The sequence below is a fragment of the Streptomyces sp. NPDC050636 genome, from assembly GCF_040654775.1.
GTDB lineage: Bacteria > Actinomycetota > Actinomycetes > Streptomycetales > Streptomycetaceae > Streptomyces.
Genome location: NZ_JBFAIP010000037.1, coordinates 3,543 through 60,216 on the forward strand (window position 1 = coordinate 3,543; position 56,674 = coordinate 60,216).

Annotated in this window: 51 protein-coding genes and 1 pseudogene (1 of these 52 running past the window's edge); 23 read left to right on the forward strand and 29 right to left on the reverse strand. The window is 68.6% G+C overall.

The window, feature by feature from the left end; genetic code table 11:
• Positions 1-229: 229 nt before the first annotated feature.
• A pseudogene (locus AB0I10_RS24235) lies at positions 230-637 on the reverse strand (MBL fold metallo-hydrolase); the annotation flags it as partial.
• A 161-nt stretch (positions 638-798) separates the two neighbouring features.
• Here AB0I10_RS24235 and AB0I10_RS24240 point away from each other — a divergent pair.
• Entirely contained in the window at positions 799-1,341 is a 543-nt protein-coding gene (locus AB0I10_RS24240) for a hypothetical protein (protein ID WP_363154693.1), read from the forward strand.
• A gap of 110 nt (positions 1,342-1,451) precedes the next feature.
• Here the strand turns inward: AB0I10_RS24240 and AB0I10_RS24245 are convergent, their stop codons facing one another.
• Positions 1,452-2,354: a methyltransferase domain-containing protein gene (locus AB0I10_RS24245; RefSeq protein ID WP_363154694.1), complete on the reverse strand. Its 903-nt coding sequence runs from the start codon at positions 2,352-2,354 to the stop codon at positions 1,452-1,454.
• Positions 2,355-2,869: 515 nt separating this feature from the next.
• On the opposite strand from AB0I10_RS24245, the gene AB0I10_RS24250 reads away from it, so the two are divergent.
• Together AB0I10_RS24250 and AB0I10_RS24255 are read left to right on the forward strand one after the other, a co-directional pair.
• On the forward strand, positions 2,870-4,159 hold the full coding sequence (locus tag AB0I10_RS24250) for a bifunctional GNAT family N-acetyltransferase/ATP-binding protein (RefSeq protein ID WP_363154695.1): 1,290 nt from the start codon (positions 2,870-2,872) through the stop codon (positions 4,157-4,159).
• 435 nt (positions 4,160-4,594) lie between these two features.
• On the forward strand, positions 4,595-5,008 hold the full coding sequence (locus AB0I10_RS24255; RefSeq protein WP_363154696.1) for a YidB family protein: 414 nt from the start codon (positions 4,595-4,597) through the stop codon (positions 5,006-5,008).
• A gap of 87 nt (positions 5,009-5,095) precedes the next feature.
• On the opposite strand, the gene AB0I10_RS24260 is transcribed toward AB0I10_RS24255, so the two are convergent.
• Complete coding sequence (locus AB0I10_RS24260) at positions 5,096-5,605, reverse strand: DinB family protein (protein WP_363154697.1); 510 nt, start codon at positions 5,603-5,605, stop codon at positions 5,096-5,098.
• A 431-nt stretch (positions 5,606-6,036) separates the two neighbouring features.
• Positions 6,037-7,014: a tetratricopeptide repeat protein gene (locus AB0I10_RS24265; protein WP_363154698.1), complete on the reverse strand. Its 978-nt coding sequence runs from the start codon at positions 7,012-7,014 to the stop codon at positions 6,037-6,039.
• A 1,328-nt stretch (positions 7,015-8,342) separates the two neighbouring features.
• On the opposite strand from AB0I10_RS24265, the gene AB0I10_RS24270 reads away from it, so the two are divergent.
• Positions 8,343-8,711 carry a peptidoglycan-binding domain-containing protein gene (locus AB0I10_RS24270; protein ID WP_363154699.1) on the forward strand — a complete coding sequence of 123 codons (369 nt, stop codon included), beginning with the start codon at positions 8,343-8,345 and terminating at the stop codon, positions 8,709-8,711.
• Positions 8,712-9,202: 491 nt separating this feature from the next.
• Here AB0I10_RS24270 and AB0I10_RS24275 read toward each other — a convergent pair whose 3' ends face one another.
• Positions 9,203-10,549, reverse strand: a complete 1,347-nt coding sequence (locus tag AB0I10_RS24275) for a hypothetical protein (protein WP_363154700.1) — start codon at positions 10,547-10,549, stop codon at positions 9,203-9,205.
• Positions 10,550-11,080: 531 nt separating this feature from the next.
• Here AB0I10_RS24275 and AB0I10_RS24280 point away from each other — a divergent pair.
• The 9 genes from AB0I10_RS24280 to AB0I10_RS24320 all read left to right on the forward strand — a co-directional run bounded on the left by AB0I10_RS24280 (position 11,081) and on the right by AB0I10_RS24320 (position 20,788).
• Entirely contained in the window at positions 11,081-12,412 is a 1,332-nt protein-coding gene (locus AB0I10_RS24280; RefSeq protein WP_363154701.1) for a hypothetical protein, read from the forward strand.
• A gap of 153 nt (positions 12,413-12,565) precedes the next feature.
• Positions 12,566-13,618, forward strand: coding sequence for an acyltransferase domain-containing protein (locus tag AB0I10_RS24285; protein WP_363154702.1), 1,053 nt, complete (start codon positions 12,566-12,568; stop codon positions 13,616-13,618).
• The gene (locus AB0I10_RS24290; protein ID WP_363154703.1) at positions 13,615-15,489 is read left to right on the forward strand and encodes an acyl-CoA dehydrogenase; all 1,875 of its coding nucleotides are present in this window, start codon (positions 13,615-13,617) and stop codon (positions 15,487-15,489) included. The genes AB0I10_RS24285 and AB0I10_RS24290 overlap by 4 nt, the downstream gene beginning before the upstream one ends.
• The gene (locus tag AB0I10_RS24295) at positions 15,486-16,562 is read left to right on the forward strand and encodes a ketoacyl-ACP synthase III (protein WP_363154704.1); all 1,077 of its coding nucleotides are present in this window, start codon (positions 15,486-15,488) and stop codon (positions 16,560-16,562) included. The genes AB0I10_RS24290 and AB0I10_RS24295 overlap by 4 nt, the downstream gene beginning before the upstream one ends.
• Before the next feature lie 26 nt (positions 16,563-16,588).
• A complete protein-coding gene (locus AB0I10_RS24300) occupies positions 16,589-17,428 on the forward strand; it encodes an SDR family NAD(P)-dependent oxidoreductase (RefSeq protein WP_363154748.1) in 840 nt (279 codons plus the stop codon).
• Positions 17,429-17,480: 52 nt separating this feature from the next.
• Complete coding sequence (locus AB0I10_RS24305; protein WP_363154705.1) at positions 17,481-18,584, forward strand: beta-ketoacyl-ACP synthase III; 1,104 nt, start codon at positions 17,481-17,483, stop codon at positions 18,582-18,584.
• Positions 18,557-18,826, forward strand: coding sequence for an acyl carrier protein (locus AB0I10_RS24310; protein WP_363154706.1), 270 nt, complete (start codon positions 18,557-18,559; stop codon positions 18,824-18,826). The genes AB0I10_RS24305 and AB0I10_RS24310 overlap by 28 nt, the downstream gene beginning before the upstream one ends.
• The gene (locus tag AB0I10_RS24315; protein ID WP_363154707.1) at positions 18,823-20,121 is read left to right on the forward strand and encodes a beta-ketoacyl-[acyl-carrier-protein] synthase family protein; all 1,299 of its coding nucleotides are present in this window, start codon (positions 18,823-18,825) and stop codon (positions 20,119-20,121) included. The genes AB0I10_RS24310 and AB0I10_RS24315 overlap by 4 nt, the downstream gene beginning before the upstream one ends.
• A 199-nt stretch (positions 20,122-20,320) precedes the next feature.
• Positions 20,321-20,788 carry a hypothetical protein gene (locus AB0I10_RS24320; RefSeq protein WP_363154708.1) on the forward strand — a complete coding sequence of 156 codons (468 nt, stop codon included), beginning with the start codon at positions 20,321-20,323 and terminating at the stop codon, positions 20,786-20,788.
• A gap of 79 nt (positions 20,789-20,867) precedes the next feature.
• On the opposite strand, the gene AB0I10_RS24325 is transcribed toward AB0I10_RS24320, so the two are convergent.
• From AB0I10_RS24325 to putP, 4 genes are all read right to left on the reverse strand, one after another.
• On the reverse strand, positions 20,868-21,737 hold the full coding sequence (locus tag AB0I10_RS24325; protein WP_363154709.1) for a polysaccharide deacetylase family protein: 870 nt from the start codon (positions 21,735-21,737) through the stop codon (positions 20,868-20,870).
• Positions 21,738-22,244: 507 nt separating this feature from the next.
• Positions 22,245-23,534, reverse strand: coding sequence for a cytochrome P450 (locus AB0I10_RS24330; protein ID WP_363154710.1), 1,290 nt, complete (start codon positions 23,532-23,534; stop codon positions 22,245-22,247).
• Positions 23,535-23,561: 27 nt separating this feature from the next.
• Positions 23,562-24,281, reverse strand: a complete 720-nt coding sequence (locus AB0I10_RS24335) for a helix-turn-helix domain-containing protein (RefSeq protein ID WP_363154711.1) — start codon at positions 24,279-24,281, stop codon at positions 23,562-23,564.
• Positions 24,282-24,699: 418 nt separating this feature from the next.
• Positions 24,700-26,202: a sodium/proline symporter PutP gene (gene putP, locus AB0I10_RS24340; RefSeq protein ID WP_363154712.1), complete on the reverse strand. Its 1,503-nt coding sequence runs from the start codon at positions 26,200-26,202 to the stop codon at positions 24,700-24,702.
• A gap of 312 nt (positions 26,203-26,514) precedes the next feature.
• Between putP and AB0I10_RS24345 the strand changes: the two genes are divergently transcribed.
• Positions 26,515-27,144 (forward strand): SUKH-4 family immunity protein, encoded by a 630-nt coding sequence (locus tag AB0I10_RS24345; RefSeq protein ID WP_363154713.1) that lies wholly within the window; start codon positions 26,515-26,517, stop codon positions 27,142-27,144.
• Positions 27,145-27,341: 197 nt separating this feature from the next.
• On the opposite strand, the gene AB0I10_RS24350 is transcribed toward AB0I10_RS24345, so the two are convergent.
• The 3 genes from AB0I10_RS24350 to AB0I10_RS24360 form a co-directional block, all read right to left on the reverse strand.
• Positions 27,342-27,722: a hypothetical protein gene (locus AB0I10_RS24350; RefSeq protein WP_363154714.1), complete on the reverse strand. Its 381-nt coding sequence runs from the start codon at positions 27,720-27,722 to the stop codon at positions 27,342-27,344.
• Between the two features lie 164 nt (positions 27,723-27,886).
• Positions 27,887-28,507, reverse strand: a complete 621-nt coding sequence (locus AB0I10_RS24355; protein ID WP_363154715.1) for an HAD family phosphatase — start codon at positions 28,505-28,507, stop codon at positions 27,887-27,889.
• 4 nt (positions 28,508-28,511) lie between these two features.
• Positions 28,512-29,270 (reverse strand): DeoR/GlpR family DNA-binding transcription regulator, encoded by a 759-nt coding sequence (locus AB0I10_RS24360; RefSeq protein ID WP_363154716.1) that lies wholly within the window; start codon positions 29,268-29,270, stop codon positions 28,512-28,514.
• A gap of 73 nt (positions 29,271-29,343) precedes the next feature.
• Between AB0I10_RS24360 and AB0I10_RS24365 the strand changes: the two genes are divergently transcribed.
• Entirely contained in the window at positions 29,344-30,654 is a 1,311-nt protein-coding gene (locus AB0I10_RS24365) for an MFS transporter (protein WP_363154717.1), read from the forward strand.
• 33 nt (positions 30,655-30,687) lie between these two features.
• Here AB0I10_RS24365 and AB0I10_RS24370 read toward each other — a convergent pair whose 3' ends face one another.
• Together AB0I10_RS24370 and gntA are read right to left on the reverse strand one after the other, a co-directional pair.
• Complete coding sequence (locus tag AB0I10_RS24370; protein ID WP_363154718.1) at positions 30,688-31,131, reverse strand: hypothetical protein; 444 nt, start codon at positions 31,129-31,131, stop codon at positions 30,688-30,690.
• 209 nt (positions 31,132-31,340) lie between these two features.
• Complete coding sequence (gntA, locus tag AB0I10_RS24375; RefSeq protein ID WP_363154719.1) at positions 31,341-32,042, reverse strand: guanitoxin biosynthesis heme-dependent pre-guanitoxin N-hydroxylase GntA; 702 nt, start codon at positions 32,040-32,042, stop codon at positions 31,341-31,343.
• A gap of 603 nt (positions 32,043-32,645) precedes the next feature.
• Here gntA and AB0I10_RS24380 point away from each other — a divergent pair.
• Together AB0I10_RS24380 and AB0I10_RS24385 are read left to right on the forward strand one after the other, a co-directional pair.
• Positions 32,646-34,007 (forward strand): Cmx/CmrA family chloramphenicol efflux MFS transporter, encoded by a 1,362-nt coding sequence (locus AB0I10_RS24380; RefSeq protein WP_363154720.1) that lies wholly within the window; start codon positions 32,646-32,648, stop codon positions 34,005-34,007.
• Positions 34,008-34,744: 737 nt separating this feature from the next.
• Positions 34,745-37,378 (forward strand): SpoIIE family protein phosphatase, encoded by a 2,634-nt coding sequence (locus AB0I10_RS24385; RefSeq protein WP_363154721.1) that lies wholly within the window; start codon positions 34,745-34,747, stop codon positions 37,376-37,378.
• A 423-nt stretch (positions 37,379-37,801) separates the two neighbouring features.
• Here the strand turns inward: AB0I10_RS24385 and AB0I10_RS24390 are convergent, their stop codons facing one another.
• Positions 37,802-38,968: an MFS transporter gene (locus tag AB0I10_RS24390; RefSeq protein ID WP_363154722.1), complete on the reverse strand. Its 1,167-nt coding sequence runs from the start codon at positions 38,966-38,968 to the stop codon at positions 37,802-37,804.
• Between the two features lie 208 nt (positions 38,969-39,176).
• Here AB0I10_RS24390 and AB0I10_RS24395 point away from each other — a divergent pair, with 208 nt between their 5' ends.
• Positions 39,177-40,082 (forward strand): LysR family transcriptional regulator, encoded by a 906-nt coding sequence (locus tag AB0I10_RS24395; RefSeq protein ID WP_363154723.1) that lies wholly within the window; start codon positions 39,177-39,179, stop codon positions 40,080-40,082.
• Positions 40,083-40,248: 166 nt separating this feature from the next.
• On the opposite strand, the gene AB0I10_RS24400 is transcribed toward AB0I10_RS24395, so the two are convergent.
• From AB0I10_RS24400 to AB0I10_RS24425, 6 genes are all read right to left on the reverse strand, one after another.
• A complete protein-coding gene (locus tag AB0I10_RS24400) occupies positions 40,249-41,082 on the reverse strand; it encodes an NAD(P)H-binding protein (RefSeq protein ID WP_363154724.1) in 834 nt (277 codons plus the stop codon).
• Positions 41,083-41,580: 498 nt separating this feature from the next.
• Entirely contained in the window at positions 41,581-41,976 is a 396-nt protein-coding gene (locus AB0I10_RS24405; protein ID WP_363154725.1) for a CPCC family cysteine-rich protein, read from the reverse strand.
• Between the two features lie 41 nt (positions 41,977-42,017).
• Positions 42,018-42,449, reverse strand: coding sequence for a protein-tyrosine phosphatase family protein (locus tag AB0I10_RS24410; protein WP_363154726.1), 432 nt, complete (start codon positions 42,447-42,449; stop codon positions 42,018-42,020).
• A gap of 198 nt (positions 42,450-42,647) precedes the next feature.
• Positions 42,648-44,042: a tetratricopeptide repeat protein gene (locus AB0I10_RS24415; protein WP_363154727.1), complete on the reverse strand. Its 1,395-nt coding sequence runs from the start codon at positions 44,040-44,042 to the stop codon at positions 42,648-42,650.
• Between the two features lie 203 nt (positions 44,043-44,245).
• Positions 44,246-44,584: a DUF4387 domain-containing protein gene (locus AB0I10_RS24420; protein WP_363154728.1), complete on the reverse strand. Its 339-nt coding sequence runs from the start codon at positions 44,582-44,584 to the stop codon at positions 44,246-44,248.
• Between the two features lie 11 nt (positions 44,585-44,595).
• Positions 44,596-45,951 carry an acyclic terpene utilization AtuA family protein gene (locus AB0I10_RS24425; RefSeq protein ID WP_363154729.1) on the reverse strand — a complete coding sequence of 452 codons (1,356 nt, stop codon included), beginning with the start codon at positions 45,949-45,951 and terminating at the stop codon, positions 44,596-44,598.
• Positions 45,952-46,245: 294 nt separating this feature from the next.
• On the opposite strand from AB0I10_RS24425, the gene AB0I10_RS24430 reads away from it, so the two are divergent.
• The 3 genes from AB0I10_RS24430 (at position 46,246) to AB0I10_RS24440 (ending at position 48,446) form a co-directional block, all read left to right on the forward strand.
• Entirely contained in the window at positions 46,246-46,758 is a 513-nt protein-coding gene (locus AB0I10_RS24430) for a DinB family protein (RefSeq protein ID WP_363154730.1), read from the forward strand.
• A 105-nt stretch (positions 46,759-46,863) separates the two neighbouring features.
• On the forward strand, positions 46,864-47,601 hold the full coding sequence (locus tag AB0I10_RS24435; RefSeq protein WP_363154731.1) for a class I SAM-dependent methyltransferase: 738 nt from the start codon (positions 46,864-46,866) through the stop codon (positions 47,599-47,601).
• Between the two features lie 170 nt (positions 47,602-47,771).
• A complete protein-coding gene (locus AB0I10_RS24440) occupies positions 47,772-48,446 on the forward strand; it encodes a hypothetical protein (protein WP_363154732.1) in 675 nt (224 codons plus the stop codon).
• Between the two features lie 154 nt (positions 48,447-48,600).
• Here AB0I10_RS24440 and AB0I10_RS24445 read toward each other — a convergent pair whose 3' ends face one another.
• From AB0I10_RS24445 to AB0I10_RS24455, 3 genes are all read right to left on the reverse strand, one after another.
• The gene (locus AB0I10_RS24445) at positions 48,601-49,839 is read right to left on the reverse strand and encodes a M20 family metallopeptidase (protein ID WP_363154733.1); all 1,239 of its coding nucleotides are present in this window, start codon (positions 49,837-49,839) and stop codon (positions 48,601-48,603) included.
• Positions 49,836-50,117, reverse strand: a complete 282-nt coding sequence (locus AB0I10_RS24450; RefSeq protein WP_363154734.1) for a hypothetical protein — start codon at positions 50,115-50,117, stop codon at positions 49,836-49,838. The genes AB0I10_RS24445 and AB0I10_RS24450 overlap by 4 nt, the downstream gene beginning before the upstream one ends.
• Positions 50,118-50,264: 147 nt before the next feature.
• Positions 50,265-50,915, reverse strand: coding sequence for a GNAT family N-acetyltransferase (locus tag AB0I10_RS24455; protein WP_363154749.1), 651 nt, complete (start codon positions 50,913-50,915; stop codon positions 50,265-50,267).
• A gap of 456 nt (positions 50,916-51,371) precedes the next feature.
• Between AB0I10_RS24455 and AB0I10_RS24460 the strand changes: the two genes are divergently transcribed.
• Positions 51,372-51,875, forward strand: coding sequence for a hypothetical protein (locus AB0I10_RS24460; protein WP_363154735.1), 504 nt, complete (start codon positions 51,372-51,374; stop codon positions 51,873-51,875).
• A 96-nt stretch (positions 51,876-51,971) separates the two neighbouring features.
• Here the strand turns inward: AB0I10_RS24460 and AB0I10_RS24465 are convergent, their stop codons facing one another.
• The 5 genes from AB0I10_RS24465 to AB0I10_RS24485 all read right to left on the reverse strand — a co-directional run bounded on the left by AB0I10_RS24465 (position 51,972) and on the right by AB0I10_RS24485 (position 56,088).
• Positions 51,972-54,113 (reverse strand): HAD-IIB family hydrolase, encoded by a 2,142-nt coding sequence (locus tag AB0I10_RS24465; protein ID WP_363154736.1) that lies wholly within the window; start codon positions 54,111-54,113, stop codon positions 51,972-51,974.
• 494 nt (positions 54,114-54,607) lie between these two features.
• Positions 54,608-54,892: an antibiotic biosynthesis monooxygenase gene (locus AB0I10_RS24470; RefSeq protein ID WP_363154737.1), complete on the reverse strand. Its 285-nt coding sequence runs from the start codon at positions 54,890-54,892 to the stop codon at positions 54,608-54,610.
• A 97-nt stretch (positions 54,893-54,989) separates the two neighbouring features.
• Positions 54,990-55,580 (reverse strand): DUF2867 domain-containing protein, encoded by a 591-nt coding sequence (locus AB0I10_RS24475; protein WP_363154738.1) that lies wholly within the window; start codon positions 55,578-55,580, stop codon positions 54,990-54,992.
• The gene (locus tag AB0I10_RS24480; RefSeq protein WP_363154739.1) at positions 55,580-55,900 is read right to left on the reverse strand and encodes a hypothetical protein; all 321 of its coding nucleotides are present in this window, start codon (positions 55,898-55,900) and stop codon (positions 55,580-55,582) included. The genes AB0I10_RS24475 and AB0I10_RS24480 overlap by 1 nt, the downstream gene beginning before the upstream one ends.
• A gap of 5 nt (positions 55,901-55,905) precedes the next feature.
• Complete coding sequence (locus AB0I10_RS24485; protein WP_363154740.1) at positions 55,906-56,088, reverse strand: hypothetical protein; 183 nt, start codon at positions 56,086-56,088, stop codon at positions 55,906-55,908.
• 57 nt (positions 56,089-56,145) lie between these two features.
• Here AB0I10_RS24485 and AB0I10_RS24490 point away from each other — a divergent pair, with 57 nt between their 5' ends.
• Positions 56,146-56,674 carry the 5' portion of a TetR/AcrR family transcriptional regulator gene (locus AB0I10_RS24490; RefSeq protein ID WP_363154741.1) on the forward strand. The gene runs 62 nt beyond the window's last position, so 529 of the gene's 591 nt are visible here — the first part of the coding sequence; the start codon lies at positions 56,146-56,148; its stop codon lies beyond the right edge, outside the window.

The following is a 56,674-nucleotide window of genomic DNA, read 5'->3' on the forward strand; positions in this document are numbered from 1 at the left end:
ACAGGCGGTCTTCACAGGACAGGCGGTCTTCACAGGACAGGCGGTCTTCACAGGACAGGCGGTCTTCACAGGACAGGCGGTCTTCACAGGACAGGCGGTCTTCACAGGACAGGTGGTCTTCACAGGACAGGTGGTCTTCACAGGACAGGTGGTTACGACAAGTGGTTGTGGCCAACCGGCGATTTCCGTTGGCCCGGGTGACGGTCAGTCCGGCCTGGGCGGCGTCGAAGTCGTCGGCCAGACGGTGCACGGAGGCGTACTCGGCACGCGCCGGCTGCTCGGTCAGCCGCGGCTCGACCGGGTCCGGCCGCCCGACGGTGCCGATCAGCAGCGACCCGCCGGTGAACGCCGCTACCCCACGGCCGTCCTCCTCCAGAACGTAGGAGGTGTGGTGCGGTGTGTGACCGGGCGTGACCAGCGCCTGCAGTACCAGCCACTCGTCCAACTCCACGGTGTCCCCGTCGGCGACCGGGGTCCGGGCGAAGGACACCGAAACTCCGGCCGGAACGAGGTAGCGGGCTCCGCTGATCCGGCCGCGCTCCAGCCCGCCGGTGATGTAGTCGTTGTGCAGGTGGGTTTTCGCCACGTACGCGATCCGCGCCCCACGGCGGGCCCCGGCCGCGATGACCTGATCGATGTGAGACGCGGCTGGATGGCGTTTCCGATCACATCACCTCGAAGTCTGAGGGTGGCTCCGCCGCGCGGCTGGTCACGCCGGCCCGCCGTCATCCCGGCGGGCCGGCAGCGTCGGGCTCAGAGGCTGATGGAACGGGGTGAGCGGCGCGCAAGGATGGCCACATGAGCACCCAGGTGACTGACACCCCTACCGTAAACTCCATTGCACCACCACCCCGTTGGGCGATTTGGGCCGCGCACCTGACCGCTCTCGTCGTATTGCCGAGCGGACTTTGGCGGATCGCCCTGGTACTCGGATATACGGCCGGCTACCGAGACGCGAACTTCGCGGAATTCGAGACGCTCGGCGCGAAGATCTGGATGCTGACACTGAGCGTGGTCTGCGAACTCCTGGCATTCCTGACGATCGGTCTGGTGCGGCCGTGGGGCGAGGTCGCGCCGCGCTGGATACCGCTGATCGGTGGGCGCTCCGTCCGGCCGATGGCCGCCGTCGTCCCGGCCGCCTTGGGAGCCGCGGCACTGACCTGGCTGTGGTCCGATATTCCCTGGTGGTGGACGTATCCGCACGACGACATGACGGCGACCGGGAGCCTCGTGGTCGGCATTCTCTATCAACCGCTTTTTCTCTGGGGCCCGTTGCTGGCCGCCGTCACCGTCTCGTACTACCGCCGCCGCCGTCCCGTGCCCAGCCGCGGGATCGACTGACGGGCTGGGTTCGTCCGCCCGTCAATCTGCCGTCTGCCGTCTGCCGTTTCTGCGCATTTCTGCCCGTTTCTGTCGTCAATGCTGGCTCGCGTGGCCAAATGGGGATGCGTCTAGTACGCGCCCGGTACCTGGTCCCCAATGGCGCGCCGTCCACTGAAGATGCCCCAACGCAACTGTCGCTTGTGGGCGGCAGATACCCACAGCGGCAGATTGCCGAGCAGACGGTCGAGGTAGGCGGGGCTGATAACGCCCCGAAGCTCCGCTTGCCTCTTTGCCGTCTCGTCCGTCAAACGGACGTAGTGATTGGCCAGTTGGTCGCTGTGGTCGTCGAAATCGACGTGGTCCAGGCCGAGCTCGGTGAGCTGCCGTACGTAGAAGGACGGTGTCGCCAGCGCGTCCACGCCAAGGCGGGACACGGCCGGGCGAAGCGCGGCGGGAGGCGTGTCCTCGGCGGCCATGAGGTCGGTGAAGGCCAGCGCCCCTTCGGGCTTGAGGACCCGGACCGCCTCGCTCAGCACCCTCGCCCGGTCGTCGCTGTGACAGAAGGATTCCAGGGAGCACACGGCGTCGAAATGAGCGTCGGAATACGGCACGTCGTGGAAGGAGGCGGTGACGACCTCGATGAGGCCGTCCAGACCGCGCTCGACGTTGGTGTGGCGGTGGCGCTCGTTCTGGGCCGCGCTGAGGTTGAGCGCGACGACGCGGCAGCCGAAGCGGCCGGCCAGGTAGCGGGCGGTGCCGCCGTAGCCAGAACCGAGGTCGAGTACGAGCCGGCCGGGGCCGAGACCATCCTTGAGCCGGTCGCCGAGCCGGTCCGCCAGCCGTTCGACGGTCCGCCGGGAGGCGTCCGCAATCGGCTCCTGCGCATGGGCGTAGATCCCGGTATGGATGTCGTCGCCGCCCCACACGGCGTCGTAGAAGGCATCGACGTCGCTGGAGTCGTAGTACCGGCGTGTCGCGTCCTCTCCGGTGCCCGATGTGACGTCGTGGCCCGCTGGAACGTCGTGGTCCATGTTCAGGCTGATAGGCCCGTCATTCACGGTCATACGCCCGTCATCCGCCTTCATGGGCCCGTCAACGGCCTTCACAGGCCCGTCGTTCGCCTTCATACGCGCGTCGTGATCCATACGCACTTCCCTCGCTCGTGACCGTCGGTCGCCACATTGGGCCCTCGGCCAAGCCTCACCGCCCCGGAGCGGCCAGCATAGGGACAAATCGGCCAATAACCGATGGAATGCCTACGGCCAGCGGACGATGCCGCGCGGCGGGGACAGGGACAGGGACAGGGACAGCAGCAGATGGCCAGATGGCCCCGTCCCAGCCCGGGTACCTGGATCGGTCGAACGCCGCCCCCAGCGACCTCCGACCCCCGACCTCCGACCTCCGACCCTCGCCCCTCGCCACATCGCCCGCTCCCGCCACATACGGAACGTAGCGGTGCCCGGACCGGATTGTTCAGAGTGGAGCAGGACCCCGTCCCCCGCCGCCCCTAGCCTCACTGCAACATCACCAACGAGGGGCGGTACCGGTGAACTGGCACATCCACGACTACCGCGAGAACGATCTGGCTGAAGTGGTCCACCTGATCGACTCCACGGCCGAGCTCGGGCAGGAGTCGGTGTTCTCGCTCGCCGAATGCATCAGTGCGCTGAGCTCCCGGCAGCCCGCCGTGGTGGCCGTCCACCAGGGTGTTCCCATCGGGACGGCGCTCGCGTGCGTGGCGGGTGAACGGGGCTGGGTGATGCGTATCGCCATCTCTGCGGCCTGGCGCGGCCGGGGGCTGGCGAGTGCGTTGCTGGTGGAGCTGGAGCGGCGCCTGATCGCCGCCCGGGTGAGCCGTATCGCCTATGTGCTCCCTGAAGAGGATCTCCTCGGCGAAGGACTGCTCAATGCGGGCTATACGAGGCAGCCGGCCGTGGCCTACTTCGAGAAGGTCGAGCCGCACCACGGGCCGTCGGCGAGCCTCCTGGAGGACCTCGGCGGACGGTTCCTGCCCACCGACCTGTGGGCCAAGGTGGCCGGTATGGAGGCGGAGAAGGACCTGATCGAACGGCGTGTCGTGCTGCCCCTGGCGGAGCCGGAGCGAGCCGCCCGGCACGGGGTGCGGCCGCCGCGAGCGATCGCCCTGTTCGGTCCGCCCGGGACCGGGAAGACGACGTTCGCGCGGGGCATCGCCGCCAAGCTCGGCTGGCCGTTCGTCGAGCTGCTGCCGTCCCGGCTGGCCGACGAGGGCAACCTCGCGGCGGCGCTGCGCAGCGCGTTCGCCCGGATCGCGGAGCTGGAGCGGGTGCTCGTCTTCATCGACGAGGTCGAGGAGATCGCACCGGTCCGCACCGAGCCGGCGCAGCCCGGCGGGCTGCATGGGGTGACCAATGAACTGCTCAAGCTGATACCCGGGTTCCGGGAGCGGGACGAACGGCTGCTGGTCTGCGCGACCAACTCCATCCGTTCGCTCGACCCGGCGTTCCTGCGCCCCGGCCGGTTCGACTACCTGATCCCGATCGGTACGCCTGATACGGCTGCCCGGTCGGCGATCTGGTCCCGGTACACGGATGGCCGGGCCGATGTGGACGTTACGGCGCTGGTGGCGGCCAGCGAGCTGTTCACCCCGGCGGACATCGAGCACGCGGCCCGGATGGCCGCCCAAGTGTCGTTCGAGCGGGACCTGGAGTCGATCGGGGTCGGCGCGGGCGTCCAGGGACGGCTCGGGGCGAGCACCGAGGACTACCTCGCCGCCATCGCCCAGTGCCGGCCGACCGTCACGCCCGCGATGATCGACGAGTTCGGCGCGGACATCACCGCCCACGCGCGCTGCTGAGGGAGCGGATGCCCTGGCGAAGTGACAGCTCCTGCCCCTGCCCCTGCCGATCGTACGTGTGTAGGGCAGGAGGCTCGTGAGTCGTCGGCGGTGGCTCGGCCGGTGAGGGCCGGCATCGGGTGGCGGGCGGCGCGGGATGCTCGTGCCACGGCCGTCCGTCCGTCCGTCCGCAGGCAGGCAGGTAGGCAGGCAGGCAGGCCACGACACGGCACGACACGACACGCAGAATTTCTCGCTGGAGCGCCACGCATCCCAGTAAGCCAATCTGTCTATGCTGCGTCACAACTCCACCGGCCCTTTTCGTCGACGTCCGTAGCAATGACACCAAAGGCTGCACGTGGACGATCCAATGCATGCACATAGCGTCATTCCGGCAATGGCCGCACAGGCTGTTTCCGGCATGTGCCCAGGAAAGGCAACGGCAAGGCAATGGCTATGACGGACAATGACCTGGGAAGCCTGCTTGGTGATCTGCTCGGCGGTGAACAGGGCAGACCGAGCGGACAAAGTCGAGAGGCCGGCAATCTTCTGGCCTCGCTCCTCCACACGATCGGCAGCGACGGCGGCGGAAATCCCCTCAGCGGTCTGCTTCAACAGCTCCATGACGGCGGTCTCGGCGAGAAATCGCAATCCTGGGTGGGCGCCGGTCAGAATCAGTCCATCAGCGGCGTAGAACTCGCGCAGGCCCTGCCGTACCAGGCCCTCGACCACGTTGCGCAGCAGGCGGGAATCTCTCCCGAGCACGCCGCCGACCAGCTCGCCCAAGTACTTCCGGAGACCGTGGACAAACTCACCCCTCACGGTGAGGTGCCCCAGGTCTCCCTGGAAGACCTGCTCAGGCGGCAGTAACAAGATGCCCGGACCACAGGCTTCAAGCCTCGGCTGTCGTCGGTGTTGGGGGCGGAGTCGCCCAGCGAGAGCGGCAGCCCGTTGCGGCTACCGAAGATAAGCCAGGGTCGCGGGCGCGTAGCCGAACTGTGCGGGCACGTTCACGCCCAGCGTGCGGGCCATGGGCACCATGACCGCAACGTGATGGACGGCGTGATGGGAGACGAACAGCAACTCCCGCCCCGCGGTGGAGCGGGTGCAGGCGACAGAACCGTCCGGGTCGACGACGCTGATCACCTCCACCGGACGGTCGAGGGGTCGCGATGCGAGGCCGCGCACCTTCGACCGGACCTCCCCGAGCCGGGCGAGCGCGACGCTCCGGTCCGTTTCCAGTGCGGTGCCCCGTACCCGCCGGTCGTATTCGACCGTTCCGCTGTCGACCCCCACCAGAATCGCGGTGTAGTGGTCCACGCAGTGGCGTACGTGGCCACCGATACTGCTGGCTCCTTCGCACGACCGGTGCGCGTACTGCGCGTCGGTGAGCATGCCGACCAATTCCTGCACCTGATGCAGCGGCTCAGCGGCGCAGTCCGTCACCGTGACAATCTGCTCTGTCAATTGGCAGGCTCGCTTTCCGAGTTACGGGTCACATTCACCTTTGCACCCGGCGCCAGCCCGTACCGCCGAGTGCTCGGCGTTCAGCCGTCGACGTTCCCCAACTGGTGATGCCGCATCAGCTCCAGCATCACCCGATATCCGGTCCGTCCCTGAGCCGGGACCGACCACACCACCGTATCGGGCGCTTCCGCGCACTCGCCTCGCCCGGGTGACGGAACGTCACCCGAAGGGGCGCATCCGGAGCACGGACCGGCAGAAGTGTCAGAGAGTGCGGTACACGCCCACCGATTCGGGAGCCGTAAAAGCCGTGATCGGCTTGCAGCGCCACCGTCCCGAGCAATGGTCATCGCCAGAGTCCAGTCCCAGTCCCCATCACTCCCCTTTCCCCTTCCTCCACCCGCCTCAAGGCCCGCCTCAAGGGGTACGGCGCTTCAACCGTCCCTCGTAGGGCGGCTGGTGCTGACGGCCAGCAGTTGCCGCGAGGCGAGTGTGTGGGGATGGCGAGAGCCAAGGGTGTACTCGCGGGCGGGGATCAGCGTGCGCAGCATCGCGGCGGCTTCGTTCGGGCGGCCCGCGGCACTTGTCCATCGGGCCAGTTGATGCCAGGTTTCCAGCGTCCGGTGGTGGCGTAGTCCTTGAACCTGGCGTCGGAGCTCAAGGAGTTCCCGCAGGCTCGCCACCGCCTCGTCGATGCCGCCCGTCTCACCGGTCCAACGGGCGAGTTCATGCCGGGTGGACAGGGTGTGCGGATGCTCGACGCCGAGCACGTCTTGGCGGGTGGGGAGCAGGTCCTGGAGCAGGTCGCGGGCTTCGCGGGGATGTCCGGCCTCACCGGTCCAACGGGCAGCTTCGTGTCGCGTCCTCATGGTTCCCGGATCGTGCGGCCCCGCGATCCCGTGACGTACCGTAAGCAGTTCCCGCAGCATGGAGACGGCCCGGTCAGGATCGCCCGCCGCCCCGATCAGGACCGCCGCCCCATTGCGGGTGACGAGTGTGTCCGGATGCTCCGGGCCGAGTACGCGTTCCTGACCGTCCAGTGCCGCGAGGCGCAGCCGGGCGCCCTCGGCCGGATCTCCGCTCTCACCGACAAAGTAGCCGAGGCTGTCCAGGGTGTAGAGGGTGTCGGGATGCTCGTTGCCCTGGATCCGCTCGCGCGTCCCCAGCAGGTCGCCAAGGATGGCGACCGCCTCCGCCAGGCGTCCGGCGTCGCCGATCCACAGGCCCAGCGCGTCGCGCACGGCCAGGGTCTCCTCGTGCTCCGCCCCCAGTGCCAGCTCGTAGAGGGGTAAGAGGCCTTCGAACAGGGCGGCAGCGGCGCGGTGATCACCGCTCTTGCCCACAAGTTGCGCGTTCTTTCGCCGTCGACGAAGGTCGTCGAGCCCAGCACCAGCGGTTTCCTGCCCTCGCATCGTGGTAAAGCCTCCTTCGCAGCCGCCGTCAGCGCGGTTTCCCCGCTCGCGTCCCCGCTTCCCTCCGTGCGCGATACAGATACCCGGCGGCCGTACGCCCCGAAGCATCGAGAGCTCTGTGAGAGCGCAAGAAGAAAGCACAGGGCGAAAGCACAGGGCGAAAGCACAGGACGCCATCGATACGCGCCACGGATCGGCGTCGGCCTGACGTCCAACTGGCAGCCCACGCGCTTACCACTGGTCCCAACTGCCCTGCACCTGGATGCTGTTACCCACTGTCACCGAACCGGGCCGCGAAGCGCGGGCAACGGCAGCAACCGATATCGCCGCCCCACCGACGTCCCTGATGCCGTCCGTACAGTGGTCCGCGCTTTGGAGCAGACGCTCAGGTGCTTCGAGAGTTCCTACGGATACCCACCAGGCGACAACAGGGTGACCCTGGCCGGCGAAGAAAGCCGAGCCAGCCGCGTATTCGGGAGCGATCTTCTCCGCAGACCACCGGCCGCGTACGGCCCGTACCTGGTCACGCTGCATTGGCACCCAGTGACAGGGAGGTCTTTCGGGGCGGGGTTATGCGTTCGGTGACCTTTTCGGGTGGCACCCGGTGCCACCCGAAAAGGTCAGCCTCCACCGCTGGGGCTGGGAGCTCTGCTGGACGTGGGGCGGCGGGCGGCGCCGGTGCGTGCGCGCAGGCATAAAACAGTCCCCGGTAGTCCGCATCGTCGCCATCTACCTCAGTCGTCGCCGAGGCTCCGGTTTCGAGGGGCTTCCGGGGGCCTAGCCAGAGCCAGACCAAGGGTCTCTTGCCGACAGACGTCTCTATCAGCGGTGTGGCTCTCCGGTTGTCTGGTGTATTCACCATTTTCCTCCCGTTTTCGCCACAGTCAAGTGTTTCTTCACAGTCAAGTGTTTCTTCGGGGAACCGACGCGTGGCAGGCCAAGCTCGACACAAATGGCGGATGGACGGCTCGGCCAGCAGTTCGCCGGGTCCGCTCGCGCCACAAAGCGGCGGCGCACCCGCCTTCAAGCAGCTCATCGCCACACTTCGAGCCCCACGAACCACCAATCGCGCTGCCCCGGGCCCTGGCGCTCCTCGGCGGATTGGACCATTGCGGGAGCTGAATCATCGGCCGCGGTCCGAGCCGGATGCTCGGTGATCATGGCTCCCGGTTGCCGTCCCTCGCACGAGTGAACACTCGGCGGCATGTGCATGTACCGAGTCTCCGGGCGCCAAATTCCTTCGTGGATCGCCCCGATAGGCGATCCACAAAGAAGCAAAGAAACACGAAGAAGAGATAGAGACACCAAGAAGAAAGGGAATCTCCCTCATGCTCACATCGCAGCGCACCGCTTGGGCCGCATCCGCCGTCCTGGCCGGGCTGGTTCTGGCAACTGCTCCCACCGTCACCGCATCCGCCGCCCCCACCACCGCGCCAGCAGCATCCATCAAAGCTGCCGCGCACGCTTCGTGTGGCTACTACGAAGGCACGCGAACCACCCTGAGGGGAGATAACAGCGACCGCGTCCGCGAAGTGCAGTGCCTCATCAATCGCTGGCAAGGAAACGACCCCCTCGAAATCGACGGCAACTTCGGTCCCCGCACTGAAAGCTGGGTCGTCTATTTCCAGGACGTCAAAGGCCTCAGGGTGGACGGCGGTGTCGGGCCGCAGAGCTGGGATGCCCTGCGCGGGGTCTGACGCACGCAGCACAGTGGCTCGATCCGTCCACGGCTCCGCGCGAAGAGGGGGTGATCCTGCATTTCGCGCGGGGCCTTGGACTCGATCGGCGTGACAAGGGCGGACGACCACTTGCCGGCTGGGCGGCCATAGCGCCGCTGCCCAGCCATGCGCTTCTCGGCGGTCGCCGTTCTGGCGCCGGGCGCCCTTGGGTACCTGCGTGCGTGAGAACCTGCGCCCTCGGCGGGGCCGGTGGTCGGTGTGCAATCCTGACGCGATGCCGTGCGATTGGGTGCGTGCTTGCGGGTGAAGCCTGTCGCCAGCCGGGCGGGCATACGGTTAGAACACAACACTGAAACACAGCTATATAGCTGTGACAGACCCTTTTGACGTGGCGATGTTGATGCTCGCCCGCTTAGCCGTACCGAGTGCGGAAAGCAAGGGCGAGGGCGCAAGGTCCGAGCCACCGTCCGTGCGCCACCTCGCTTCGGAGGAAGAAGACCTGACCGGCATTACGGTGGCATCGCGTGCAGACGCTCCTGAAAGGATCTGACGCGAGGGTTTCTCCGGTAGGGGGCGAGTCTCTGGATCAAACGGGGCAGCGCACCATGCACGGACCCTGTGGCGAGCTGTTCGTAGTGCTCCAGAAAGCGGAAACAGCTCCCAACGGCTGCCTCCACTTCGTTTGTGTCCAGCAGAGTATGAGCGAGCTGGGCATGCAGCAGCGCACGGGCCTTGTGATGATCGGCGGGCCTGCTGCCCAAGGAGCATTCCAGTTCGGCTGCCGCAGCCTTGTGGTCTCCCAGAAGCGAAAGCACCTCCGCCCGCTGGTAGCGCAGAGCGCTTTGCGGATAACTCGTGAAAGGGCCTTCCGGTCCCGTTGCCTGTGCGAGATGTTTTTCGGCTGCCGCGAGATCCGCGGACGACGCGCGCCTCTGGCCGACGCCGGCATGGACAACGGCACGTCCTGCGTGGAGAAAGGCACGGGTGGCATGCGGAACGGCTGAGCCTGCGACGCTCAGTGCTGCCTCTCCGAGAGCGACGGCCTGGCGATGGTCGCCGAGCCGGCGAGCCTGCATGCTCAAGCAGCGGAGGGCGATCGCGTAGGCACCGCGCTCCTCGGCCGCGTGGGCGAGTTCAAGGGCGACGTGGTAGTAGTGCTGCGCCAGGGCGGGGTGGCCGACATCGGACGTCATGGCCGCGAGCAGCAGCGTCAGGTGGGCGGCGCCGGTAAGGAGGGCGCGCCGGACCTCCGGGCGGGCGGGTGCGGTGAGCAGCGGCACCACATCCTCGGAGAGGTACAGGGCCAGCGCTGATCTGCCGTGGGCACCGCCGTATTTCTCCCCCATCAGGGCGAGGATCGATGCCGTGGTCTCCAGCCGTGCCGCGTCCGCGGAGGACGCCTGCCGTCCGTTGCCGATGGTCTGCGGCACGGTCTGGGATCGCTTTTCCCAGACGGTGAGTATGGGCGGCAGCGCGGAATGGACCGAGCGGGCCAGGAGCGCATGGCGGGTGGGGTCGATGTCCGCCCGGCACAGGGCGGTGAGCCGCCTGACCGGATCGTTGCGCTTCAGGATGGCCATCACCGCATCACCGGCCTCCTCCGGCTCGTCGAACCCTGTGTCCGCGGTCGTCAGCGTGCGGCCGATGCGGCGGCTCAGTGCCTGCCTCACCAGATCGGCGACCGGCGGCCGGGGGCGTGATCCGTTGAGCCAGTGCGCCACGGACGTCCGGTCGTAGCGCAGTTGCAGTCCATGAGCCGTTCCCAGAGCATTGACGGCGCGGGAGAGGTCGGCGGCAGACCAGGCGGCTTCGACCAGCAGAGCCGCGAGCAATCGATTCGGGCTCTTACGCGTCATGATCTTTCTTCTCCCTCAGGAGGTGACCTCGCGTCACGGCGCGAGTTCTTTCAACGCGTTCACGCTTTCCCTCTATGGAGCGCGTTCCAACTCGGCTCGATTCATGGTTCCGTTAGTGGGCGGCCGTTGGCTACACCGCCGCGACCGCACGGCCGGTTTCCGGCCACAGGTCGGCTTACGTGCTGGGCAATTCCGTTGGTGCCTCTGTTGTGGCGTACCCGGCACGACTGCCTCGTTTCCGGTGAGGCCGGCACGGTCGTCGCGTTTCGTGCGGGGCGTCATGGTCGTGCGTTTCGTACGCGTCGGTCATGGTCGTGCGTGCGTTTCGCGTGAGATCGTCACGGCTGTTGCAGACTCCGAATCGTGGGCAGTCAGCGCATCCCGACTCGTGACCACCATACGTAACAGCAGCAGCACCAGGCACGGCAGACTGCAGGTAAGAAATGGCCTGCCATCGACTTCGTGCATTGCATATTCTCGCAGGAGCAGTTGGTGCCACCGTCACGTCGTCGCAACGAGAATCTACGGGCCTTGCTTGCGGAGGCCCGATGGACGCAGGCCGCGCTCGCCCGGTCGGTGAATTCGCTCGCCGCGGAGATAGACCTGGATCTGAACTACGACCGTACCGCCGTGGCTCATTGGCTGAGCGGTACCCAGCCGGCGCCGCCGGTGCCCGGTCTGATCGCGGAAGCTCTCAGTCGGCGCCTCGGGCGCGCCATCTCGCCGAGTGCCGCGGGGCTCGAATACACGGCAGCGGCACCGGCGGGTCGACGTTCCCCCGAGCAGGGTTCCGCTGCCGAAGCCGCTCTCGCAGATTTGTGCAGTGCGGAGCGTGACCCCGCACGTGGTGTGTCGGCGCGACTCCTGCCGTATCGGGAGGCGGATCTCGCGGTATTGATGGCCGAGCCCGAGTCGCAGACGTGGGGGCCGAACCGCCTTGCACAGCACGGGAGGGACGAAGATGAGCTCAGCATCGTTCGTTTTGCCGTGCGGTTCTATTCGGCCTCTTTCGATGCGCACGGCGGCAGGAGTGCTCGGTCGGCACTGGCCACATACCTCACGGACGATATAGCTCCGCGGTTGCGTGCGGCGGGAAGCCAAGGGGTGCACCGCAGCTTGCTGGTGGAAGCGTCTCGGCTTTCCTTTCTGCTCGCGCGGATGTACCAGGACGCATCCGTCCACGGTCTCGCCCAACGTCACTTCACTACCGCCCTGCAACTCGCCGCCGATTCCGGGGACGTTACGGCCTGGGCCGTCGTCCTGCGAGGACTGAGCGCTCAAGGACTCGCGTTGGGCCACCGTCGCATCGCGCTGCATGCTGCCGAAGCCGCCGTGGAGAGCACCCGTACAGCGGACGGAGCCGCACGGGCATTTCTCCTTTCCCAACTCGCGGTGTCACAGGCCGCCTGCGGTTTCCGTCATGAGGCAATCGAGTCTCTCAGCCTTGCTGGGCGTGCCCTTGAAGCGGGTGAGCAGACCTCTCGTGGGCCGGGGCCGTTCGACTCCTATTCCCATGCGGCACTTGAGTATCAGAGTGCCGAGGCGCTGAGATATGCAGGGGATCTGTCGGCGGCGTGCGCCGCCTTGAACCGCTCGCTGGCACGGCGGCCTGACGATGACCACCGGGGCCTGGCCCTGAGTTATGCGCAGAATGCTGAAATCCTGGTCGGCGTCGGTCATGTCGAGGAGGCATGCACCTCCTGGAGTTCGTTTCTCGACCACTACTACTTCTTGAGGTCGGGTGCGGCGGACCTCGCGGTGATTCGGCTACGGATGCTTCTCGCCCCGTTTCGGCAACTCCCAGCGGTGGCAGGAGTTCTGAGACGTACGTCCGCAATGACGTTCGCAATGCCACATCCCTGAACCAGGACATCCGCATTGCCATGTGCCTGCACCACGTGGTCTGCGGATATCCACCTTTCACACCTTTCAACAGCTTCGAGCACGACGAACCGACCATCGGCATAGCAACCGTTGTTCAATCAATGGAATGAAGCAGCCGAGAGGAGCGGTCGGATGAGCATTTCCCCCGTAGCTCCATGGATGGACGGTGATCCTTCGCCACGCTTGATCGTCCACCTCTTTCCAGGCCAGGGTGACTTTTCCGTCAGCCCGCTGGTCCGGGCTGCTCGCTCTCATCAGCCCGTACGCAAGGCCATCGCCGAGGTATTCGAGCAGGCGGACGAGGTGGGCGGCGAGTTCGGAATCGCGCCCCTGGCGAAGGCTCTGCTGAGCGACTCGCCTCCCAGCGGCCGTGATCTCGCCGCTGCGTGCGTCGGTACTCCACAGCTCGCCTTGTTCTGCTCCTCGGTGGCCATTCACCGCGCGCTGTGTGAGATCGGCCTGGCTCCCGACCAGGTGATAGGTGTGAGTTTCGGTGAGATCGCCGCACTCACCGCTGCCGGAGTTTTCCCTGTCGCCGACGGAGCCCGTATCGCCTGCCTTTTGGCACGTCAGCTGGCGCATTGCGCGGGCGGCATGATGCTGGTCGGCGCTGGGGAGAGCCGGACGCGTGCTCTGCTGTACGAGGCCAGGTTGCCGGATCTGGCTCTGGCCTGCGTGAACGATCCTGGAGAGACGGTCCTCAGCGGCCCGCTCCCCGCTCTGCGTGCCGTGGAGGAACGGGCCCGGCGGCAGGGGCTGCCGGCCACCCGGCTACGGCTGCCGTTCTCGTCCCATCATCCGGCGTTGACCGGCCCGGCTGAGGCGTTCGCGGCATCGATCCGCCAGATTCCCGCACGCCCCCCATGCGTCCCCGTTGTCTCCGCCGTCCACGGAGGCACCTACCGACACGACGACGACATCCACCGTGCACTGGCCAACTGCCTGGTCAGGCCCGCGCATTTACCCAAGGTGCTGCACCAATTGACCACCGGACGGACCGCCTTGCTCTTCGAGGCAGGCACCGGCTGCTCGCTGACCCGCAACGCACAGCACACCCTGCCGCCCGCCGCGGCACTGGCTTATGCGCCCCTCGCCGATCCCGGATTCCCCTGGCCGCACGCCGACGCGCCGACCACCCCGCGATCCGGCAATTCTCCCTTCCTCTCCCGGGGCGGTCCCGAATGACCACGCGCCTACCGCAGCGCGGTGAACTGGATGAAATCATCAATGGGACGGGCCCGGATGCTCTGCGCAGCCGTCTCATGACCGCCGTCCTGATGGATGAGGACGAACCACCGGCTGGGGACGAACGACCGACTCACCGCATCCACCGCCGGCTGCGCCGTCTCGCCCAAACCCTGCCCCCAGTACGCGAGTTGTTCCGCGACCCCCAGCAACTCGCGCTCCTCAGCGAGTGCGTCGCCGTGGCCGACCCGCCGCTGTATATGGCCGTCCTCTCCCACTACACGCTCTGTCTGGGTTCGATCGTCTCGCTGACCGACGACCCCACACGCCTCGGGCGTCAGTGGGAATCGCTGGAGAGCGCGCGTTCCAAGGGCGTCTTCATGGTGACGGAGATCGGGGATGCCAGTAGCCACCTGGGAATCCGCACGACCGCGGAATTCGATCCGTATACCCGGGAGTTCGTGCTCAGCACCCCTGATGCGCGGGCGGCCAAGTTCTCCAGCGTCGGTGCGGCACGGTCCCCCTGGGCGCCACAGACGGCCGTGGTGTGCGCACGCGTGCTGGCCGGCGGTGTCGACCGCGGGGTGTTCTCCTTCGTCGTGGACCTGAGCGATGAGCACGGTCCGGCGCCCGGGGTGGAGATCTCCAGCGGTATCGGGCTGTCGGCCCTTCCGCTGGACTACGCGCTGGTGCGCTTCAAGGGCGTACGACTGGGCTACGAGCAGTGGCTCCGCGACCGCGCGCACATCGATGAACGGGGCATGTTCCACGATCCGCTCGGCACTCCGGACGCACGGTTGCGGCGGACACTGTGCGTGGGGCAGGCCCTGTGGGCGACACTGCCCTCGGCGCTGGCCGCCATGGCGCGGGAGAGTTCCGTACAGGCGCTGCGCTTCTCCGCGCACCGCCGTGCCCACGGCCGTCTCGCCCCAGGGTCGAGGGTGCTGGCCTACCGGAACCAGCAGCACGCTCTGCTCGGCTGCCTGGCCGAGTCGTTCGCCCTCACCTGTGCCGGCCGGACGGCACGGGAGATCTGGACCCGGTCACTCGCCACGGCCGGCAGCCACACCCCGATGGCGGGGCGGCCGGACGGCATGGCCTTCACCCCGTGGACCGCCGTCGACCGGCCCCTCGCGGCCCTCAAAGCACTCGTCGCACGCAGCACCGCACGGATAGCCGCCGAGTGCCAGCACCGTTGCGGGGTCGCGGGCTTTCTGCACCCCAACCGGCTGGCCGGATACCACGGATTCGCCCATGCCTTCGAGAGCGCCGGCGGTGACAGCCAGCTGATCCTGCTGGACACCGGGCGGGCCCTCGCGGAGGAAGCCGACGGTGTCCGGGGCGGCACCGCGCTGCCGCCCGACGTGCCCGTGGACCATCCTGCGTGGTGGCTCGCCACCGCCAGGACGCAGGAGAGCCGGCTGGCGGGCGAGCTGCGCCGAGCCCTGGACGAGCGCACCCAGGCTGGGCTGACGGGCCTGGAGCTGTGGAATCCGCTGCTGGCTGCGGCAGCCGAGCTCGGCGAGTCCTATGCGAGTCGTCTGGTGGCGGAGAGCGTGGCCGGCGCCATCGCCGCGGTAAGCGATCCCGAACTGCTGGCGGTGCTCCGTCCCTTGGCGGCTCTGCACGGGGCGGTCGAAGCGCGGCGCCTTTCCGGACGGCTCATGGCCACGGGAGTGCTGAGCCCGTCCGCGGCGCGGGCGCTCCCCTCGGTGATGGACGGGCTGTGCGACCGCCTCATGCCGCATCTGCCACTGCTGGACGCGGTCATGAGCGCTCCGCACGGCGCGGCGCCCGTCCCGCTCGGCGCAAGCGACTACGCCGCAGCCCTGACCGATTTCCTCGACCGGCTAACGGAAAGGCCGTCATGAACTCCCCGACCGTCCCCTGTATCGGCGTACTGGGAATGGGCAGCTACCTGCCCCGTGCCACGCGAACCAACGCGGATGTCGCAGCCGCGGTGGGTGTCACACCGCAGTGGATCACCGAGCGTACGGGGGTGCACACCAGGCATGTGGCCGCCCCGGGAGAGGCCGCCTCCGATCTGGCGGCGGCCGCCGTGCGGGCGGCGGTTGCCGCGGCGGGCATCGACATCGACCAGCTGGACGTCCTGGTCGCCGCCACCTCCACCCCGGACGAGCTGGGCCCGTCCACCGCGTGCCGGATCCAGGCCCTGACCGGCGCCCGCAACGCGGTGGCGCTGGATGTCAGCGCGGCCTGCGCCGGCTGGTTGTTCGCGGCCCGGGTCGCCCACGACTGGCTCCGCGGTAGCTCCGGCGCGCGGTATGCGGCGGTTGTCGGCGTCGAGGCGTACTCGAAGTTCATCGACCCGACGGACCGGGGTACGGCCGTGCTCTTCGCCGACGGTGCGGCCGCCGCGGTGCTGGGCCCTGTGGCGGACAACCGCGGGTTCACCGACTTCCGACTCGGCTCCGACGGCACCGGCGCCCACCATGTCCTCATCCCCGCCGGGGGCAGCCGCGCGCCCGCGAGCGCGGCCACGCTCGGAGGCGGCAAGCACTTCATCCACATGGACGGCCGCGCGGTCCGCGATTTCATCGTGGAGATCTTTCCGCTGCTCGTCAGCGAGTGCCTGGTCCGCAACCGGCTCCGGCCGGCCGACATCGACGCGTTCATCACGCACCAGCCCAATCCCGTCCTGTTGCGCGGCCTCGGGGAGCGCATCGGTATCCCGTCGGAGCGTCTGGTGATCGTCGGGGACGAGGTGGGCAACATCGGTGCCGCGAGCGCTCCGTACGCGCTGGCCACCGCCGCCGCGCGCGGCCTGCTGCCCACCGGTGGCCGGATTCTCCTCGCCGTCTTCGGAGCGGGCGTGACCTGGGGCAGTGCGCTGCTGACCTGGACCGGAGCACCGTCCATTCGCATCGCTCCCACCCGCTCACGGCGCACTGCCGCGCCCCCTGCCCGCACCCCCGCCGCGTAAAGGAGTTCCGCATGACCGCGCTCACCATGAACACACTCGGGTCGTTCCGGCTGGACGGGGCGCATGCTCTGGTGACGGGTGCCTCCCGGGGCATCGGCAAGGCCGTCGCCGTGGCGCTCGCTCAGGCCGGCGCCGATCTGGCGCTGTCCGCCCGGACGCCGGCGGCGCTCAAGGAGACCGCCGAGCTGGTGGAGAAGGAGGGACGCACCGCGGTCCTGGTCCCCGGTGACCTCACGGATCCGGGCGCGGCGGACACCGTCGTGGACGTCTCCGCGGCCGCGCTCGGTGGGCTCGACGTCCTCGTCCACAACGCGGGCATTCTCCCCACCCTGCCCGACGGCAGCCCCGCCCTGGTCCCTCTCCAGGCCTCCGCCCAGGAGGACTGGGACCAGGTGCTGTCGGTCAATCTCAACGCCACCGCGGCGCTGTGCCGACGGGCGCACCGCCACCTCGCCGCCTCGTCCCGGGCGAGCGTGGTCCTGATGTCCTCGCTCGCCGGCGTGGTCGGCACACCCATGATGGAGGCCTACGCCGCCTCCAAAGCGGCTCAGATCTCCCTCGCCCGCAGCCTCGCGGTCGGCTGGGCACGCGAGGGCATCCGTGTCAACGCACTGTGCCCGGGGTGGACCCGTACCGACATGACCGCCTTCGCCTACTCCACGGGTCCGCTGTCCGACTGGCTGATGGCCCATGTCCCCATGGGCCGTTGGGCGGAGCCGCACGAAGTCGCCTGCGCCGCGCTCTATCTCGCGTCACCGGCCGCGTCGTACCTCACCGGACAGGCGCTGCTCCTCGACGGAGGGGCCTCCGTACCCGATGGCGGGCTTGCCGGAATCCCGAAACCGCCGTCCCCCTTCGCGGCTTGACCCCTGCCCGGAGAGGTCTTGTCCCCTTCCGGAGAGGTAAGGAGCACAACCCATGTCGACGGAGATTCCTACCGCCGTGATCTGCGGTTTGGGCACCTGTCTGCCCCCGCGCGTGCTGTCCAATGAGGATGTGCGGCGGCGCGGTGTGCTGGACACCACCGACGAATGGATTCGCTCCCGCACCGGCATCGCCCGACGCCGTCAGGCCGACAACGGTACGAGCACCGGCGATCTCGCGGTGGCCGCGGGCCGGGCCGCCGAAGCGTCTGCGCGCGCCCACGCGGACCTGGTCCTGGTCGCGACCACCACCCCGGACCGCCGTTGCCCGGCAACCGCCCCGGAGGTCGCACACCGGCTGGGCCTGGGGACGATTCCCGCCTTCGACCTGGCGGCCGTGTGTTCCGGCTTCCTGTACGGCATCACGGTCGCCACGGCACTGCTGCGGACCGGTGTCTGCGCGCGGCCGCTGGTGATCGGCGCCGAGAAGTACTCCAGCATCGTCGATCCGCTGGACCGGGACACTGCGGTGATCTTCGGCGACGGGGCGGGGGCGGTACTGCTGCGCCCCGGAGTCCGCTCCGAGCCGGGTGCGATCGCCGGCGTCGACTGGGGAGCCGACGGTGCGGGCAGCGACCTCATCGCGATCACCGCCGGCGGTTCCCGTCAGTCCGACACCTCGCGTCGTCTCTGCCGCGAGGACCGCTACTTCCGGATGCAGGGCCGTGAGGTGTACGGGCACGCCGTACGCCGTATGACCGCATCCTCGCTGGCCGTGCTCGGACAAGTCGGCTGGCAGCCCGGCACCGTTGAGGCGTTCATCGGGCACCAGGCCAACCAGCGCATCCTCGACTCGGTCGCCGACCGGGTGGGCATCGCACCCCGGCACCGCTACGGAAACATCCGCGACGTCGGCAACACGGCCGCCGCCTCCATCCCCCTGGCCATGGCCGACACGGCGACACACAACCGCGTCCGTCCCGGGTCACGCACTCTGCTGACCGCCTTCGGCGGCGGCTTGACATGGGGGGCGATCGCGCTGCGCTGGCCCTCGGCCGTGCCCGGGGCCCGCGATCCCGAACCCCGCACAACCGACACCACCCCCCACCCCACGCATCGGAGGAAGCAGCAATGGAAGCCGTCTACGACCACGTCGTGACCGTACTGACCGACAAGTTCGACGTCGACGCCGGGGCGATCCGCCCTGAAGCCACACTGGCGGGCCTGGACCTTGACTCCCTCGCCGTCGTCGAGCTCTTCGTCACGCTTCAGGAGCACTTCAACGCCCCACTGGAAGAGGACGATTCAGCCGCCGAACTGACGCTGCGTCAATTCGCCCAGGTCGTTGAAGCGCAGCTGCCCACGGGGCAGGCACCGACCGGTCCGGGAGCCCCCCGATGAATGTGTCCGATGGGAACGGGGCCGGCGCCGGCCTCGGCAGAGACAGAGCCGTCGGCGGTCCCGGCACGTTCGGGGCCATCGCCATCACCGGCATCGGACTGGTCACCCCGGCCGGGACCGGTACCGAGGAGACCTGGACGCGCGTCTGCGAGGGGCGGGGCACCGCGGCGGAGGACCCCGCACTGTCCGGGCTCCCGGTCTCCTTCTCCTGCCGGGTGCGCGGCTTCGATACGCGTCAGCACGTACCCGGAGCCCGACCTTGGTGGCACGACCGGTTCACCCAGTTCGCACTGGCGGCCGCCCACGAAGCCGTCGCCGATGCCCAGCTGGACCCGGCCGCCTGGGACGGCACCCGGGTCGCGGTCATCCTCGGATCGGCGGCCGGCGGAATCGAAACGTACGACGCCCAGTACCGCAAGCTCCTCGAAACGGGCCCCCGGGCGGTCTCACCACTGACCCTGCCCGCCTACCTGCCCAACATGGCCGCCGGGCAACTGGCGATCGCCCTGCGGGCAAGGGGCCCGGTGCTGCACACCGCCACGGCATGCGCGTCGGGCGCCACCGCGGTCGCCCTGGCGGGCCTGATGCTGCGTACCGACACCTGTGACATCGCCATCGCCGGTGGCACCGACACCATGGTCACCCCCATGTGCGCCACCGCCTTCGCGAAAATGGGGGCGCTCTCCCGACGCCATGGGTCCCCCGCCGCCGCCTCCCGGCCGTTCGACGCCGCCCGCGACGGCTTCGTCCTGGCCGAGGGAGCGGGCGTGCTGGTGATGGAACGGGTCGCCGACGCGGCCGCCCGGCGCGCACCGGTCCACGCCCGGCTGGCCGGGTACGGCGTTTCTGCCGACGCCTACCATCCCGTGGCCCCCGACCCCGCGGGCCACGGACTACAGCTGGCCATGGACCAGGCATTACGGATCGCCGACGCCACCCCGGCAGATGTCGATCACATCAACGCACACGGGACCAGCACACCGCTCAACGACCGCACGGAAGCCGCCGCCCTGCACCGGATCTTCGGCCCCGATCCGCCAACGGTGACCGCGCCCAAAGGCGTCCTCGGCCACACCATGGGCGCGGCCGGAGCCATCGAGGCCGCTCTCACCGCCCTGACGGTCAAGCATCAACTCGTCCCACCCACGGCGAATTTCCACCAGACCGATCCAGAATCCAGCCCACTGAACCTGGTGACCGGTGCGCCCCGCCGACAGCAGATACACCTCGCCCTCAGCAATTCCTTGGGGTTCGGGGGCCACAACGCGGTGCTTGCCTTCCGGCCTGCGGCTTAGCGTCAGCCCCTCCCCCACCCTACGGCCGCACCGCGGCCAGAGACCCGAGCTCGCCGATACATCCCGCCTGGCCACGCGCAACCTCGGACTTCACAGGTACCGCCGCCACCGACCGGTACGTAGCTTCGGTTCCCGTAGTCCCGTCGTCCCGTAGCCGGACCCGCTACGGAATCACCACAGAAGAGAATCGGGGAACCTCATGAAACTCAGGAAGACCACCGCCGCACTGTTCGCCGTGGGCGCTCTGGCCACCGGCTCCGCAGCCGTAGCCACCGCCGCACCCACACCCGCACCCGCGCCGGCCACCGGAGCAGCCCTTCAGCAGCAGGTCGACAGCGTCATCGCCGGGCACCCGCAGGGCCGCCAGGTCTCAGCCGACAAGATCGAGTACGACGGATTCACCGCTACCAAGACCGACTCGAAGGTCAAGCTCGACTGCTCCTACGGCCACCTGTGCATGAAGGTGCGCGGCACCGTATTCGACTTCTACAAGTGCCAGACCTGGAAGGTCCACAACTGGTACGGCACCGGCCCCTACGTCAACAACCAGACCAAGGGCACCGTCGCCCGTTTCTACGGCAAGAACGGCAAGCAGATCTGGACCTCCACCGCCTACGACTCGGGTAAGCGGGACTGGGCCCCCGTCTGGTCACTGAAGCCGTGCTGACCTGACGGGGACCGACCTGGCCGACCGTCGACCCGGCCGGTTTTCAATGTCTGCTCGCCCAGGCTAGCGCTGAAGGGTCTCACAACTCGCCTGCGGTGGTCCGGGCGTAGTGGTCAGCTATCTCATCACTGGTCGTCAGCCACACCCCTGGGTGGTTCACGATGTATTCGAGTGCCTGGTCCAGGTACTTGTGCCGGAACGGCTGGCCTATGACGAACGGGTGCAGGGCCAGCGACATCACACGGCCGCTGTCCGCCGAATCGGCGTAGAGCTGGTCCAGTTGGTCCTTGACGATCTGGACGAAGTCCGGTCCGGTCAGACCCTTGCTGACGAAGAGACCGATGTCGTTGAGCTCCACGGAGTACGGCACGCTCAGCATCCCCGGCACGTTCAGCCGGTACGGCTGGTCGTCGTTGGTCCAGTCCAGTACGTAGCTCAGGCCGAGCTCGGCGAGCAGCGCCGGTGTCTGGAACGTCTCGGTGAGCGCCGGCCCCATCCAGCCGCGCGGCCGTTGGCCGGTGGTCTTCTCGATGGTGCCGATCACCTCGGTCAGATAGGCGCGTTCCTCATCGAGCGTCATGTCCGCCTGGAAGATGGAGTTGTTCTTGCCGTGGGCGGCCCACGTCCAGTTCCGGGCCCGACCCGCTTCGATGATCTGCGGGTAGCGTTCGCCGACGTCGGAGTTGAGCAGGACGCTCGCGCGCAGCCAGTGGCGGTCGAGGCTCTCGATCAGCCGCCAGATGCCCACCCGGGGCCCGTAGTCGCGCCATCCGTAGTTCAGCGGATCCGGCGTGAGCCCCGCGGTTCCCGGGAAGGTGCTCGTCGAGGGACGGTCGATCTGGTAGTGCTCGATGTTCAGTCCGACGTAGAAGGCGACCCTGGCACCTCCCGGCCAGCGGATCGGCTCACGCTCGACGATCGGGCTGTAGTCGTAGAGTTGGTTGTCCATCAACGCTCACCTCGTGTCTGCTACGTGCTACGCACTGTGTGCTGCGTGCTGCGTGCTGCGGTTCTTGATGCACATACTCGAACCTTCACATTGATGTGAAGGTCAAGGCAGCGCGGCATGAGGCCGGTCACATGCGAGGTCACGTCTCGTCAACGGCGTAAGACACTGCCTGACCTGTTCGCCTCCGAGTACGGCCACGGTTGGACGCCGCACGCCGACGCCTGCGGGCGATGGAGGCCGACGGAGACGGACGGAGGCCGACGACGAGACCACGCAACCTGAGTCGGTGTTGATCCGCGTGCTGATCCGCGCGCCGCCGTGGTCTCCGTCCACCCCCCGAACTGGAACTCCGCTGATCCCCGGCGTCCCCCGCCCGATCGTCAACTGCCCTTCGGCAGAAGACGATTCAGGCGAGGATGAGGATGAGGTTGAGGATGAGGACGCGGACGCGGACGCGGGCGCGGCTCGTACGCCCGGTTTCTACGGGCCCACGTCGCGCGCCAGTTACTACAGCAGCCGCACCGGCAGTGAGGCCAGGCGCCAGCTGCCGGGCAGAGGTACGCGCTCCAGACGGTCCGGTTCCACGGCCAGGGATATGCCGGGGTAGTGCGCGAGCAGCCTGCTGAACGCGACTTCGCCTTCCTGGCGGGCGAGTGTGGCGCCCAGGCAGTAGTGCATGCCATGGCCGAAACCCACGTGGTTCTCGGCGTGGCCCGCAGGGTGGCGGGTCACGTCGAGGCGCTCGGGGTCGGCGTAGTGGCGGGGGTCGAAGTTCGCCGAGACCAGGATCAGTTGGACCGAGTCGCCCTTGCGGATGCGGGTGCCGGCCAGGTCGATGTCCTCGGAGGCGTACCGCAACTGGGTCGCCTGCACCGGCCCGCACCAGCGCATCAGCTCATGGACGGCGCGCGGCACGAGATCCGGGTCCGCCTGGACCAGGCCCAGCTGGTCGGGGTGGGTGAGCAGCGCGGCCGTGCCGTTGGCTATGAGGTGGGCGGTGGTCTCGTGGCCGGCCAGGACCAGGGTGAGGACCATGGTGACCATCTCGACGTCGCTGAGCCGGCTGCCGTCGTCGTCATGAGTACGGATGAGCTCGCTGAGCAGGTCGTCGGTCAGCGCGCCGCGGCGTTCGCGGATCAGTTCGTGGATGTGGTCGATCATGGCCGGGAAGGCCTTGCTGAGCCGGCCCTGCTCCAGCGAGATGAGGTCGGCGCCCCACGCCCGCCACTGTGGGCGGTCGGTCTCGGGGATCCCGACCAGCTCGCAGATGACCGTGATCGGCAGGGGGTAGGCGAAGTGCTCGATGAGGTCGACGACGCCGTCCTCGGCATGCTCGGGAAGCCGGGCCAACAGGTCGTCGGCGATCTGCTCGACCCGCGGCCGCAGACCGGTGATCTTGCGTGCCGTGAACGCCCGCGACACCAGTCGGCGGAGCCGGGTGTGGTCGGGCGCGTCGCAGGTGAGTATGGAGCCGGCCATGTAGACGCGCAGGTGCTCGGGAATGCCTAAGGTGTCCAGCATCCGGGACAGGGGGTCCTCGCCCGGGCCCGCCGCGACCGCGGCTGGGTTGTTCACGAACCGCTGGTCGCGCAGGACTTCGCGGACTTCCTCGAAGCGCGTCACAAACCATACGGGCGAGTCGTCGACGAAGCGGCCGCGGACGACCGGGCCCTGCTCACGTAGCTTCCCGTAGCCGCCGAACGGGTCGGCCAGCAGCTCCGGCTCCATCACGTTCGGCTCCCCCGGGTGTTTCCCGACATACGCGGCGAGCGGGGAGGTGGCGGGTGCTTCAGGCATCGTTCGTTCTCCTCAAGTTGTGGGGGGTCATTGACGCAGTTGCCGATGCATCTCTTGTGCGCTGAGCTCGTCCAGGCGCTCGTAGAGTGCGATGATCTCGGGCGCGGCAGCGGCAGCGGCCGCTCTGGCCCGGTCGGCAAGGGGGCCGGAGTCCGCCGGGGTTTCCAGCGCGCTGCGGACCGTATGGGCGAGGATGTCGGCCCGTACCTCCGGAGCGTCCGGGGCACGGTCGAAGAACAGCGCCTCGGCCATGAAGAAGCCGGTAGCCATGGCCATCAGGGCGTAGCGCTGGTGGGTGACGTCGGTGTCGTCGCGCACCAGGCCGTGCTCGCGCAGCACTTCGAGATGGCGGCACAAGACTCGCTCGCCCTCCGCCATCAGCCCCGCAAGCTCCTTCTTGGCGATGTCGTTGAGCCGGCCGAGGATGTCGGAGTCGTCGGTATAGATGGCACGTAGGACCGGATCCTCAAGGAAGTCGCGGTAGTGCCCGCACATCATCCGGCTCGGCAGGACCTCCAGCGGGTCGGCGCGCATACGTTCCAGCTCCCGCCGCTGACTTCGCGCCTTGTTCCTGAGCAGGACCGCCAGGAGCAGGGCGTCCTTCGTCCTCCAGTGCAGATAGACGGTGCCCTTGCCGACCTTGGCGCGCCGGGCGATCTCATCGATGGTCACCCGCCGGTAGCCCCACGCCAGCAACAGCTCACCCGCCGCCGCCAGGATGCGTTCACCACGCTCAGCCTGCTCCACAATCCCCCTCCCCCGACCCCGTGACCAGATTTCGAATCCGGTCATACAGTCAAGCTAGGGTCCGCAACGCCAGAACGTAAGAGACGAATCCGGCCAACAGCGGGCCACACGGCCCCTGATGGTGATGACCCGCCCCGGCCCGGCACGACGTCACATGCGGCTTTACCGATGGCCGTTCGTTCTGCTGCGACCCATATGTGCACGGGGTGAGGGCGGAGAGGGCCGGGCGAGCCGCACAGCGGATACACAAATCACCACACCGCGAAACGGCCTCAACAGGCGGTGACGACGCGGTCGCCAGTCCGGGGCCGGGCAATCCATCCGGCGCCCGGCCGGCAACACCACCGTCTCACCCACATGTCCGCCGTCAGCGACCCGACCAGCACTCCGCGCAGCCCACAACCCGACCTACGCCCGCTCAACCAGCCGGCACCGCAGAGGTGTCCTTCTTCTCCAGAGGCCCCGACCACACGCGCCGCGGAGGACGGCCGACGAACTTCCCGAAGAGCAGCGCCGCCGCCGTGGCCGCAACCACCCCCGGCACCATCTCGTAGATGCCCGACTCAAGCGGCCCCAGCAGCGGGTCGATGTGCTTCCACATGACGACGGTGACGGCTCCCGTCACAATGCCGGCCATCGCGCCGGCGCGCGTCATACGGGGCCAGTACAGCGACAGAAGGATCACCGGGCCGAAGGCGGCACCGAAACCCGCCCAGGCGTAGGCGACGATATCCAGTACGGCGCCGCCGCTGAGCGCGATGACGTAGGCCACCAGCGCGACAGCCACCACCGTCGCGCGAGCCGCCAGCACCATCGCCGCATCCGAGGCCTGCCGCTTGACGAAAGTCCGGTAGAAGTCCTCCGTCAGGGCCATCGCCGAGACCAACAGCTGACTGTCCGCCGTGGACTTGATCGCGGCCAGCACGGCAACCAGCAGGATGCCCGCCACCCAGGGATTGACCAACTGGGCGCACAGCGCGATGAAGACCGTCTCCGGATTGTCCAGCGGACGGTCGAGCGCAGCGATCCCCACCAGCCCCACAAGCGACGCACCCGCCAGCGAGACGACCACCCAGCCCACACCGATGCGCCGGGCCACAGGGATGTCACGAGTGCTGCGGATACTCATGAAACGCGCCAGGACATGAGGCTGCCCGAAATAGCCCAGCCCCCAGGCCAGCAGGGATATCACCGCCACCACACCCAGCGGCTCACCGGACGCCCACCGGTTCCCGTCGAAGCCGGCCCGAGCCCCCATGTCCAACAGAGACGGACTCTTGTCGGTGAGCGCACCACGGAGCGCGCTGAAACCGCCCAGCAGTCCGATACCGATCGCCGGGAGGGCCACTGCCGCGCAGAACATCAATGTGGCCTGCACCGAGTGCGTCACACTCACCGCGCGGAAACCGCCCAGGACCGTATAGACAACAATCACCACGGCGAAAACCGTCAGCGCGAACTCGAAACCGCCGCCGAAGATCCCCTCGAACAGCACACCCCCGGCCAGCAGACCACTGGCAACGTAGACGGTGAAGAACACCACGATGACTGTCGCCGAAACGACGCGCAGCATCCTGCTCCCGTCCTCGAACCGCTCCTCCAGATACGCCGACAGCGTCTTGGCGTCACCGGCCCGCTCGGTGTACGTACGCAAACGCGGCGCCACCAGACGCCAGTTCAGATACGTTCCGACCGCCAGCCCCACGGCGATCCATGTCGCACCGATACCTGCCGCATACACCGCCCCCGGCAACCCCAAAAACAACCAACCCGACATATCGCTCGCGCCTGCCGACAAAGCCGCCACCGGCGCACTCAGTCGACGTCCACCCAATGCAAAATCAGAAAACGTCAACGTGTCCTGATACGTCCAGAATCCCACAGCCACCATGGCCAGCAGGAATACCCCAAATGTGATCATGACCGGAACTATCAGGAGTGTCACCACTGCTCCCTCAATACAGGCAACCGCCAAGAACTGCAGGGCCTCCGAGCAGAAGCCCGAATGAAATCCCGGAGCAAGAAGACCCCAGCGCGAGCCGACAATACGGACCCGTCACCGAAAGCGTCACCCCTTTCGCAGATCTCCCCGGCAACGGCAGGCCCATGAGCCCGAGACCTGGGGCGCGGCCGCGCCACATACAGGCGGACGCGGAAGGGGCTGCGGCCAGGTTGTCAGTAGCGTCGGGTTCACTGGTGGTGTCACATCAGCCGGACCGGCCAAGGGGGCCACGTGAGCGTGGATGAGTGGATAACGGCAGCCAAGAACCCGACAGCGAAGTGGCTGGAGTCCCGCTTCGGGGAGGGCTCGCTGTGGCGGCCCGCGGAGGCGGAGCTGCCGGCGCGGCTGGAACACCAAGAAACCAGGAAGTTCCTCACCACGGTCGGGTTCCCGGCGGTAAGGATCGACGGGTTCCTCGAATTCATCGACTTCGATTCAAGCGATCTGAAGGACGACGGCCCGTGGGCGGAAGACCCGGACGAGTTGTTCGGGCGGCGGACCCCTGACGACGACTCCCCACCCACGAAGTACGCCTTCAAGTTCGGCGAGTGTCAGCAGTCCTATCTGATGGTGGACGGCGAGTGGGGGCACGTCGATCTCTACGACCCGAACGGCTGGGACCACGCGGCGGGCTACGCCGGGGAGGCGCACTCCTCGCTGCCGGTACTGGCGGGCGCGCTGGGGCTGGCCGCGAACTTCGCGGAACTGCTTGAGGGGCCGGAACCGCTTGAGGCTCTGGCGCAGTTCCGGGAAGCGATCGAGGAACTCGACCCGACTGTGGAATCCGCCTTGTGGGAGAAGGTCACCGAAGCACTGGAAGAGGAGTACGAAGTGGCGGAAGAGCTGGGTACGCGCTCCTGACGGGAGCCCGCCCGCAGAACCTGCCTCGAAGTAGGCGGGGGGAGTCGCCCCTTGGGCGACACCGACACACTGACACACCGGCACACCGACACACCGACATGCCGGCCCGCGGTCTCGATCGCCCAGCACTCCGCCGGGCAATCGAGACTCTCGCAGGATCAGTGTCGGTGCGTCACCGCACTAGCGACCGGGACAGGTCATCCCTTGGCCAGCAGAACGGAGTTGTACGGCGTGTAGTCGTAGTCGGCGTACGTACCGGCCGTCTGGATCCCCTGGCAGCCGGTGCCGTTGGAGCCGGTGCAGTTACGGGCGATGGCTCCGCCGGTCTGGTTGTTGAAGAACCTCTTGACGCCGAACTGGTTGCTGATGTTGTGGGCGCCGTAGGTGTACCACTTGTAGATCGGCTTGTCGCCGTTCCAGCTCGCGTTCGGGTAGAGGCACACGTACCCGGACGGGCATCCATGGGACGATGCTGCCGCCGGCGCGGCGTGGGCGCTTCCCGCGAGCGGCAGCACCGCGAGGCCGGCGAGCGCGGTGGTGGCTGCCGCCGCCTTGATCTTCGTTCGGACCTGACTCATGAGAGTTCCCCCTGGTGTTCGGTGGTCGACAGGCCGGTGCGAGCGTTCCGGCCTGTCCAACAGCGTGCGCGCCGCGCGCCAGGTGGGCCAGGCGTTTCGGTACAGCCCGAAACCCAGGTGAGCGTGCTCGGCGGGCTACCGGTTGAGCGGATCCTGACGGGCGCTCACGATCGCGTTGGGGCGGAGTCCCACTGGACGAGTGCTTCCCTCAGCCGGGCGGGGGTGGTGAAGAGGTGACCGTGCATGCCGGTTGCCTCGGCGGCCCGGATGTTGTCCTGGCGGTCGTCGACGAAGAGGATGCGATCCGGTTCGGTGTGCAGGGCGTTCTGGCACCACCGGTAGGCGTCGGAGCCGGGTTTGGCGTGGCCGATACGGCAGGAGAAGGCGCGTATCGGGAAGTGCCGGAGCCATGGGTGGTGTTCTTCGTAGTGGGCGGCCAACTCCTCGGGGATGTTGGACAGCAGAGCGATACGCCGGCCGGCTGCCGCGAGGTCTTCGACCAGGGCGACCATGGTCTCGTCGACGGCGCTCCAGCTGGCGATGTCGGCATCGACGAGTTCCGCGATCCGTTGGTCGTCGAAGCGGGTGCTGAGGGAGTCGGCCACCTGCTGCCAGTAGCCGGGTCCGGTCACGTCTCCGCGGTCGTAGGGCGGGCGCAGCGCCCAGTAGGCGTCCCAGAAGGCCGGGGCGGGCACGCCCGCCGTCCGGGCCAGCCGGTCCTTCCCCGCCATGGACTGGTGGCGTGCGATGACGCCGAACAGGTCGAAGAGCACGGTGCCGGTCACGTGGTCACACCTTCCGTACGGTCACGCCCGCCGTGGCCAGCGCGTCGGTCTCGTCGTTCGGGGCGGCCTCGTCGGTGACGACGGCGTGCAGGCCGGACGCCGGGGCGACGAAGGCGAGGGCGGTGCGGGAGAGCTTGGCGGCATCCGCGACGGCGATGACGCGGCGGGCCGAGGCGATCGCGGCGCGCTTGACGGCGGCATCGTCCAGGTCGTACGCGGTCAGGCCGTCCGTTGCGGTCAGGCCGCAGCAGCCGATGACGGCGGTGTCGAAGCGCAGGGCCGCCAGTGACGCCGCGGTCAGGGGGCCGGTCAGCGCCAGTTCGCCCGGCCGCGGCCGGCCGCCGGGCACCAGCAGCGTCAGCCGCGGTGCCGCGCTCAGCGCGTTCACTGCGTGGAGGGACAGCGGCATCACGGTCAGGCGACGGTGCTCCAGCGCGCGGGCCACTTCCAGGCAGGTGGTGCCGCTGTCGAGGACAACGGACTCGCCGTCGGCGATCAGTTCGGCAACCTCGGCGGCGATGCGCCGCTTGGTCTCCAGCCCCTCCTGCGCCCGCAGCGCGAAGGGAGGTTCGTCACCGCGCAGCAGCAGGCTTCTCGCTCCTCCTCGGTAGCGCTCCAGTACGCCCTGGTCGGCCAGGACTTCCAGGTCGCGGCGGATGGTCATCTCCGAAGCGCCTGTGAGTCCGGCCAGCTCCGCGACGCCGATACGGCCCGCCTCGCGCACGGCATCGGTGATCTGCCTCAGTCGGTCTGTGCTCGCCATACCCAGATTGAACATCGAGTGCGTTCGAATCGCAACCTTTCGAACATTGAATTTGTTCGCTATGTTCGTTTGCATGGAGAGATCACTGCGGGGCGGCCGACTGGCCACCTTCGCCTACTTCGCCCTCAACGGCTTCCTCATGGGGATGTGGATCGTCCACATCCCCGCCATCGAGCATCGCGCCGGCATCAGCCATGCCGTGCTCGGCTGGCTCCTGCTGCTGCTCGGCGCGGGAGCCTTCGCGGGCATGCAGATCGCCGGCCCGCTCACCGACCGCTCCGGCGTCCGCACCGTCGTACCGGTCGGCGCGGCACTGTGCAGCGCCGCCGTGGTCCTGCCGGGCCTGGCAACGAATGCCTGGACGCTGGGGGCGGCGCTGCTGGTGCTCGGCTTCGGCAACGGCTGCCTGGACGTCAGCATGAACGCCCACGCCGTACAGGTTGAGCGCGGCTACCGGCGGCCCGTCATGTCCGCCTTCCATGCCACCTTCTCCATCGGCGGCGTCCTTGCCGCGCTGGCCGGCGCCCGCACGCTGAGCTGGGGCTGGAGCCCGGCGGCAACTCTCGGCGCGGTGGCACTGTTCGGCCTGGCCATCGTCGCGTTGGCCGCCCCCGCACTGCTACGGCCGGACAACGCCCACACCACACAGGCTGGCACCACACAGGCTGGCACCACACAGGCCCACAGCTCACAGGCCGATACAGCACAAGCCGACACCACACAGGCCGACACTGCACAGGCCGACACTGCACAAGCCCAGACCTCTCAAGGGCCCGCCACCGTGGCGAAGAACGGTCGCAGGACGACGCCCCGGCGCATCTGGATACTGGCCGCTCTCGCGCTCATGCTCATGCTCTGCGAAGGCGTGGCCAACGACTGGAGCGTGCTCCATCTGCGAGACGGCCTGGACGCGCCCGCAGCCACCGCCGCCTTCGCCTACGGAGCCTTCGCCACTGCCATGACCATCGGCCGCCTGCTCACCGACCGGGTGGCCGGGCGCTTCGGCTCGGTGGCCGTCCTCCGCTACGGCGCGTCCCTGGCCGCACTAGGTCTGACGGTGGCGGCGCTGTCCCCCTGGATTCCCCTGGCGCTGACCGGCTGGACCCTGTTCGGGACCGGGCTGTCCGGCTGTATACCCCAGCTCTTCAGTGCCGCGGGCCACGCCGACCCGGCCGCCGCCGGAGCCAACGTCTCCCGCGTCGCCGGCCTCGGCTACCTCGGCATGCTCGCCGGGCCCGCCATCATCGGGCCGCTGACCCACTTCATCCCGCTCAACCTCACGTTCTTCCTGCCCGTGGCGTTCTGCGCCGTGGCCGCCTGCACGGCCGGCATCCTGCGGTCCCAGCGCAACGCTCCCACCCTGTTGGAGGCCGAGACGGTATGACCGACACGAGCCACATGAGGTTCCCGCTGGAGGCTACTCGTGGAATTCGAAGGTCCATGCCTGGTGCGGGTTGTCCACATCCAGCGGCCGCAGGGCGATACGGGGCGGAAAGATCTTCAGCAGGCTGAGGTCGACGACGAATTCCGGGCCGTCAATGGGACTGCCGGGAACGGCAATATATAAAGTGCGTGGCGACGAACTCCGGTGAAGCGCCCATTCGCAAGGCTCGGGAAATCCCCGGATGGGCTTGTTCGGCTCCGGTTCACCCTCGAAGCCGAGATACGTCTCGCTGCTGAGACTGCGGATGGTGCAGGTACCGTTCCCCAACCCCGCCACCCGCCACTCCTGCTCCCCCGGATTACCCGTGGGACGCAGGAGCGCCACAGGTGTCCCGGGCGGCGGCGACCCGCCTTGCAGGGTGAGCAGCTGCTCACCGGGGCGGGCGATCGCACAGACGCCATTCGGTACGGGCTCCAAGGCCGACTCCGATTCCGACGCGCGACCCTACAAGTAAAACCACGAGTAAACCCATAGGTAAACCCAAAGATGCGCGTCAATTCGAAACAAAAGAAACAGCCGCCGTCACCGGAGCTGATCGTCAGAGCCCGTCTCCCGATTCAACGGCTGCCCCACGCCCTCTGTCTACCACTCGAAGGGCAGCCGCCGCGTCCTGATGCAGGCGCGCTTCACACCGGCGAGACGGTCAGCTCACGATCCGCCTCGCGCTGTTGCCCCGTGTCACGGGCGGCAAAGGGGCACTGCCAGTCGGCGGGCTTGGGGCGGCCGGAGTAGCGACGAGCCTCGGAGAGATGCTCGTACTCATACAAGTTGGGATTGATATCGCCCTGCAGCTTGATGTCCTGCTGGCGTATCTTCTCCGCCAGCCGGTCCCACATGCCGGCGCCCTTTATCCGGTCGAACTGCTCATGGGAGTTGAAGGCCAGCATCGGGAAGGGCGGCCGACGGCCCCACCGGCGGTGCGTCTCGTGCAGGCCGATCACGAAGAAGGGATGGCCGGCCACACTGAAGGCGAACTTGCTGGACTGCGGATCCGACGAGTAGCCCTCGGCCCAGTGATGGGACTCAGCATCCTGCTCGTGGAGCAGCTGCAATTGTTGCCACAGCAGCTCTTCGAACCGCAGCTCATCCACCCCGCGAGGCTGCGCGAAGGTCGCGACGAAACTGGTGAACGTCCGAGCGCTCCAGTCCGCCGACCCCACGAACTCCGTGAGATCCAGCGCCATCAGCCGGGCGGACTCCTCACTCCCCAGTAGGTCGTAGTGCCGGTGAGTGATGCCGCCCTGGCGCCAGGCGGAGCGACCCGCCAGACAGGAGAAACGTTTCCCCAGCATGAACTCCTCGACCTCACCACGCGCATCCGCCGTCATGGCCAGCCTTCCTTCCACCAACGTGCCTCCTCGAAGGGAGATCATCTCCTTCACGCATCCGAATGCGCCCACCCCGCACCTGCGGCACCCGGGCCCACGGGCGGCTGCGGTAGCCGTCACCGCACGCGGGCAGGACCGAGTCCGCTGGAGAACGGGGAAGGTCACTGGGTGATTGTGACGCTCCAAGGCCGTTCAACGAAATTTCATGGCGGGCTCGCTGCGACCAAACACCCATCTTGTGATGTTCACGACGTTTCACGGAAGCCCAACACCTGACAGACCCAACAGCTGGCAGACCCGACACACGGCAGGCCCGACACACGGCAGGCCCGATACCCGGCAGGCCCGACATGTGGCCTGCCCCTACGCCATCGGCGAGAGTATTGGACCAACTGATCCAATAGGTGTTAGCTTCCGGTATCGAGCGGGCCACCCCAGAGGAAGCTCCGGCCGCTTCCGCGCGTCACACCCACCCCACCCACCCTGCCGTTTCGGCGGCCTGACACCCACCCCTCCACGCGCGAGGGCCCATCTTGAGTTCATTTTGTACCGAGCAATCCAAAAATTGAACAATCCCTCCCCCACTCAACGGAGCGCATTCTCATGCCACTTGCCGTCTACCTCATAGGCCTGGGCATCTTCGCCCAAGGCACATCGGAGTTCATGCTCTCCGGACTCCTGCCCGACGTCGCCACCGACCTCGGGGTCTCCATCCCCGACGCCGGGCTGTTGATCTCCGCCTTCGCCGTCGGGATGGTGATCGGCGCGCCCGCGCTGGCCGTGGCCACGCTGCGGGTGCCGCGGCGCACCGCACTGGTCGCGTTCCAGCTCGTCTTCGTTGCCGGGCATGTGGTGGGGGCGCTCGCGCCGGGGTACTGGGTGCTGTTCGCAACCCGCGTGGTGAGCGCCCTTGCGTACGCCGGATTCTGGGCGGTGGCCGCCGCGACGGCGGTGAGCCTGGTGCCTCCGGGGGCCAAGGGGAAGGTGTTGTCCGTGGTCGGTATGGGGCTGACCCTGGCCACCATCGTGGGCGTGCCGGCCGGCACGCTCCTCAGCCAACACGTGGGCTGGCGCGCGGCGTTCTGGGGCGTGGCCGGGCTCACCGTACTCAGCCTGCTCTCCCTGCTGGCCGTGCTGCCCGCCGGACGTGCCGAGGGCGCGGAAATGCCGTCGGTGCGACGGGAGTTGAAGGGTCTGGCCCGTCCGGCGCTGTGGGTGTCCTACCTCGTCACGCTGCTGACCTTCGGCGCGGCGATCGTCACCTTCAGCTACCTGGCACCGCTGCTGACCGACGTGAGCGGGCTGCCCGAGGGGTGGGTACCGGTTCTACTCTCGCTGTACGGGGCGGGCGGGCTGATCGGCGTGACGCTCGGCGGGCGGGTCGCCGACGCCGCGCCGCTGCGCACCCTCGTCATCGGGGGCGGGGCGCTCACCGTCGCCTCCGCGGCGCTCGCGCTGACGGCCGGCAGCCTCGGCGTCACCATCGCGCTGGTCTTCGTCCTCGGGGTAACCGGATACGTCGTCAACCCGGTTGTGCAGTCACGGGTGTTCCGGCTCGCGCCCGACGCGCCGACGCTGGCACCGGCCGTGAACACCTCGGCGTTCAATGTCGGGATCACGCTCACCCCGATGCTGGGCGGCCTCGCCATCGACGCCGGGTTCGGCTTCGCCTCGGTGGCCTGGGTCGGCGCCGGCACCGGTGCGCTCGCCCTCGCGGCGACGGGCTGGGCGGCGGCCCTCCAGCGACGAGCCGATCGGGGCCCTGGGATCACCGGGGCGGGGCCGGGCGAGGGCCCGACCCTCGCGACGTCGTCCGTTCCGTCGCCCGTTCCGTCATCCGCCCCGTCGTGCGTCCCGCCGTCCGCCCCGTCGTCCGTCCCGCCGTCTGCCCTGTCGTCCGACCCGTCGTCCGTCCCTCCCGCCTCCTCCAATCCGATCGGAGCCGGTGTGAAGTCCGGGCGCTGACGGGCGGCTCACCCCCTCGTCATCGCTGCGCCACACCCTGGTCGCTGACGACGGCGCCGGCGCGACGCGCTTCACAGACGCCGGCCCGCCGATGCGCGGTCTCGCCGGTCTGACCGAGCTCGGCGGCCTGGCACCCGCCCCGGGGCAGGAGCCTCTCAGTCAGGGCGAAGGTTTTTTGAATAGGCGGGCGAAAACAACAATCCGCTCGACACCTTCCGGTCCGCCCGGCCCCGCCCAGTCCAGTCCAGTCCAGTCCAGCCTCGATACGCTTCGCGGTAATTGATTCCAGCGCTTCCGGCGAGGCGCATTCGTTGCCGGTCGTGGCGGGAGAGATAGCCTCTCTGTTCAACGTGTGGAATTCTCTCGCGGCGCGCAGTGAAGCGGGAAATCGGCGCGGGTGGTCGAGCCGTTCAGCGAACCGAGTCGCTTGTTCGCCGGGTGCCGCTTCCGGGTTGTCGGTGCGGCCCGGCAGGAGCACCAGGCGCATCCCGCGCCCCGACAGCGACGGCCAACCGAACCAAGAATCCGTCGAACATTTATTCGATAACTCGGCGTGGTGTGTATCGGATACAGCAGGCGCGCGGTAAATATGAACCATGGCCCGAATCTCCGGCCGCTTCCCGTGGCCACCTTCGGGACGCTGGTTCACGGGTCGGCGCCTGGGCGGCAACGGCCGGCGAGAGCGGCGTGAAAGCTCGCCGAAGCGATCACCGTGGCGCCTGCGCCCGTTGGCGAGCATGCGCAGCGTCGCCGGTCAGATGTTCGTCCTGCAGGTCCTGATCGTGCTGCTGCTGGTCGTGGCCGCGGTGAGCACGTTGCTGTTCCAGGCCCGGACCGACAGATTCCAGGGGGCACGCGATCGTTCGCTCGGCGCGGCCGAGTCCTTCGCCCACAGCCCCGGTCTGGTGGAGGCCATGCGCGGCCCCGACCCGGCCAAGGTGCTCCAACCGCTGACCGAGACCGCCCGGAAGCGGGGCGGCGTCGACTTCATCGTCGTCATGAACCGGGCCGGCATCCGCTACACGCATCCCAAGCCGGAGCAGATCGGGAGGCATTTCGTCGGCACCATCGGGCCGTCGCTCGCCGGTCGCGTCACCATCGAAAGCGTCTACGGCCCTCTCGGCCACGAGGTGCAGGCGGTCGTCCCGGTGACGGACGCGAGGGGCAAGGTCGTGGGCATGGTGTCGTCCGGCATGAAGGTCAGGCGGGTGAGCAGCGCGATCGACCGGCAGCTGCCGGTCGTACTCGGAGCAGGGGCCGCCGCGCTGGCCCTGGCCACGGTCAGCACCGCGTTGGTGACCCGGCGGCTGCGGCGCCAGACCCACGGGCTCGGCCCGACGGAGATGACCCGCATGTACGAGCACCATGACGCGGTTTTGCATGCCGTGCGCGAGGGCGTGCTCATCGTCGACGCGGACCGGCGCGTCCTGCTGGCGAACGACGAGGCGCGCCGGCTGCTCCGCCTGGCCCCCGACGTGGAGCAGCGCAGCGTCACCGACCTCGGGCTCGACTCCCGGATGACCGAACTGCTGGTCTCGGGGCGCGTGGTCACCGACGAGGTACTGCCGGTCGGCGACCGACTGCTGGCGGTGAACAACCGGCCTACGGACCGCCGGGGAGGCCCGCCCGGCAACGTGGCCACACTGCGGGACTCCACCGAGCTCCTCGCCCTCGCGGGAAAGGCGGAGGCCGCCCAGAGCCGCCTGCGGCTGCTGTACGACGCGAGCCTGGCCATCGGCACCACCCTCGATGTGCAGCGCACCGCCGAGGAGCTGACCCAGGTCGCCGTGACCTGGTTCGCCGACTACGCCACGGTCGACCTCGCCGTGCCCGTCCTGAGCGGCGAGGAGCCGCCGGCGGGGTCGTACAGCGAGGCGCCGGAACTGCATCGCGTGGCGCTGGCCGGCCTCAGCGACGACCATCCCCTCTACCGGGCGGGCGAGCTCCACAGATACGCCGCGCCCACCCCGATGGCCACGGGCTTCGTCACCGGACAGTCCGTGCTCGTACCCGACATACGAGCCGCCGACGACTGGCGCGCCCAGGACCCGGAACGCTTCCAGCTGGTCCTGAACCACGGATGCCAGTCGCTCATCACCGTTCCGCTCCAGGCGCGCGGCGTCCTCATGGGCGTCGCCAACTTCTGGCGTTCTCGGGAGAGCGCCCCCTTCGAGGAGGGTGATGTGTCCCTGGCCGAGGAGATGGCGGCCCGGGCCGCCGTGTGCATCGACAACGCGCGCCGCTACACGCGCGAGCACGCCATGGCCGTCACCTTGCAGCACAGCCTGCTCCCGCACGGCCTGCCCGAGCAGAACGCGCTCGACATCGCCCACCGCTACCTGCCCGCGCAGACCGGGGTGGGCGGCGACTGGTTCGACGTCATCCCGTTGCCGGGCGTCCGGGTCGCGCTGGTCGTCGGCGACGTGGTCGGCCACGGTCTGCACGCCGCCGCCACCATGGGCCGGCTCCGCACCGCGGTGCAGAACTTCTCCACCCTCGACCTGCCGCCCGACGAACTCCTCGGCTTCCTGGACGAATTGGTCAACCGCATCGACCAGGAGGCGGCCGCAGCGAACGAGGAGGCGATGGTCGCGGGCGCCACCTGCCTGTACGCGATCTACGACCCCTCCACCGGCATGTGCAGCCTGTCCCGTGCCGGCCACCTCCCGCCGGCGCTCGTCCACCCCGACGGGACCATGGAGTTCCCCGAACTCCCCACCGGCCCGCCGCTCGGAGTCGGCGCCCTGCCCTTCGAGGCGGTGGACCTGCGCCTGCCCGAGGGCAGCAGCCTCGTCCTTTACACCGATGGGCTCGTCGAGGACCGCAAGCGGGACATCGACGCCGGGTTGCGGATCCTCGCCACGACGCTGGGGCATCCCGGCCGGACCCCGCAGGAGACTTGTGAGGCCGTACTCGGCGCCCTGCTCCCGGACCGCCAGCGCGACGACATCGCCCTGCTCGTCGCGCGCACCCGCCGTCTGGACCCCGAGCGCATCGCAGGCTGGGAGGTCCCCTCCGACCCGGTGGCGGTGGCCGAGGCACGCGCGACCCTCGCCCGGCAGCTGACGCGGTGGGGCCTGGAGGAATCGATCTTCAGCACCGAGCTCATCCTCAGCGAGCTGATCACCAACGCCATCCGCTACGCCACCGGCCCGATCCGGGTCCGCCTGCTGCACGACCGCACCCTGACCTGCGAGGTCTCCGACACCAGCAGCACCTCCCCACACCTCCGGCACGCCGCCGCGGAGGACGAAGGCGGCCGCGGTCTCTTCCTCGTCGCCCAGCTCGCCCAGCGCTGGGGCACCCGCTACACACCGCACGGCAAGATCATCTGGGCGGAACAGACCCTTGACGCGCCCCTTCTGGCGTAGTCCGGCCCACTTGGCTGTCAGAAAAAACCTGCCGCGCCGCAATTGGTACCTCGATCAGCGGGAGTACTGGCCTTACGGGAATAGCGGATATCTCAGGGAAATCCTTATCGCCCACATAGATGAGCACTCAAGGCAAGCACCAAAAGACAAGCACACAAGATAAGCGTCCAAAGAACCCGTGATAACAAGTCACGCGTCACCCAGAAATGAGTACGCCATGCCGTCCCCGCACGAGCGGGCCGCATTTCAGACGCTATGCGGCGGGACGTGCGGCGGGCTTAGATAGGGCTTAGATAGGGCTTAGATAGGGAGTAGAGATAGCGTAGAGAGGGTGTAGAGAAGGAGAGCCGCACCGTTCTTCAGGCCACGGAACCGCCCCCGCCCATTCGGGAGATTCCCCGTGCCCGGTTCCGCACTCCCGTGTCACCGCGTCCGGTTCAGCGCGGCGAACGCGCCGCAGCACAGCGCAGCCAGTACGGCGCCCGCGCCCAGCAGCGCCGGGACGGCGAACGCGCCGGACAACAACGTGACGACGTAGGGCGCGAACATGCCGAGATAGGCCAGCGTCCACAGCACCGAGGTCAGCCGGGCCAGCCACTCCGGCGGAGCGAGTGCGGCGACCTCCGTGAGGCCGAACGCCAGCGCCAGCCCGTACCCCGCGCCCAGCACGGCCGCCGCGACCAGTGCCAGCACCGGCTGTGCCGCCGACGCCGCCGGTACGGCGAGCGCGAACCCCAGGGCGACCGCCGCGAGTCCGGCGGTCCCGGTGGCCGCCCGGTGCCGCGCGGCCAGCCGCCGGGCCAGCGGCTGAACCGCCATCCCGGCGCCCGGCACGACGGCGGTGGCGATCCCGGCGTAGACGGTGCGCCATCCGTCGAGGCCGCCGTCGACCAGCCCGGGCAGGGTGGCGAAGCCGATGGTCGGGGCGGCGAAGATCCAGGGGGCGAGCGGCAGTACGGCGCGGCGGAAACGGGACCAGTCGACGGGCGCCGTGCCGCGCTGCCCCGCAGCGGGCTCCTCGGGGCGGGTTTCCGGCGCGGTGCGGGCCGCTGCCCAGGCACCGGCGGCCAGCACCAAGTGCGGCACATACGCGGCCACCATCGGATGCGGTGCCCACTGGGCGATCAGCGAGGCCACCAGCCCGCCGGAGGCGAAGCCCGCCGAGACGAACAGCCCGGACCGCTTCGCCGCGGCCACCGGCGCGATGTGCGACGCGTGGGGCGGGCCGGACAACTCCTTGACCCACGCGCTGCCCGCCGCGAGCAACGCGCCTGCGCCCAGCCCGGTCAGGAACCGGCCGAGAAAGAGCCATCCGGTGGCGGACGTGCCCGCCATCAGCAGACAGGTGGACAGCAGATTGACGGCCAGCGCGGTCAGCGCCACCGGGCGGCGGCCGCGGCGGTCGGCGAGCGGGCCGCCGATCAGCAGCCCGGGTATCAGGCCGATCACATACAGCGCGAAGAGCCCGGTAACCGTCGACTCGGGCAGGCCCAGCTCGGAGCGGTAGGTGCCGAGCAGCGCGGAGAACTGGTTGGCGCTCCAGCCGGAGGCCGTCATCATCCAGGCCGCGCGCAGCCCGAGGCGTCGCATGCGGGGCGCGGACTGCGCCCCTGGGGCGGAAGGGGTGGGCCGAGTGGAGATTCCTGTGCTCATAGCGGTCAGTTCTACGGATCGCCGCACCGCTCGCGCAGCCCGCGTTCACGAATCGTGAACGCCCGTATCGCCAGGTCAGAGGGCCGGCCTAGGGTGGCTGCCGGGCCCGGCCATAACCCATCGGACAGGCCCTTAAGCTGGCCGCATGGATCTTCGACTGCTGTCATCGTTTCTGGCAGTGGTGGAGGAAGGCCACTTCGGCAGGGCGGCCAAGCGGCTCTTCCTCTCCCCCGCCGCCGTCACCCAGCATGTGGGGCGGCTGGAGAACGAACAGGGCACGCAGCTGCTCCACCGCAACCCGGTCTCCCCCACCCCCGCGGGCCGGCGACTGGCCGGCCACGCCCGTACGCTGCTCGCCATCACCGACGCCGCACAGAACGACATGGCCGAGTTCATCCGCCCCTCGGCCGGGACACCGCGGCCGCTGCGTGTCGGCATCATGGGGCACGGCTCGGCCGAGCTCACCCCCGCCGCGGTCAACGCGTTCCGCCGGGCACGCCCCGACGTCCCGGTCGAGCTGCGGCAGTTGGACTTCACGGAGCACTCCTCGGCGCTGGTGGAAGACCGGGTGGACGTGGCGTTCGTCCGCCCCGCGCCGGACGACGAACGGGTTGCCACCGACACCCTGACCACCGAGCAGCGGATCGTCGTGGTGCCGGACTCCTCGCCGCTCGCGGCGGCGCGGGACGAGGGAGTGCGCGTCGCCGACGTGGCGGACCTCCCGTTCTTCCGGGTGCCAGGGCACACGCCGCGCACCTTCACGGACTATCTCTACTTCGGTGACGAGGCCCGGCGGCGCAGCGCGGATGTCGCACTGACGCCGCAGGAGGTGCTGACCGGTGTGGTCGCCGGGCGCGCGGCGGGCTCGGGGCTGAAGTCCTTCGCGCGGTATTACGCCTGGCCGGGAGCGGTGTTCGTGCCCGTACTGGACGCCCCGTGGGAGAGCAGCTATCTCGCCGTACGCGTAGGAGAGACCCTTCCCGATGTAGCGGTGTTCCGCGGGCTGACGGTGGCGCTGGCGCGGGAGCTCGGGCCGCGCATCGGACGGTGAGGTGCCGACTCCGGACGTACGGGAGACAACCCGCCATGCGGGACCGTGAGTTCATCCGCTGCTGGGCAGGCGGACGGCGTCATGGCCTGCGCACGTTGCGCTCGCCATCCGCTAGAGCCAGGTCGCGGGCGAGGTGCGCACGACGCAGGCCATGCTGTGCATGGGCTCAGCGGAAGGCTGCGGTGTTCTCCGAAGCCCACTGCTGAAACGGCCTGGCCGGGGAGCCGGTGACCCGCGACACCGTGTCGCGCACCTTCAGCAACGCGTCGTTGACGTCGCCGCCCATCAGGTCGAGCACCGCATCCGCGGTCCGGTCTCCCATGAAGGAGGCCATCTGCCGGTGGGCTTCCCCTCGGCTGATCCCGACGACGGCCACCTCGTGCCCCAGAGCTGCCGCGATGGCGTCGACCTGCTGCCCGGCAGTGATCCGTGCCGGCCCCGTCAGCGCATACGTCCGCCCTTGATGCCTCCGGTCCGTCAGCGCCGCTCGGGCCACCGCCGCGATGTCCGCGGGGTGGATGGTGGGAAGCCCGACGTCCGGATACGGCACGCGGACCGTCCTGTGCTCGCGGACCGACTCCGCCCACCACAGGGTGTTCGAGGCGAACTGCGTCGGCCGCAGAATCGTCCAGGCCATGCCGCTGGCCTTGAGCAGCCGCTCGACGGCCAGGTTCTCGCCGGCGGCGGGCAGGTGCGGATGCGTCTGAACCGTGATGGACGACACGAGCACCACATGCTCCACACCTGCTTGCCGGGCCGCCGCGAGGACGTCGGCTTCTGCGCCCATGCCCGACACCAGGAACAACGAACGCACGCCGTCCAACGCGGACTTCAGTGATTCCGGCCGCGTGAGATCGCCCTCAACAGCCTCCACCCCTTCGGGGAATGAGACCCGGGCCACGTCGCGGGTCAGACCGCGCAGAGGCGTGGCACCGCGCAGATGCAGCTGCCTCAGCAGTGCACTTCCGATGTTTCCGGTTGCGCCGGTCACGAGGATCATCGTTGGCTTCTTCCTGTCGTCAGCTGGTGATCACGCCTACGACACGCTAGAACCTCAAGCGCACTTCGGGTCAACGGCGAAGACGGCGGCGCCCCGCTGCCGTTGCTGCACAAACCGAGAGGCAGTCGCCACCGGGCGACCGTCAGCCGACCCCCGCCGAGCTCTCGACTGCGTCCCTGACGAGGTGGCCACCGTCGTACTCGCCCTGCTCGCCGGCCTGGCCACCCGCCTCATCGCCGGCGAACCCGCCCTGGCCTTGCCCGACGCCCGACGCCCGGCGCCTCGCGGGCCGGCAGCTCGCCCTGGCCGTGGGATTCCCCGGCGAACTCCCCTTCCAGCCCCTCCCCCCACAACCGGATCGGCCCCCCGTCACCGAAGCACCGGCCGGAACCACCCCACCGGACCGTCCGCCCCGACGCGGGGCGTCGCGGACGAGACAGGGAAAACGACACATCGAGGTGGATCCGCCCCATCAGCCGCAGCCCCGGGTCAGGAAGTTCACCGAGGCGGAGGGCGCCAGAACCCGGTGTTCCGATATCGCCACCAGTACAAGACGGTGTAGTCGTCGGGCCATGCGGCGAGTTGGACGGCCTGGGGCTCGAAGTGGTCGCGTTCAGGATCGATGGGGCGCCAGCTCGGGTCCAACGGCTCGCCGTCCATCGCTGGGCGGACGTGTTCCAGCGACCGTTCGTCGCATGCTCCGTAGTCCTGGAAGTTCTGCTGGGCCTCGATCAGCGAAGTCCGGTTGGCGCCAACAGGCCAGTCGGGCCAGCGCAATTGCACAGCGTCGTCTTCCCAGAAGCAGACCGGGCAGATCTGATACGAGCCGGGTGGCTCCGCCATGGTCAGGCGGCCGCAGCACACGCAGGGATACGTCAGGATCACGCCCGTCATCCTGCCCGACACCTATGTGCAGGCCCGACGGCCGGCAAAGGTCATCCGGCGAAGCGGCGGACGTAGCGACTCTGCCAGGGGGTTTCGACGGCCCGGTGGTCGTAGTTCCCGCGGACGAATTCCACTGCCTGGTCGGCCGGTACTCCGTCCAGGACGGCGAGACAGGCCAGGGCTGTGCCGGTACGGCCGCGGCCTCCGCCGCAGGCGATCTCGACACGTTCGGCGTCGGCGCGGCCCCATGCCTCACCGAGGATGGCTTGGGCCTGTGTGTGACTGCTGGGAAGCCGGAAGTCCGGCCAGCGCAGCCACCGGACCTCCCACGGGACCTCGGGAGGCTGCTTGCCCAGCAGATAGACGGCATAGGTGGGCGTCGGCCCGGCCGGAAGCGGTCGGCGGAGCGCGCGGCCCCGGACCAGGCGTCCGGACGGCAGCCGTAGGACACCAGGGTCAGTAGCCCTCCAGGTCTCGGTCACCCGTTCACCATAGTTGCATCGGGCCGGGGCGGGGTTGGCCGCCCACGTGCCATCCACCGCCCGCCCGAAGAGAGCTAATTCACTCATGAGCCGGACAAGGCTCGGCCACGTGAGGACAAGGCTCGGCCACGTGAACCGCACAGTGCGTCAGACAGTCGGACAGCCAGTCAGCCAGCTGGCCGGCCGTGCCGGATCCGCTCAAGACAGAGCCTGCGCAGCAGCACGTTCGCGGGCGGCTGCGGCCCGTGCCGGGTCGCCGAGCTGTTCCTCCAGCCGGGCCTTGGCCGACCAGTTGTACGGGCAGACCGGGCGAAGCCGGCTGCGTTCGCTGAGCAGGGTCCTGGCCAGGTCGGTGCGGTCTGCACGCAGGGACGCTTCGACAAGCGTGCGCTGGATCGCGTCCCGCTGGGCGTGGCTGCCGCCGAAGAGATGCAGGCGGTGGCGGACGGGCAGCAGCAGATCCGTGGCAAGGCCGTAGTCGTGCTGTCCGTAGGCAATCAGTGCGCGGCAGACCGGCAGACCGATCTCGGCTGTCATGGCGCGGTTGGAGACACGCGGTTGCCCCGCGACCCAGCGTTCTCGGTCCTGGACAAGGCGCTGTGCCTGGGCGATACGGCCTGCACCCACGTACGCCATGACCGCGTGCGCGTCGTTGAAGGCGTAGTAGGGGCCGTCGTGGCGGCGCTCCCAGGCGTCGGCGAGCCGGGCCCAGCGTGCACTGTGCTGATCCCGGGCCAGATACAGCCGCCACAGCAGGGCCGCGGCATCCAGTAGTTCCATCGCCGCACCCGTCGACTGGTCGTGGTGAAGCGCGGCGTCGTAGATCTCAAGCACCCGGGCGGTGTCGCCGGCCTCCAGGGCGTAGAGGGCGTAGTGCCACCAGTTGTGGACGGTGAGTAAGCTGCCGCTCGCCCAATGGCCGGTGCGGGCGTCCATAAAGCGGATGCCGTCCGTGAAGCGTCCCCGCATCTCGTAGGTGTGCACCACGCTGTGAATCCCCCACACATCGTCGGGATGCTGTGCGAGGGCTGCCAGGCCGGTCTCCTCTGCATGTTCGTAATGTCCCGATTCCTCCAGGCCGAACGCGTACATGCCGAGCAGCGGCCCGTGGTGGGGATCGTTCTCGTCCCAGGCGTCCAGGGCTCCGCCGATACGGTCACGCAACCGCTGGGCGTCCCCGGTCAGGAAGTCGTGCTGATGGCCTGCGAAGAGTGCCAGCGCATCGCGCGGGAAGGCGACGGTGAGGTCACCGAGGGTGCGGCCGGCGCCGTGCAGGTCACCGTCCAGCCATGCCGTCGCGGCGGCGACGTGCATACGCTCCCGCGGCGTCAGCCGCTGCGTGTCCAGACCGGAGCGGAAGCGGCTGAAGCCGTCCCGCGCCACAGCCGCGTCCTTCTCCTCGCACCCCAGCACCCCCAGATACGCGGCCAGCGTCTGCCCCATCACCGACTGCGGTGAGGCGGCGAGGACCGACTGCGACGTCTCAAGGACCCGAGGCCGGAAGAACAGCAGGTCGTCCAGGGCCTGTTCGTAATGGAGGAGGGCCTCGGCGCCAGTAGCGCTCATTTCGTGCCCGTGCCGGTCTGCTGTCATGGTGACTCCTCGCGGTGGGGACGGGGGGACTGGACAGGTGTGGAGGGCGCGCGACAGGCCCGGCGGCTGACGCTGGATTCATATGTACCCGGTCCCCGGGTGCGCCGACGGCAGATATCCGGGCGATCAAGGGAAGCGAACGCACGGCTCCACTGCCGGCTGTGCCGTACCGCAGGGATCTCACCCAGGCCCGCCTGCCGTCCTCACGGGGTCGGCAGACGCATCGCCAGCAAGGGGCCGTGCTGCTGCGCTCCGTAGACGTCGCATTCACCGACGTTCCCGGAGACGAGGGGACGGCGCAGGTTGATCTTCACGGCCTTCGCCGGATCGTAGAAGATCGGCTCGCTGACGTCGTCGACAGGCACCCGGTAGAGCTCCGCCACCAGGTCTCGGTTGACGGCCCGTTGCTGCTTGACGAGGTCGTACTGGTCCTGGGCCGTGAAGATGATGTCGATGGTGAGCTCGTACGGTCCGGAGTTCTTGCTGCGGATGACGTCGGCGAGTTCGGTCAGCGGAGCGGTCACTGCGGAATCTGCCGTCACGACAGGCCTCCCTAGTAGTCGAGGTAGGTGATCGGGAACAGCGCGAGCGGATCGTCGGTCGCCATCAGGTGGTAGACACTCCACTCGTAGACCTCACCGGCGTGGAAGTCGGACGGCGAGTAGGGGAAGGCCAGGTTGCCGGCCGTGGACAGGCGTCCGGGGTAGCCGAAGTGCAGCATCGTGGAGCGGGCGAAGCCACAGAGCGTGTCGGCGAGGTGCTGGCTGTCGGCGACCGCCTCGATGACGATGCCGACCTCGTGGCCTGCCGGCCGGGGTGACGGTTCGAGAGTGCCCATGCAGCCGTCGGCCCCGTAGACGCGGACGAGCAGGTCGTAGCTGTCGGGTGGGATGTCGGGGAAGTTGTCCGCCACGCGGTCCCGTACGCCCTGGACGATCGTGTCGATCTCGCGGATGAAGAACGGGTCCCGGGCGCCGGCCACCGACACGGTGCGGTAGCCACGCAGCCGGGCTCCTTCGAGCTTGACCGCGAAAGGCTGGGCGATGTGGCGGGAGCCGGATACCCGCACGCTGCGCTCGTCCTCCGGAGTGAAGACGCAGTCGCTGAGGTCCAGGTAACCGCCGGGTCCGGGCAGGCGGTAGGGGTCGCTCTTCTCGTAGAGCGTGTGCGCGGCCACCGAGGTGGGGGTACACCGCCGGGCCGGGTTCAACGGCTCAAGGACGAAGTGGTCTTGGCGCAGCGTGCCGAGCATGCAGTCGCTTCCGCTGCCGGGCAGGGCGGCGATGGCTGCACATTCCAGGATCTTGCTCATATGCAGGGCCAGTCCCTCGTCGAAGCCGTGCAGCAGCGGCACCGCGGCGAAGACCGCCGGATCGTAGGCACGCCCGGCCAGGACCACGTCGGCGCCGGCGCGCAGAGCGGCTACGAGCGGTGCGGTGCCCATCTGCGCCACCAGGTGCGTGCTGGCACGGACGTCCTCGGCGGTGAGCTGCGGGCCGTGCGGAACCGCGCTGATCCTGCCGTCCCGCAAGGCTTGCAGTACGGTCTCCCGGTCGATGTCGGCGGGGATGACGGCCGCGCGCAGCCGGAGCCCCTGCCCGGCCGCGATCTCGTCGACGATGTCACGGAGCCAGGCCAGGTGGGGCGCGGCCCCGGCACCGCCCGCGGACCCGATGACCACGGGGATCCCCAGGCTCTGCCCGGCGGTGATCATCCGCTCCAGGTCGCGCTTGACCGCCGTACGGTCGGTGAACGATTCGCCCGCGCCCAAGTAGTACGGGCCGGGGTCGCTGGAACCGGCGTCGGCGGCGATGACGTGCGGTCTGCGGGCCAGGCCCGCTTCGAACGACTCGTCGGGGAATCCATAGCCCAGGATCGCCGTCGCGGACAGCACACGGATCTCGTCCATCGCGCCCTCCTGAAGGTGGTGGTCGGGAGTGGGTAGTGGGACGTTGGTAGTGGGACGTTGGTCGTCGGAAGTCGGTGATCGGAGTTGTCGGGAGTTGTCGGGAGCTGTCGGCGGCTGCGGCATCTTGGGGTACCGCCGGTCTGTGTGTACGCATGCACCGTTGGCGCGGCCAGCGAACAGTACGTTGTCGATGGACCTGTTGCCCATGCCGACACCGGCGGCCGCATCGATCGCCAAGCAGAAGTGCCAAAAACGGCGTGCGCCGCAATATCCACTGGGATAGCGTCAGCGCTCATGCCTACTCCCCGCATTCGCCCGCCCTACGACGCCGACGAACGGACCCAGCTTGTCGGCTGGCTCGATTTGCATCGGGCGATCATTCGCTGGAAGTGCGAAGGCCTGTCAGAGGCGGATGCCCACCGCTCCCTTCTTCCGACCTCACCCCATATGACCATGGCGGGCCTGGTGTCCCACATGCGCTGGGTCGAGCACCTTTGGTTCGAGGTCCTCCTTCTCGGCCGACCGGCCGAGGGGCCGCGTTTCGATGACGAGCCCGAGGATGCCGACATGATGGTCGATGGCGTCCCCATCGCCCAGCTCCTCGCGGAGTACGACCGGCAATGCGCCGTGTCGAACGAGATCATCGCGGACCGTTCCCTGGATGAAGTGGGCAAACACCCGGACTTCGATGCCTCCGCCGCGACCCTTCGATGGATCATGTTTCACATGATCGAGGAGACCGCCCGGCACGCCGGTCATATGGATACCATCCGGGAACTCCTCGACGGCGAAAAGGGCTACTACTAACGGGGGCCGTGGCGGCCGGGGCGATAAGCCATTCCGTTCATGGCCGGAAGCCGCGACGGGGTCCGGGCCGCAGTCGGCCTGGGCGGGCACCTTATGCTGAGGGCGATGTTCGCAGCCCAAGGCCCCACATTCCGTGAACTCGCCGTCCAGGCGCTGTCCTCCGTCGAGCGCGGCTATGACCTGCTCGCCCCGAAATTCGACCACACTCCGTTCCGGACCCCGGAGTCGGTGCTGACTCCCGTCTCCCGGGTACTGCGCAGGCTGGGGCCGTTCGGCAGTGGTCTCGATCTGTGCTGCGGCACCGGAGCCGGCATCGACGTACTGCGGCAGGTGTGCCGGGAACGGGTCACCGGTGTCGACATCAGCGCGGGGATGCTCGCCGCGGGCCGCGCCCGTGCACGGATGACCGCCGCCGCGCCACGCGTGGAGTGGGTGCGTGCGGATGCACGGGCCCTTCCGTTCGGGCCGGTCTTCGATCTCGTGGTGAGCTTCGGCGCGTTCGGGCATTTCCTGCCCCGAGAGCGGCCGGGGCTGTTTGCGCAGGTTCACTCCGTACTGCGCCCCGGCGGCCGGTTCGCCTTCCCGATCGTTGCGCCGGCCCGACCGGGGACGCCCGACTACTGGACGTTGCTGGCCTTCGACGCGGCAATGCGGGTCCGCAACGCGCTGTGGCACCCGAAATTCGTCATGTACTACCGGACGTTCGGCCTCACCGACGTGCGCGCCGAGCTGGCTCGGACCGGATTCGACGTACAGCTGCACGCACTTCCGGAGCTTGGCCAACGCCCCGACGGCAGCCCTCGGTGCCGGTTGGTGGTGGCCACTCGGGGCCGGCTGACCTGACGCTGCCTCCGTTTCGTTTGACCCGATGAGCCTGTTTCGTCATCAACTACAACTTTGCCGATTCTTGGTGTAGTTGACTCACATTTCACTCCAGTCTCAAACGCAACAGCGACGAACACCACACTCCGGAATCGTCGCTTCCACGAGGCTGGGCGAGAGGCAACAGCAAGATGACGAAAAGCAGAACGATCCGCTACGGGAGCCGGCTGATGGCGCTGTCCACGGCGGCATTGGGTTTGGTCGCGGCGATGGCCGTACCGGCCGCCGCTGATGACGGACCCACTCGGGAGCAGCTGATAGCCGACTGCGCTTCCGGCGAAGGGAAGTGCAGCTTCAACGAGCCGAAGCTCGGCACGGCGTACCTCGGCGACTTCCGTCAGGTCTCCAACTCCCTTTATAACTGCAGCACTTCGGACGCCACACAGTCGATGGGCTGGGCGGACACGGTGGGCTCGACGGACTCCGCGGGCGTCTCCGTCACCGCCGGCGGAAAGATCGCCGGCCTCATCGACCTGAGTGTCACCGCGACCTACAGCCACACCTGGTCGAGCTCACACACCGAGAACAGCTCCATGAACATGACGGTGAAGCCCGGTGAGGTGGGCTGGATCTCCCGCGCGCAGGTGATGCAGACCGTCTCGGGCACATGGCAGACGCACTACGACAGCCCGAAGTGGGACCACTACTTCTGGTACGTGCCGGATACGGTCACCGGTCCCGCGCCCAACGGCACGGACGGGCAGAGCAATGCGGTGATCGTCAAGACGCGCAAGATGACCACCGCGGAGCAGAACTCCTGCTCGTCCGATGCGAAGCAGGGCCGCGCGGTCGTGGTGAAGCGCTGACCATCGAGGGCTGACGAGCGAGGGCTGACCATCGAGAGCCGGCCATCGAACCGGTCGTGGCCAACCGATGCGGTCGGGGCCATCGGCCGCACTGCCTCCCGTCCCCACAGGGCGGGAGGCACGCACTTTGGCTACGGCCTCCTGGTCGGGCCCATCACGGACAGGTCATCAGGTGGCGCACGGCCACAGCCGCGTGGAGGGCGGTGCCGGTGGCCAGCGCGTCCTCGTCGAAGACGACGCGGCTGGAGTGACAGTCCGGGGCACCCTCGGCCGGTGCACCGTCGGGACGTGCACCGAGAAAGGCCATCGCGCCGCGCACCCGGCGCAGCACGTAGGAGAAGTCCTCGGCGCCCATGGAGGGTTCGGGCAGACGCTGGACCCGGGCCGGGCCGAGCACGGTGACGGCGGTGTCATGGACGAGGCCGGCGAAGGCGGTGTCGTTGACGACCGGCGGATAACTCTCGGTCAAGTCCACGTCCACGGTCACGCCGTGAGCGGCGGCGACATGGTGGGCGACGCGGGCGATGCCGTCGCGCACCACCTGACGGGTTGCCGGGGACAGCGTACGGAAGGTGCCGTGGATCTCGGCCGTATCGGGAATGATGTTGGTGGTGGTACCGGCCCGGATGGCGGCCACGGTGACCACGGCGGGGTCGAAGACACTGACGGTGCGGGTGACCATGGTCTGCAGGGCCTGGACGATCTCGCAGGCCACCGGGACGGGATCGAGGGCGCGTTGCGGGGCGGAGGCGTGGCCGCTGCGTCCGCGTACGGTCAGATGCATCAGGTCGGAGGCGGCGAACATCGGGCCGGGCCGCAGGTGGACCGTTCCGGTCTCGAAGCGGGTGGTGATGTGCAGGGCGAAGGCCGCGTCGACGCCGCGCCCGTCGGGAGTGCCGAGGACCCCCTCGTCGATCATGTGCTGTGCGCCGCCGCCGGACTCCTCGGCAGGCTGGAACATGAACACCACCCGGCCCGCCAGCTGCGCGCGGCGGGCAGCCAGCAGCCGGGCGGCGCCGATGAGCATGGCAACGTGAGCGTCGTGACCGCAGGCATGCATGGCGCCCGGCACCTCGGAAGCGAAGTCCAGGCCGGTTTCCTCGTGTTGGGGCAGGGCGTCCATGTCGGCGCGCAGCAGGACCGTGCGGCCTGGCCGGGCGCCTTCCAAGGTGGCCACGACGGAACTGAGACGTTCTCCCGTACTCACGCTCAGGCCCAGCCCGTCGAGCGCACGCAGCACGGCCTGCTGAGTACGGGGCAGGTGGAGGTCCAGCTCCGGGACGCGGTGGATGGCCCGGCGTACGGCGATGACGCCGGGCAGAAGGCGGCGTGCCTCGGCAAGCAGCCCGGAAATGCGGTCCTGTCCGTCGGCGGCCGCAGGAGAGGCGTTCACCGGTGCCCTCCGGAAATGTCGTGCCGGGCCTGGTCAAACACGGACTGGTCAAACACGGACTGGACAATCACGGACTGGTCACGGACGGCCTGGTCGAGGACGGACTGGTCACGGACGGTCTGGTCAAGGTGGGAGATCAGTGTGCGCGGCCGCTGCCAGGCTTCGGTCTCGACCGTGGGCTGCGGGTAGTTGAGCACCCATACGGCGTCCATGCCCATGCAGTGGGGCGGCTCGGGCACAGCGGGGAAGGGCGCATACGCCTTCAACACACCGTCCACCCACTGTCGAGTTCGGCGAGGGTTCCGATGAGCAAGTACACGCGCACGGTTACTCCTCCGGCAGTGGCGGTCAGGAGCCGTCGGGAGAAATGACTGCCCCGTCACGCACCACACACAAACCCACGCTGCGGTGCGCTGCCCGGCGCGTCACCAGAGTTTGTCGATTTCGCCGGGAAACAGCTCAATGCGGGTGTGGTGGAAGGCGAGGCGTTCCTTTCGGGCCCGGTCCGAAAAGAAGTCCGCCATGGTGACCTTGTCGAAGCCGGGTTGGTCGCTGGGGAAGGGGTTTTGAGGTGTTCCTCCGGTGAGCACCGTGCCGGGGAGGCGGTGCCATCCCGCGCTCTCGTAGAAGGATTGGAGGGGTCGATCGCAAGTGAAGACTCCCAGGTCCCAATCCAAGTCCAAGTCCAAGCCCAGGTCCAGGTGCCGGTGCCTGTGTCGGTGCCGGTCGAGGTCCAAGTCCAGGCCCGAGGCCGCCATGGCATCGTGGGCGGCGGTCACCAGGCGCCGGCCGTAGCCCTGGCCGCGCGCTGCCTGCCGGGTCACCACCGTGCTCAGCCCTCCGGCCCGGTAGCGCCGACCCGCGTGCACGATCGGCTTGGACAGGATGTCGAGCGCTGCCAGCACCGTGCCGTTGGCCACGAGCAGCATCGACAGGGGCTGCAGCGCGGGGTCGTGATCGTGGGTGAGCTGCGCGCCACCATGGCCCGCTGGGGCTGTGGAGGGCCACGCTTCCTGCTGAAGGTCCCGGACTTGGGCACGCAGTTGGGGCGGGGTGGCCGCTTCGGGGAAGGACATGATCTGCACACGTCGATTGTGGCCGACTGTGCACGAGCTCATGCCTCATCGTTGATCTTGATGCAGAACTCCCCCGTCGTCTTTGGTCGGGTTCCTGGTGCGCGAGTAGCGGGCGGCCGGTGCGGGCTGCCCACAACCGGCCGGAGACATCAGAATCACCGTACGTACCAGGCGCCCCGGCACTGAACACGCCTGCCGTCAACTTCCGCCCAAGCACCCCTCGGACGCGGTGCGGACGGCCGGACAACGGGTATCACCCAAGTAACTCGGGTCGGCCACTCGGCTCGGTCACTCGCGTCGGTCACTCGCATCGGTCATTCACCTTGGTCACTCGGCCAGGTAATTCGCCTTGGTGATCCTTTCGGCAATCCCCTCGGCAATCCACTGCGGCAACGCGCCTCGGCAATCCCTCTTCCCACCCCTCGGCAATTCGCCTTGCGCTCCCGGGAGCTGCTCATGAAGCACACCCACCCCCTGCCCGGCGACATCGGACTCACCCAAATATCAGGCATCACCGGCCGCTTGATCCGCCTCGGCCAGTGGCTCAACGGAGACGGCTTCGCCGACTACCAGCACGCCTTTCTGGTCCTGCCCGACGACCGGCTGCTGGAAGCCGTGCCGGGCGGGGCCCGCGTCAGACCCCTCGCCCAGTACACCGGCGCCAACGTGCTCTACGTCTGCCCGGAACGACTCACCGAGCAGCAGCGCACCGCCATCTGCGACGCGGCCACCCGATACGTCGGAGTGCCGTACAGCTTCCTCGACTACCTCGCGATCGCCGCGCACCGCTTCCACATCCCCCTCCCGGGACTGCGCCGCTACATCGCCAGCACCCGGCACATGATCTGCTCCCAACTCGTCGACCAGTGCTACCTGGACGCCGGCGTCCATCTCTTCGCCGACGGCCGCTGGCCGGGCTATGTGACGCCGATGGCGTTGTACGAATTGCTGGCCGACTGATCCGAGCGGTCGGCCGGGCACTCGGTCACAGGCCGCCGGGCCGCGGGGCCGCCGAGCCGCGGGCACACCGTGGCGAACCACCCGACACGGCCATGGTCAGACGGCTCGGCCGCCCGGCTGCGCTGCCTGGCCTTTTGGGGCGGTACGGATAGCCGTGATGATCTGGCGAGCCCACTCAGCCGGGCTCGGGTCGTCGAGAAGGCCGGCGAGGCGGGTCATGTGGGTGCGCCGTTGCCCGGGTGTCATGGTGAGGGCGCGGTCGAGCGTGTCGACGAGGTCCTGGGGTGAGTGAGGGTCCGTGAGGAGGGCCGCGGGGGCGAGCTGGGAGGCGGCTCCCGCGTGGCGGGAGAGGGTGAGCACTCCGGACCGGCCGGTGGCCGCTTGTACGGCGATGAATTCCTTGGCCGTGAGGTTCATGCCGTCCTGGAACGAGGTCACCCAGAGCACGTCGGCCGCAAGGTAGTGGTCGACCACCTCGGCGAAGGGCAGGGTCCGGGGGATGTAGTCGACCGGTTCCCAACCGCCGGTGCGCCAGGTGCGGTTGAGCTCGGTGATGCCGCGTTCGAGGGCTTCGCCGGTGGTGTCGTAAGCGCGGATTCCCGGTTCGGGCGGCGGGCAGATGAGGCGGAAGCGCAACCGTCCGCGGAGGTCTGGCCGCTTGGCGAGCAGGGCGGCCAGGGCGTGGATCTTCTGCAGTGGGGCTTTGGCGTAGTCGAGGCGCTCCACCGAGAGGACCAGGGCGCACCCGTCGTCACCGTGCCGCTGGGCTGTGCGGGCGTGGGCGAGTGCTTCGACGGTCTCGCGGTCGATGCCCAGCGGATGGATGCCGGTACGGGGTGTGCGGGAGGCGCCGGCGAGAGTCCGCCGGAAGTGGTCGGCGAAGGCGGCGGTGTGGAATCCGGCCCAGTCCAGGCAGGCGAGGGACGCACGGATGCGGGAGGCGGCGGGGATGCGGCCGAATACTTCCGGTGGGGGAAACGGAGTGTGGTGGAACAGGCCGAGGTGCAGGTCCGGCCGTAATTCGTGCAGGAGACCGGGGACGAGCCAGAGGTTGTAGTCGTGCAGCCACACCGTGGCGCCGTGTGCCGCGTGGGCGCTGATGTGGTCGGCGAAGCGTGCGTTCATCGCCTCGTAGTGCGCCCAGGCCGAGGGGGTGAAACGCATCCGCTCGGGTTGGGACATCAGGACAGGCCACAGCGTCTCTTTGCACGCGTGGTGGAAGTACCCCGTCCACTGGGCGGGTGCCACGGGGAGGAACGCCAGCGGGAGACCCGTTCCGTGCGGCTCAGCGGGGAGTGGGTCGCTGCCGACCAGGGAGGTGGCCCAGACGGCGTCCAGGTCCTCGGTGCTGAACAAGCTGCGCAGGGTGGGCAGAATCCCGTTCGGGCTCAGCGGCTGCTGCCAACCGCCGTCGGCGGGTCGCACCGGCGGACGGTGGTAACCGACCACGATGGGGCGGCCACGTTCCACCCAGCCGAGGTCTTCCAGAGCGGACAGAATCGCCGCCGCCCCATGGTGGTGCGGCCGGTGGAGAGCGGCGCTGCGCGGGACCTGCTCGTCGAGGGCGGGCTCGGCATTTCCCATGATCACGCCGTGCGCGCCGAGTTGGAAGAGCGAGAGGTCGTTGAGGGAGTCGCCGGCCACCAGGACCGAGGACATGGGCCATTGGTGCTTACGGGCCAGCAGGAGCAGAGCGTTGCCCTTGCTCGCGGGGGCCGGCAGCACGTCGAAGTAGCGGCCCGCCGAGTACATCCAGCCGCATCCCAGTTCCCGAACCGCGTCGGTGATCTCCGTGGAGATCTGCTCGGGGCGGAGGTAGAAGGAGCAACGGCCGTCCTGGGCCACCCCGTCCTGGTGGCGGAGTTCACCGAAGGAGGCCAAAGCGGCCCGTACGCGTCGCTGACCGGGCCAGCCGGCCCGCAGCTGGCTCTCCAGCAGGTCCACGCGGCTCAGGTCCGTACCGTCGACGACGCTGGCACCGACGTCCGCGATGATCCACCGGGGTTTCGGCACGAGCGGGTCGTTGTGCAGGATCCGCTCGATGGACGGCAGTCCGCGGCCGGTCGCGAACACCACGGTCACTTCGGGATGCCGGTCCAAGGCCGCCTTCAGCCGCCGACGGTCCGTACTGTCGCCACCGAGGAGTGTGCCGTCCAAGTCGGTCACCAACACTCTGGCGCCCGCTCCCGCGGACGCCGGCTCCTCACCCGTCTGCTCGCCGCCCGGTAGCCAAGCCATGCTTCCCCCGCTGTCGTCGGATGGGTAGTCGGATGGAAAGTCGGACCGATATCGGTCACGCGGTCACACGGTCATGCGGTCACACGGTCACGCGCGAGAGCCACCGCTTCGGCCCCACCGTGTTCAGCAGGCGACGCCGGCGGTCAGGCATGCGGCGACACCCAAAAGGCACATGAGTCATAGCCGAAATGTAGGCAGCCACTCGGTAAACAAAACCAGTGAAACGCAGACATGGCCGAAACGCAGGTCGTCGCGTCCTGGCAGCAACTCCTCATGACTGCACGGTCGGCAACCGTCCAGCTGCCGGCGTACCGGCGAGCGCGCCCATTCCTCGTCGCGCGCACGCTCATGGCGGGCGGCATGGGTGAGGGCGTGGGGCATGTGGAGTCGAGCCCGCTCGTCCGATGGGCCGTTCGGGGCGAGCGGGCTCTGCGACGGGTGCCTTCTGACGTGCGAGAACCGTCCCGGCCGCGCGTCGAAATGACGGACTGGGGTCAGGACGCCATGAGCCGAACCATCTCGCGGGGGCGTGATTCGCGCTCGTCATAGGCGAGGTCCAGTCCTGCCGCCTCGACGGCAGCGAACGACGCGGCGAATGCTTCCTCGGACTCCCACTGCACAATCGAAATCACCGCGTCGCCGTCGACGGGCACCCAGCAGTCAGCTGAAAGGCATCCCGGTGTCCGCCGAAATTCCTCAGCGACTCGGTGGACGCGGGAGATGAACTCCTCGCGGTAAACAGCGTGCGGATAGTGGCTTGCCACCATGCCGACCTTCATGATGCTCTCCTTAGAGTTGCTCGATGGTGTTTCTGTGGCCGCGGTATTCGGCGACGCCGACGGGCTCGATCCCTCTTTTGCGTGCGGCCGGGTGCAGTCATCCCGTACTGCGACCGTCGGCGTGCATCTGCCAGGCGTGTCCGATCTTTCGGATCAGTGCCGGGTCCACGATCAGGTGCCGGAGCGGCCTGATCGCGGCCATGTAGACCTTTCCGAACAGCCCGTTCGGCTTCACCAGCACGGCCATCTGGCCTCGGTAGCCACCGGCTTCGTCCGGGACCCAGCCGATGTGCATCACCGTGTGCACGGTCCGGTTGGCCGTCTCCGCCGCCCACTCGTTGTCCGTCAGGTAGACAGGGTTGAACGGAACCGCACGGAATTCCGGTCCGGGTGGAGCGTCGCGGAGATCCGCCGGCAACCTGTCGCGCAGTGTCTGCACCCGTGCACCGATGCCTGCGTCGGATCGGTCCCAGCCGAGCAGCTCCCCGAGCTTCCAGCGGATCGCGAAGAGCGTGCGGGTGGCACCGGAGAACCGCCCGTTGCCGGACGTCATCTGCCGCACCAGTCGCGTGAGGTCGTCAGGACCGCCCGGCGTCGGCAGCGCCCACACGTCCTCAAGCCGGAAGTCGGGCGCGAGGTCGTGGATCCGCCAGGGACGGGAGGCGTGTGCGGTGTTCGGGAGTCTCATCAGTGGATCTCCTTCAGTTCAGGCTGCCGCCGGCTGTCCCATTCGGCCATCAGGGCCATCAGGGCCATCAGGGCCATCAGGGCGAGCCTGTCGAGCACGGGCTGGTCGGGGTGGATCTCGCGGTAGCGCCGGTAGATGTTGACCACGACTCGTTCGGCATCCAGCCAGTCGGCGTACTCGGCCAGATCGACCCCGAACACCGCCTCCTGGAAGTCAAGGCCCCTGGCGTAGGCGGCGTCTGCCTGGTCGACGACGTGGCCGAAGTAGTCGCGGACGGCACGGATCCCGTCGGCGTCCGTCACCGGGCCGTGGCCTGGCACCACGGTCAGCGCGCCGAGGGCGAGTGCGACGACCTCATCGGGCTCGGCGAGTGCTCGCTCGCCCGTCTGCCGCAGCGGGGGCCGAGCAGTTCGATCAGGTTCGTGCCCCGGGGTAGCGCGTGGATCAGGTCACCGTTGATGACGCCGGCCCTGTCGCCGTCGGCCGAGGCGTAAGTGGCGAAGCGCAAAACGATCTCCTGTGTTGGCCAGCATAGAATATTATTGCTAGCACAGAAGGAGGTAGCGTGACAACGCGACGACAGCAGACCAGTCACGAGAGCAGCGAGCTGATCCTCAAGGCAGCGGCGGAGCTGTTCGCGGCGAAGGGCTACAGGCAGACCACGTTCGCCGACGTGGCCGAGCGGTCCGGGATCAGCAGGGGGTCGATCCCGTGGCACTTCGGCAGCAAGGAGGGCCTGCTGCTGGCCGTGCTCGAACGCTCGGTGAACCTGATCAGCACCAGCCTCGACGCGGAGGAGGTGGCAACGGTGGAGGCGGGGTTCGACCGCCTGATGGAGGGCGCCAACGCTCTGCTCGCCCTGCCCACCACCAAGCTCTTCGTCACGCTCCTGGTGGAGGCGCTGGAGCCGGGATCGCCGATCCACAGCCACTACTTGGAGATCCACAACACCCTGCGCGACCACTGCAGACGGTGGCTGGAGCGGCTGCCGCTTGCCCCCGGGCTGTCCGTCGAGGCACTGGCCGTCACGATCATCGGCGCCGGGATCGGCATCCACCAGCAGTGGTTGCTGGCGCCCGACCAGGTCGACCCCG

Bases quoted from the DNA above. Each gene is read 5' to 3' on its own strand.
- AB0I10_RS24240 (WP_363154693.1), top strand. From the start codon at position 799: ATGAGCACCCAGGTGACTGACACCCCTACCGTAAACTCCATTGCACCA.
- AB0I10_RS24350 (WP_363154714.1), bottom strand. From the start codon at position 27,722: ATGAGTCAGGTCCGAACGAAGATCAAGGCGGCGGCAGCCACCACCGCG.
- AB0I10_RS24245 (WP_363154694.1), bottom strand. From the start codon at position 2,354: ATGGACCACGACGTTCCAGCGGGCCACGACGTCACATCGGGCACCGGA.
- AB0I10_RS24330 (WP_363154710.1), bottom strand. From the start codon at position 23,534: ATGCCTGAAGCACCCGCCACCTCCCCGCTCGCCGCGTATGTCGGGAAA.
- AB0I10_RS24470 (WP_363154737.1), bottom strand. From the start codon at position 54,892: ATGAAGGTCGGCATGGTGGCAAGCCACTATCCGCACGCTGTTTACCGC.
- AB0I10_RS24425 (WP_363154729.1), bottom strand. From the start codon at position 45,951: ATGGACGAGATCCGTGTGCTGTCCGCGACGGCGATCCTGGGCTATGGA.
- AB0I10_RS24320 (WP_363154708.1), top strand. From the start codon at position 20,321: ATGAAACTCAGGAAGACCACCGCCGCACTGTTCGCCGTGGGCGCTCTG.
- AB0I10_RS24465 (WP_363154736.1), bottom strand. From the start codon at position 54,113: ATGGCTTGGCTACCGGGCGGCGAGCAGACGGGTGAGGAGCCGGCGTCC.
- AB0I10_RS24360 (WP_363154716.1), bottom strand. From the start codon at position 29,270: ATGGCGAGCACAGACCGACTGAGGCAGATCACCGATGCCGTGCGCGAG.
- AB0I10_RS24300 (WP_363154748.1), top strand. From the start codon at position 16,589: ATGAACACACTCGGGTCGTTCCGGCTGGACGGGGCGCATGCTCTGGTG.
- AB0I10_RS24315 (WP_363154707.1), top strand. From the start codon at position 18,823: ATGAATGTGTCCGATGGGAACGGGGCCGGCGCCGGCCTCGGCAGAGAC.
- AB0I10_RS24475 (WP_363154738.1), bottom strand. From the start codon at position 55,580: ATGAGACTCCCGAACACCGCACACGCCTCCCGTCCCTGGCGGATCCAC.
- AB0I10_RS24275 (WP_363154700.1), bottom strand. From the start codon at position 10,549: ATGACGCGTAAGAGCCCGAATCGATTGCTCGCGGCTCTGCTGGTCGAA.
- AB0I10_RS24455 (WP_363154749.1), bottom strand. From the start codon at position 50,915: ATGTCCTTCCCCGAAGCGGCCACCCCGCCCCAACTGCGTGCCCAAGTC.
- AB0I10_RS24415 (WP_363154727.1), bottom strand. From the start codon at position 44,042: ATGACAGCAGACCGGCACGGGCACGAAATGAGCGCTACTGGCGCCGAG.
- AB0I10_RS24435 (WP_363154731.1), top strand. From the start codon at position 46,864: ATGTTCGCAGCCCAAGGCCCCACATTCCGTGAACTCGCCGTCCAGGCG.
- AB0I10_RS24285 (WP_363154702.1), top strand. From the start codon at position 12,566: ATGAGCATTTCCCCCGTAGCTCCATGGATGGACGGTGATCCTTCGCCA.
- AB0I10_RS24270 (WP_363154699.1), top strand. From the start codon at position 8,343: ATGCTCACATCGCAGCGCACCGCTTGGGCCGCATCCGCCGTCCTGGCC.
- AB0I10_RS24305 (WP_363154705.1), top strand. From the start codon at position 17,481: ATGTCGACGGAGATTCCTACCGCCGTGATCTGCGGTTTGGGCACCTGT.
- AB0I10_RS24385 (WP_363154721.1), top strand. From the start codon at position 34,745: ATGCGCAGCGTCGCCGGTCAGATGTTCGTCCTGCAGGTCCTGATCGTG.
- AB0I10_RS24290 (WP_363154703.1), top strand. From the start codon at position 13,615: ATGACCACGCGCCTACCGCAGCGCGGTGAACTGGATGAAATCATCAAT.
- AB0I10_RS24325 (WP_363154709.1), bottom strand. From the start codon at position 21,737: ATGGACAACCAACTCTACGACTACAGCCCGATCGTCGAGCGTGAGCCG.
- AB0I10_RS24430 (WP_363154730.1), top strand. From the start codon at position 46,246: ATGCCTACTCCCCGCATTCGCCCGCCCTACGACGCCGACGAACGGACC.
- AB0I10_RS24295 (WP_363154704.1), top strand. From the start codon at position 15,486: ATGAACTCCCCGACCGTCCCCTGTATCGGCGTACTGGGAATGGGCAGC.
- AB0I10_RS24310 (WP_363154706.1), top strand. From the start codon at position 18,557: ATGGAAGCCGTCTACGACCACGTCGTGACCGTACTGACCGACAAGTTC.
- AB0I10_RS24460 (WP_363154735.1), top strand. From the start codon at position 51,372: ATGAAGCACACCCACCCCCTGCCCGGCGACATCGGACTCACCCAAATA.
- AB0I10_RS24255 (WP_363154696.1), top strand. From the start codon at position 4,595: ATGACGGACAATGACCTGGGAAGCCTGCTTGGTGATCTGCTCGGCGGT.
- gntA (WP_363154719.1), bottom strand. From the start codon at position 32,042: ATGACGGCGGATGCGCGTGGTGAGGTCGAGGAGTTCATGCTGGGGAAA.
- AB0I10_RS24365 (WP_363154717.1), top strand. From the start codon at position 29,344: ATGGAGAGATCACTGCGGGGCGGCCGACTGGCCACCTTCGCCTACTTC.
- putP (WP_363154712.1), bottom strand. From the start codon at position 26,202: ATGATCACATTTGGGGTATTCCTGCTGGCCATGGTGGCTGTGGGATTC.
- AB0I10_RS24400 (WP_363154724.1), bottom strand. From the start codon at position 41,082: ATGATCCTCGTGACCGGCGCAACCGGAAACATCGGAAGTGCACTGCTG.
- AB0I10_RS24405 (WP_363154725.1), bottom strand. From the start codon at position 41,976: ATGACGGGCGTGATCCTGACGTATCCCTGCGTGTGCTGCGGCCGCCTG.
- AB0I10_RS24440 (WP_363154732.1), top strand. From the start codon at position 47,772: ATGACGAAAAGCAGAACGATCCGCTACGGGAGCCGGCTGATGGCGCTG.
- AB0I10_RS24265 (WP_363154698.1), bottom strand. From the start codon at position 7,014: ATGCGAGGGCAGGAAACCGCTGGTGCTGGGCTCGACGACCTTCGTCGA.
- AB0I10_RS24390 (WP_363154722.1), bottom strand. From the start codon at position 38,968: ATGCGACGCCTCGGGCTGCGCGCGGCCTGGATGATGACGGCCTCCGGC.
- AB0I10_RS24380 (WP_363154720.1), top strand. From the start codon at position 32,646: ATGCCACTTGCCGTCTACCTCATAGGCCTGGGCATCTTCGCCCAAGGC.
- AB0I10_RS24395 (WP_363154723.1), top strand. From the start codon at position 39,177: ATGGATCTTCGACTGCTGTCATCGTTTCTGGCAGTGGTGGAGGAAGGC.